Source organism: Aerococcus viridans, from assembly GCF_002871935.1.
GTDB classification, from domain to species: domain Bacteria; phylum Bacillota; class Bacilli; order Lactobacillales; family Aerococcaceae; genus Aerococcus; species Aerococcus viridans_B.
In genome coordinates this window covers 62392-120062 of record NZ_PNHQ01000001.1, presented here as the reverse complement: position 1 = coordinate 120062, position 57671 = coordinate 62392, and the positions used below count along the sequence as shown (strand labels likewise).

Here is a 57671-nt window from a genome sequence, read left to right as displayed (position 1 = left end):
TAAAACGTATCTCTAAACCTGGTTTACGTGTATACGCGAAAAGTGATCAAATTCCTAAAGTTTTAAATGGCTTAGGTACTGCATTAGTTTCAACATCTGAAGGTGTTATTACTGATAAAGCAGCTCGTGCTAAAAACATCGGTGGCGAAGTTTTAGCTTACGTTTGGTAATTAATAAAAATAAAAACAACATTATTGAAAGGCAGGTGCAGTCTAGATGAGTCGTATTGGTAATAAAGTTATCGAGATTCCTAGTAACGTAACCGTAGAAAAAGCTGGTTCAACTATCACTGTTAAAGGCCCTAAAGGCGAATTATCACGTGAGTTCAACCCTGTAATTGATGTTCAAATCGGCGAAAAAGAAATTACTTTCACTCGTCCAAATGATCAGAAAGATGTACGTTCTATTCACGGAACTACTCGTGCATTAGTAAACAACATGGTTGTTGGAGTTTCTGAAGGATTTGAAAAGAAACTTGAAATGACTGGTGTTGGTTACCGTGCACAATTAGCAGGTAACAAATTAACTTTAAACGTTGGTTTATCTCACCCAGTTGAATTTGTAGCGCCAGAAGGCGTTGAAATTGAAGTACCAACAAATACTACAATTAACGTAAAAGGTATCAACAAAGAAGTTGTTGGTGAATTAGCAGCGAATATCCGCTCAACTCGTTTACCAGAGCCATATAAAGGTAAAGGTATTCACTACGTTGGCGAATACATTCGTCGTAAAGAAGGTAAAACTGGTAAATAATTGTAATGTTTTACAATTATTTCCTTTTACTTGTATCCAAATTATATATAAACTAAGGGTGACGATGTCATCCTAACAAATCTAACAAAGAGGTGACTATTTTGATTAGCAAACCAGATAAAAATAAATTACGTCAAAAGCGCCACGCGCGTGTACGTCGCAACATTTCTGGAACAGCAGAGTGCCCACGCTTGAACGTATTCCGTTCTAATAAACACATCTACGCTCAATTAATTGATGACGTAGCGGGTGTTACTGTAGCGAGTGCCTCTACAAATGAAGAAACATTATCAGCCGCAACTAAAACTGAAAGTGCAGCATTAGTTGGTAAAGCTATCGCTGAACGCGGTGTAGCAGCAGGTATTAAAGAAGTTAAATTTGACCGTGGTGGATACCAATATCACGGACGTGTACAAGCTCTAGCAGACGCTGCTCGTGAAAACGGCTTAGAATTTTAGGAAAAGGAGGAAGCCAAGAACATGACAAACACATTTCAAGAATTAAACATTAACGAAAATGACCTTGAAGAACGCGTTGTTGCCATTAATCGTGTTGCTAAAACCGTTAAAGGTGGACGTCGTATGAACTTCGGTGCCGTTGTTGTTGTCGGTGATAGAAATGGCCATGTTGGTCTAGGTACAGGTAAAGCTGCCGAAGTACCAGAAGCAATTCGTAAAGCGGTTGAAGATGGTAAGAAAAACTTAATTACTATACCTCGTGCAGGATCAACTGTTCCTCATGAAGTTATCGGTAAATTTAACGGTGGTAATGTATTACTTAAACCAGCTCAAGCCGGTTCTGGTATCGCTGCTGGTGGTCCTGTTCGTGCCGTAGTTGAATTAGGTGGTATTGGAGATATTACATCTAAATCTTTAGGTTCTAACTCACCAATTAACATCGTACGTGCTACTTTAGAAGCTATCAAATCATTAAAATCTCCGGAAGATGTTGCTGCATTACGTGGTAAATCTGTGGAAGAATTATTAGGTTAAGGGGGAAATTCGAATGACTGAAGTAAAAATTACTTTGAAACGCAGTTTAATTGGACGTCCTCAAGACCAAATTAAAACAGCTCAAGCACTAGGTTTAACAAAAGTTGGTAAATCAGTTGTTAAAACTCGCAACGAAGCAATCAACGGTATGATTACTAAAATTGCTCACTTAGTAGCTGTTGAAGAAGCATAATCTAGAATAGGAGGTGCCTAACAGGATGAAATTACATGAATTACAACCTTCAGAAGGATCTCGTCACACACGTCACCGTGTAGGTCGTGGTGCAAGTTCTGGTTGGGGTAAACTATCAAAACGTGGACAAAAAGGTCAAAAACAACGTTCAGGTGGTGGTGTACGTTTAGGTTTCGAAGGTGGACAAACACCATTGTTCCGTCGTATTCCAAAACGTGGATTTACAAACATTAACAGTAAAGAATATGCAATCATCAATCTTGATGACTTAAACGTATTTGAAGATGGCGCTGTAGTAAGCTCTGCTGACTTAATCGAAGCAGGTATAGTTAAAAACGAAAAATTCGGTATCAAAGTTTTAGGTAATGGTGAATTAGAACGCAAACTAACCGTTAAAGCAGCTAAATTCTCAGCATCAGCTAAAGAAGCTATTGAAGCCGCTGGGGGTTCAATCGAGGTGATCTAATGTTTCAAATACTGAAAAATGGATTTCAGGATAAGGATATTAGAAGCCGATTAGCATTCACAGCAATTATGTTGATTGTATTCCGTATCGGGGCTAGCATAACTGTCCCGGGCGTGAATGCTGCAGGAATTCAAGAGTTAGCTGAATCTGGTTTATTCAGCCTATTGAACACTCTTGGTGGGGGAGCACTTTCTAGCTACTCCATCTTTTCATTGGGTGTTTCACCGTATATAACCGCTTCAATTATCATTCAACTATTGCAGATGGAGATTATACCTTCATTTACAGAGTGGTCTAAACAAGGTGAAGTTGGTCGACGTAAGTTAAATAGATGGACTAGATACTTTGCAGTAGCAATCGGTTTTTTTCAAGCTTTAGCTATTTCAATAGGATTTAATTCATTATCAGCATTAGGGTTAATAGATAATCCAGGCTTTGTAACTTATTTGTTAATCGCTTTATTTATGACTGCAGGATCTATGTTTGTTGTTTGGATAGGTGAGCAAATCACTGAATATGGGATTGGTAATGGTACCTCAATCATTATCTTCGCTGGTATATTGGCACAAGTTCCCTCAGAATTAACCGCTTACTATCAAAGAAACATTGTAGGTGCTTCAAGCAGTGAACTGAATCAACAAATGATTTATGCAGGCATCTTTGTGCTTGTATTTATCCTATTGATAATGTTTGTTATTTTCATGAGTCAAGCGGAACGTAAAATTCCCATTCGTTATTCTAAACGTGCGAATTCAGCATCGCAAAAGTCTCATTTACCATTAAAAATTAACTCAGCAGGAGTTATTCCAGTGATTTTTGCGTCATCATTAATTATGGTGCCACAAACAGTACTTGGATTATTTGCAGCTGACTATAGTGAAGCTTCTTGGTATAAGATATTGTCAACAATCTTTAATTTGAAAGAACCAGCGGGTATCGCTATTTATGCAATCGTCATTATTTTGTTTACATTCTTCTATGCACACATTCAGATTAATCCTGAACGAGCTGCGGAAAACTTGCAAAAAGCTGGTGGTTATATTCCAAGTATACGCCCAGGTTTAGCAACGAAAGAATATTTACAAAAAATGTTAAATCGTTTAAGTACTGTAGGTTCTATTTTCTTGATGGGTGTAGCGGTTCTACCTTTACTTGGGGCATACTTCTTTGATATGCCACAATCAATTGCATTAGGAGGTACAAGCCTACTAATCGTTGTAGGTGTTGCATTAGATACCGCAAAACAAATTGAAGGGCGTACAATTAAACGTCAATACGTTGGCTTTATCCATAATGAAAAAGACTAATGCGTAACTTGCTTGGGAGGATAATAATGAATATTATTTTAATGGGCTTGCCTGGTGCCGGAAAAGGTACTCAAGCAGCTAAAATTGTCGAAGATTACAAATTTCCACATATTTCTACTGGAGATATGTTTAGATCAGCCATTGCAGAAGGCACTGAATTAGGAAACAAAGCGAAATCATTCATGGATGATGGCGCACTAGTTCCTGATGAAGTAACAAATGGTATTGTTGAAGAAAGACTTCAAAAAGAAGATACACAAGCTGGCTTTATGCTAGACGGTTTTCCAAGAACAGAAGCGCAAGCTAAGGAACTTGGCGATATCATGACTCGCTTAAATCGTGACATTGATGCAGTTATTTACTTAGATGTGCCAACTGAAACCTTAAAAGAACGTTTATCAGGTCGCATCATTTGTAGTAACTGTGGCGCAACATACCACAAAGTTTTTAATAAGACAAAAGTAGACGGCGTATGCGATGTTTGCGGAAGCCATGATTTCTACCAACGTGAAGACGATAAACCTGAAGTTGTTGAAAATAGATTGCGTATTAATCAAGAACAACAACAGCCGATTTTAGATTTCTATGAAAATCAAGGTAAGCTTTATCGCATTCCTGGTGATATCGGTATTGACAATGTTTACGCTGAGATCCAAAAGATTTTAGATGAATAATATTTGTTGCTTTGAATCACTAATTATGGTAAGATATTCGGGTTGACTGAACATTTCGTGTTTCTATCCTATAATTCTATTAGTGATTAAACGAATCAACCACCATTAGGAGGAAAGACTTTGTCAAAAGAAGATATGATCGAAATTGAAGGTACTGTGACTGAAACATTACCTAATGCTATGTTTAAGGTCGAATTGGAAAATGGTTATGAAGTTTTAGCGCATATTTCAGGGAAAATGCGTGTAAACTACATCCGTATTTTACCAGGTGACCGTGTAAAAGTTGAGATGTCTCCATATGACTTGACGAAAGGTCGTATCACCTACCGATTCAAGTAATGTAGAGATATATAATCGAGGAGGTATAACTGTGAAAGTAAGAGCATCTGTTAAACCAATGTGTGAACATTGTAAAGTTATTCGCCGTAACGGTAAAGTTATGGTTATTTGTTCTAATCCAAAACATAAACAACGCCAAGGCTAATTAAAGATATTAAAAAGGAGGGTTTTCGTATATGGCTCGTATAGCAGGAGTAGATATTCCACGTGAGAAACGTATCGTTATTGCCTTAACATACATCTATGGTATCGGTAAAACGACTTCTCAAAAAATCTTAGCACAAGCTGAAATTTCAGAAGATACTCGTGTACGTGACTTGACTAACGATGAGTTAGACCGTTTACGTGTAGCAGTAGATTCAATTAAAGTTGAAGGTGATTTACGTCGTGAACGTGCTTTAGACATCAAACGTCTACAAGAAATCGGTTCATACCGTGGTATCCGTCACCGTCGTGGTTTACCAGTTCGTGGTCAAAACACCAAGAACAACGCACGTACGCGTAAAGGTAAAGCTGTCGCAATTCAAGGTAAGAAAAAATAATCTAAAAGGAGGTTAATTATACTATGGCTAAACGTCCAGTTTCTCGCAAACGTCGTTTGAAGAAAAATGTCGAAGCAGGTGTAGCACACATTCATTCTACATTTAACAATACTATCGTTATGATTACTGATGAGCATGGTAATGCAATTTCTTGGTCATCTGCAGGTGCTTTAGGATTTAAAGGTTCTCGTAAATCTACTCCATATGCAGCACAAATGGCTTCAGAAACAGCTTCAAAATCTGCTATGGAACATGGTATGAAATCTGTTGAAGTTTCAGTAAAAGGTCCTGGTTCAGGTCGTGAATCAGCTATTCGTGCTTTACAAGCAGCAGGTCTAGAAGTTACTGCTATTCGCGATGTAACACCTATTCCTCATAATGGTTGCCGTCCTCCAAAACGTCGTCGTGTTTAATCGATTGATGAACTTGGATATGCGATGATACATTTTCTCACGTTTTGAAAGGGGTAATTTGTCGATATGATCGAAATTGAAAAGCCAAATATTGAGACAATTGAAATTAGCGACGATAGTAAATTTGGTAAATTCGTTGTAGAACCATTAGAACGAGGCTATGGAACAACCCTAGGTAATTCATTACGTCGTATCTTGTTGTCCTCATTACCAGGTACAGCAGTTACATCAATCCAAATTGACGATGTTTTGCATGAATACTCAACAGTCCCAGGTGTACGTGAAGACGTTACTGAGATCGTGTTGAATGTAAAACAATTATCATTGAAATTGTATGACGTGGAAGAAAAACAAGTAGAAATTGACATCACAGGTCCAGCTGACGTAACAGCTGCTGATATTATTGCCGATGCTGATTTCGATGTTATGAATCCAGACTTACATATCTGCACGCTTGCTGAAGGCGCTCGTTTTCACATGATTATGAATGTTAAAAACGGACGTGGTTTTGTACGCTCAGAAAACAATAAAGTGGATTCTATGCCAATTGGCGAAATTCCAGTAGATTCTATCTACACACCAATTTCCAAAGTGAACTATCAAGTTGAAAATACTCGTATCGGAGAAATCAATGAATATGATAAATTAACGATGGATATTTGGACTGATGGTACAATTTCACCCGAAGAAGCATTAAGCTTAGCGGCAAAAATCATGACTGAACACTTGGAAGTATTCGTTAACTTAACGGATGAAGCTCGTCAAGTTGAAATTATGGTCGAAAAAGAAGAAACACAAAAAGAAAAGATGCTTGAAATGACTATTGAAGAACTAGACTTATCAGTACGTTCATACAACTGTCTAAAACGTGCAGGCATTAATACTGTTGAAGAATTGACTAACAAATCTGAACCAGAAATGATGAAAGTACGTAACTTGGGTCGTAAGTCTCTTGAAGAAGTTAAAAACAAGCTAGCTGCTCTTGACTTATCTTTATGTCAAGAAGATTAATAAATCATAAAGGAGGATAATGACAATGGGTTACCGTAAATTAGGTCGTAATAGCGCTCAACGTAAAGCTATGTTACGTGACTTAACTACTGATTTAATTATCAATGAACGTATTACTACAACAGAAACTCGTGCGAAAGAAATCCGTCGTACAGCTGAAAAAATGATTACTTTAGGTAAACGTGGAGATTTAGCTGCTCGTCGTCAAGCGAACCAATTTGTTCGTAACGAAATTGCTGATGTTCGCGCTGAAGGTGAAGACATCGTAATCGAGTCTGCTTTACAAAAATTATTCAACGATCTTGGTCCTCGTTACGCTGATCGACAAGGTGGGTACACACGTATCTTAAAAACAGAACCTCGTCGTGGTGATGCTGCACCAATGGTTATTCTTGAATTAGTTTAATAAAACTTTTAGTGATGTATAAAACGGAGTGTCATGATGTTGGTTGTACCTAGTATGGCCGAGTCTAGCTCTATCTACTCCTAGCGCGAATGAGTTCGCTAGGAGTGGAATATATCCATTAGTCTTTTGAATATATCAAGGCCAATTCATATAAGTGAATAATTGGTTCGGCATATGTGTTGTTTAACCAACAGGTGTTTGGTAGCATATATGCTTTTTTATTTTCTAAAGTGGTTGAGGCTAGGGCTCAACCACTTTTTTTGATACAATGGAAATTAAATTTTTGGAAACTTTTTAGAAAACCTAAAATTGATGTTCTCTTTTTCCAGTACTATCGATATAATATATGTATTATAATTGCGTGAATTGTCTCTAGCTTCGACAATTTCGTGTTGATCAATGGAGAGGCGAGGATAATGAAGAGAAACTACTTTACACAGTTTGATACAATTAGATTCTTAGCTATGCTAGGTATCATTTTATATCACTATTTAACACATCGTGTTTCTGGTGGTTTTTTAGGGGTAGATATTTTTCTTGTACTTTCGGGCTATTTAGTGACTAGTCAAATGGAGAGTAAATATGAAGCGAATATCCAGGATTCTTATTTTAAGAAAACTTGGAGGCGTATACGTAAAATTTGGTGGCCTATGGTCGTTATTACGATGGTGGGATTGACTTATTTATTATTATTTAGGCAACCACTTTTGGTTAATATTGGTATTAATCTAACAACGTCTTTGTTATTCGTCAATAATTGGCAACAAATACTCTCTGGTTCATCTTACTTTGCGAATATGTTGCATCCATCACTGACAACACATTATTGGTATATAGCTGTTTATATGCAATTTATGGTTCTATGGCCTTTATTCTTTAATGCTAGTCGACGATTTACGAAAACGAAATGGCAGTCGGGTTTGGTCATGCTTGGTGCTGCACTTTTGTCAGGCATTTTGATGGGCGTGATCTTTACACCTGGTGAGGACCCATCAAGAGTATACTATGGAACGGATACGAGATTTTTTTCTATCGCTCTTGGTGGAGCAGCTGCCCAATTGTTGGATATGGAACAACTAGCTGAATGGTTGAAGGACAGATTTGGTCGCTTTCACCACTTTATTGTTGATGTGGTACTATTAGGCTTATTGGCTATCCTAACTTATGGGATGCTCAAAATGCTTGATGCGTCGACGTTCACCTATTATGGTGGGATGTTTGCCTTTAACCTATTAGCTGCCGTAACGATTAGCTTGTTGACTTATAAAGGCTCTTGGGTTGGTTTTCTATTAAAATTTAAACCCTTGCGATGGTTAGGTCAGCGTACATTCCACATGTATTTATGGTATTACCCAATCAATGTGCTATTCCATATGGTACCTACCAATCAGAATTGGTTTACCAATAGTATTTGGCCACAAGTTATTTTGATTATCGTCCTCTCTTGTTTATCTTATGCCCTACTAGAGGAAAAAAGATGGCCGGTACCGATTTTTAATGAAGTCCCAAACAATGAACCAGTCCGTCTTTTCACGAAGATTCATCAATTATTTAGCCAACCAGCACCTTGGTTGACCCGCATTTTATTCATAGCTTTTACCTTCGTATTTATTGGAGGAGCTAGTGCAGTTGCAATTTCTAAACCAGCAGAAAATGTGACTGTAGAAGAGCAGCAAGCTGCTGAGCAGGCCAAGAAAATTGAAGAATTGAATAAACAAAGGGCTGAGCAAGAAAAACAAGCAGATGCGAGTCTTTCAACTTATAAAAAGAATTTGAGTGAAACGTCATTAGGATTTTACCAAGGTATTCCGGATGACCAGGCTCGGTTTGCTTATCAGTTATCTGTGACTTTCATCGGCGACTCCCTAATGGTGGGCGAATCAGAAGGCTTGTATACCTTGTATCCTAATGCGATTGTTGATGCTGCGGTTGGTCGTCAGTTATATACCTTAGCTGGCTATCCAACTAGCTTAGACAGCCAAGGCATGCTTAAGGATGTCGTCTTAGTTGATCTAGGTGCGAATGGTGGCTTTACATCAGCACAAATCAGTGATTTCTTAGACGAAATTGGTCGAGAGAAAACGATTTTTCTCGTGAATACGCATGTTGATCGCCCTTGGGCAGATGATGTCAATAAAACTTTAGCTCAAGTGGCTAGTGACGATAGCGATTCAATTTACTTACTAGATTGGCATGATTACTATACTAGCCATGCTGAAGCGCCTACTTGGTTAAGTCAGGATGGGGTACACTTTAATCCTGATGGCGGTCAAGTTTGGTTACAATTTGTGACAAATGGTATGTATCAAGTATTGAAAAAATAATATTAAATTGATAGGCTATTGCATGCGTTGAATGCAATGGCCTTTTTTGTTAGGAGAAATAGGAGTATAATGACCCATATTAGACCGTAACCAAGAGGATGGAGGCGTTTTGCATATGGATTTGGATAAGTTGTTATATACAACACGAGTGCATAATGACCAAGGGATTAAGGGAACGGCCTGGGTTGAAGGAGAAAATGAGTTGCAAGTGGTAACTTCTAGTCCATTGAAACCAGAAGAAGTGGGCACCAACCCCGAGCAATTGATTGCCTTATCATGGGCAACTTGCTTGAATGCGACAATAGAAATTGCCTTAAAACGTCACGGTATCAAAGATGTATCTAGTGAAGTGGCTATTCAGGTAGACTACAGATTAAATCAGGAAACTTCTATTACATATTTCGGGTTTAAGGTGGATATATATATAGACTTAGCGCAAAATAAAGCAGATGAGATTGTCTATGAAGCAGAAAGTCGATGCCCAGTATCTAACATTATTGGTGATTACCCGCATGTTGAAATAGTTGTTCATGCTAATGATGAGTGATTATTTAGAAGATATTTTAAATGGGATACGATAGGTGTCTTGACATCTAATGATTGCTTTTAATGTTGGATTTTAGTAGACTAAACTAAGAAAAATAAATGAAATGTCTTCAGGGCAGGGTGCGAGTCCCGATCGGCGGTAAAGTCCGCGAATTACCGGCTAATGTGGGTGATTGAACTAGTGAGATTCTAGTACCGACTGTTACAGTCAGGATGGAAGAAGCGTATAGTAGAAGAGACAAGCTAGTGATAAAAAGAAGTTAGCCTGATTTATTCTTCTTTAACAAACTCTTCCAAGTAATATTGGAGGAGTTTTTTCTTAAATATATAAAGTGAGCGAGGAAACAAGATGTCGAAACCGATTATTCAAGTTCAAGATTTGTCTTTTCAATATAGTCAATCAGACGAGAGATTTGCTATAGATGGATTATCTACGTCAATTTATGAAGGTGAATGGCTAGCAATTATTGGCCATAATGGGTCTGGGAAATCAACATTTTCAAAGCTATTAGTGGGTCTATTAGAAGCGAAATCAGGCACAATTGAAGTAGATGGAAAAGTCCTATCTATGGAAACCGTATGGGATATTCGTAGTCAAATTGGCCTCGTCTTTCAAAATCCAGATAACCAATTTGTAGGTGCTACTGTTGAGGATGATGTGGCTTTTGCTTTGGAGAATAGGGGCATACCTGTTGAAGAAATGCATGAACGCGTAGCTTCTGCTCTTAAAAGAGTCAAAATGTGGGATTACCGGGACAAGGAACCTGCATCTTTATCAGGGGGACAAAAGCAACGTGTAGCAATTGCTGGTGTTATTGCTATGGCACCAAAGATTATGATTCTTGATGAATCGACATCTATGTTAGATCCAGAAGGACGGGAAGAGTTGATGGCGGTAGTAGCGGATATCAAGCAAGATAATGACTTGACTGTTATTTCAATTACTCATGACTTAAATGAAGCAGCGGAAGCAGACCGTATACTGGTGTTTAAAGAAGGAAACATTATTAAAGAAGGCCGACCAGCTGATATTTTTACTTATGGCCATAAGTTGACTGAAGTAGGGTTGGACGTGCCTTTTGCCGAGCAACTAAAGCGTGCACTTGCTAAACGTGGTGTAGATGTACCGAGTGATTATATTGATGAGGAAGGGTTAGGTGAATGGTTATGCAAATCGCATTTGAATATGTAGGTTTTACTTATGGTGCTGGCACGCCATTTGCTAGTGAGGCCCTGCATGATATTAATGTGACCATTCCAGACGGGTCATACACGGCTATAATCGGCCATACAGGGTCCGGAAAGTCTACCATCACCCAACACCTTAACGCTTTAGTACAACCTACTGTAGGGCAAGTACGGATTGGTGAGGCGGTAGTGTCAGCTGACTCTAAACCTAAAGACTTGAAAGCTATCCGTCAAAGAGTGGGCATGGTCTTTCAATTTCCAGAAGGACAACTATTTGAAGAGACGGTCATTAAAGATGTGATGTTTGGTCCGATGAATTTTGGTGACGATGAAGCAACTGCCAGAAAGAAAGCTGAGTCAGCTCTAGAAGCAGTGGGGATTTTGCCTAGCCTGTATGAACGGTCTCCATTTGAGTTATCTGGGGGTCAGATGCGACGGGTGGCGATTGCTGGGGTAATGGCCATGAAGCCTGAAGTATTGGTTTTAGATGAACCGACAGCTGGATTAGATCCTAAAGGTCGTATTGAGATGATGAATATGTTTGATCGTTTATACCGTGACCAAGGTTTAACAATCGTTTTAGTCACGCATCAAATGGAAGATGTGGCCGCTTATGCCAACCATGTGATTGTGATGGATGCGGGGACATGTGTGAAAGAAGGCACACCAGCTGAAGTATTTCAAGATCCTAATTGGTTAGCGGATCACCAATTAGCTTTGCCGGATGCAGCTGACTTTGCTTTTAATTTACAGCATAAAATACAAGGTTCACTTTGGGATAATGCGCAAGCTATCCCCTTAACTGTTGATGAGCTGGCTGACTTAATTGTAGACCAATTAGATTTACCAACAAGTGGTAATTCAGCTGCCAATATAAAGGAAGGAGACCAATAATAAATGAAAGATAGATTAATTATTGGCCGGTATATTCCTGGTAATTCATTGATGCACAAGTTAGATCCACGTGTAAAATTAGTTGGTTTGATTGTCATGATGTTATTAGTCTTTGCAGCAACTCTTTTAACAACAAATATCATTATGATTGTAGTGGTAACTATTCTTATCTTTTTAACGGGTATTTCTCTTAGGGTCTTTTTACGTGGGTTACGGCCCATGATTGCGATTATAGTATTTACGGTGGTCTTACAGATTTTGTTCACCCATACTGGCGATGTGCTATGGTCTTTTGGTCCCTTAGCTTTAACCACTGGTGGCTTAACAAACGCGGCTTATATTTTTGTTCGTTTCCTATTGATTATTTTCTTATCTACTATTTTAACTTTAACAACGCAACCCCTAGCAATTACTGACGCTATGGAAGCTTTGTTGAAGCCTGTTCGCAATATTTTACCCGTGCATGAAATTGCTTTGATGCTATCGATCGCCTTACGGTTTGTGCCAACTTTACTTGAAGAGGCAGATAAAATTATGAATGCACAGCGGGCTCGAGGGGTGGACTTTTCTGAGGGGAGCATTCTTCTGCGAGTGAAAGCTTTTATCCCAGTACTGATTCCATTGTTTATTTCTGCTTTTAATAGAGCTTATGATCTGGCTACCGCTATGGAAGCGCGTGGTTATCAAGGCGGTGAAGGGCGGACTAAGTATCGTCAATTACATTGGGGTAAAAGAGACACCATTGCGAGTATAGCGCTTACTGTTTTGACAGTAGTCATGATCATCTTATAGTCACTAGAAGGAGGGCAAATTTTGCCTAGATTTAAAGTAACCCTACAATATGATGGCACACCATTTGTCGGTTTCCAAGTTCAACCAAATGGGCCCACGGTACAAGCAGCGCTTGAGAAAGCTTTAAAGCTAATGTCAAAAGGTCATGATATCCCAGTGGTTGGGTCAGGGCGAACTGATTCGGGTGTACATGCCTTGGGTCAGGTCATTCATTTTGATTACCCAGCTGAAATAGAAGAAGCAGCAATCTTACGGGCGTTGAATTCAATTTTGGATGATTCGATACGTATCATTGAAGTAGAACGAGTAGAAGCGGATTTTCATGCTCGTTTCCATACCAATGGGAAGAAGTATATTTATAAGGTAGATACGTCACCATTTCCTTCTCCCTTTACTAGACAATATATGTATCACCATCCTTATAAAACGGATGTAGACCGGATGCAAGCAGCTTTAAAGGATATCATAGGTATCCATGACTTTAAGTCTTTCTGTTCGACAAAAACAGATAAAATAAACTTTGTTCGGGAAGTTTACCGAGCTGAAGTAACGGCTGATCCAGAGGAAGAGACCTTAACTTTTGTGTTTGCAGGGTCTGGTTTCCTTTACAATATGGTTCGTATTTTGGTGGGGACCTCTTTACAAATTGGGGATGGCTTACGACCAGTTGATGAAATGAAACGATTGATTGCAGCCAAAGACCGTAATGAAGCGGGACCGACTGCGGCTGCTCATGGTTTATATTTAGCTGAAGTCTACTATTTGGACCCAGTAGCGCGAAAGAAAGTGACAAAGGACTACTTCGACTATAAAGCAGGATTAGGGGATAATCAGACTTGATGACAACGAGATGCGGATATGGCATCAAAAGGCTAACGTTTTATCATAAATTTTATATAGATTAAAATGTAAAAACTCGATACAATAAACTTATCAAATTGTATCGAGTTTTTTATTTTACCCTTGATATAAGAAGGAGTCTAACATGAAAAGTGTAAAAATTGCTTCCTTGAAGTTTGGGGAGGATAGACCAAAAATTATTATTCCTTTAGCTGAGGATAATGCTGTAGATATTATGAACTGTGCCAACTTCTACCGCCGTCAGCCAGGTGATATGGTCGAATGGCGGATTGATTATTATGACGACTTTGAAGATTTGGAGGCATTAGCTGAACTTAGTAAACGAATAAAAACATCTATTCAAAAACCATTACTAGCTACCTTTAGGACTTTGAGTGAAGGTGGAGAGTCTGCAATTGGTAAAAGTCAGTATGTTGAAATGTATCGGTATTTAATCCAAGCAAAAGCAGTAGATGCTATTGATATTGAATTTGAACGCGGTCAAGATATTTTAGACAACTTGATTCCATACGCTCACAAGCACCAAGTGAAAGTGATTGTATCTTATCATGATTTTGTCAAAACACCTGGAGAAAATGATATGGTCAAACGTCTACAAAAGATGGGTCAGTCAGAGGCGGATATCGTTAAAATGGCTGTTATGCCACACGACGAAGCGGATGTATTATCCTTAATGAACGCAACCAAACAAGCGTCTACTTTAATTGACCAACCATTGATCACTATGTCAATGGGCAGATTAGGTAAGATTACCCGTATTGCCGGAGAAATCTTTAAGTCCAGTGCGACTTTTGCTACTGTAGAAGGAATGACTTCTGCGCCAGGCCAAATGGACGTTGAAGATGTAGAAGAGTGTGTAGCCTTGTTGAACTTGCAGGCTGATGATATGGATGATGACTTTTAGCTAAAACGAAACATGATGTAGGAGGATTGCAGGCTTTAAACCGCAGTCCTTTTATTTTTGAACTTTTTTCATTCAACAGCTAGTTTTTTGATATAATTATGTAAAACTTTACTACTAGTTTTCTTAACTATATAATGAATGGATGAACAATAGGCAAAAAACAGAGATGAGTATACATTAGGAGAGTAATATGACATTAGAATTTAAAGCAAAAATGCGCGGTAATGTACTCGTTGGGGTAAATCCAATGGGCTTGAAACAAGCTGTAAATAATCAAATTCAATATGTAAAAGACCAAGGAACCTTTGAAGGCCCAAAGAAAGTTTTAGTATTAGGAGGCTCTTCTTCTTATGGTTTGGCTAGTCGGATTAATCTAGCTTTTGGCGCAGGTGCTGATACGATTTCGGTTTCCCATGGTGGAGGACCAAAATCTGAAAAGAACTTAGGTAAGCCAGGTTGGTATAATAATATCTTTTTCCGTCAAGCAGCAGAGGCAGAAGGGTTAATTGCGAAAAATATTATGGCCGATGCTTTCTCAAATGAAGCTAAAGACCAAGTCATTGACTTTATTAAGCATGAATTTGGTGGAAAAGTAGATTTTGTGGTTTATTCATTAGCTTCAGGTCGTCGTACTGATCCAAATACAGGTGAAACATACAATTCTGTCATTAAATCAATCGGCCAAGAAGTTGTGGGACCAAATGTGAACTTACAAAAGGAAACTTTCGATGAACAAGTGCTTCAACCTGCAACCGAACAAGAAATCGCTGATACTGTAAAGGTAATGGGTGGTGAAGATTGGCGGATGTGGATGAATGCTTTACATGAAGCAGATGTGCTTGCTGAAGGTGTTGAAACGGTGGTTTATTCGTATTTAGGTGCTGAATTAAACGAATCTTACTACAATAAAGGGACTTTAGGTCGTGCTAAAGCTGACTGTGATAGAGCAGCAGCCTTAATCAATGAAGATTTAAAAGATATCAATGGAAAAGCAACTGTTGTTGTGGCAACAGCTGTGACGACAAAAGCGTCATCAGTTATTCCATTCTTCCCAGTTTATTGTCTAGGTTTGTATAAGGTAATGGAAGCACGTGGTCAACATGAAACGCCAATTATGCATATTGACCGGATTTTCCGTGACATGTTATTTGGTGATAAGCCAGAGTTTGATGAAGAAGGCCGTTTGCGTCCGGATTCATGGGAATTAGATCCAGAAGTACAAGCTGAAACGAAGGCTTTAATTGAACAGATTAACCAGGACAATTTTAATACTGACTTTACTGCATGGAATACTTTCATGAAAGAATTCTTGAATTTAAATGGCTTTGAAGTGGATGGTTATGAAGAGAAACCAGTAACTTATGAAGAGATCGTGAATTTAAAACCCTAAACAGTGATAACCATCATCAAGCACGGTAAGCGAAGATGTCTTCGACTTATCGTGTTTTTTGCTATCAAAAAAGCTCAGAAGACCAAAATCTCCTGAGCATATTTAAATTAAATGTTTTATTTTTTGTTAACGGATGCGTCGTAAATGGTATCAATAGCGCTGGCTAATAAGTCATTAAATTCGTCATCTGCTTGGCTTGCGCGCAAGTCGGATGCGAGGGCACGTGAGAATGACGCGATCATGCCGTGGTTTTCCGCCAATAGTTCATTGGCTTCTTCACGAGTATAACCACCCGATAAGGCCACTACACGAACAACGTTAGGGTGGCTGGCTAATTCCCAATAAGTATCTGGTACAGTAGGGATAGTCAGCTTCAACATGACTAAGTCATTTTCCCCTAATTGGTTTAAATGTAATCTGATTTCTTCAGCTAATAATTCTTCGATGGCGGCTTTGTCTTCAGCCTTGATATTCACTTCAGGTTCAATAATCGGTACTAAACCTGCATCGATAACCTGTTTAGCGACTTCAAATTGTTGGTCGACCACTTCTTTAATGCCGACAGGGTTAAATGCGAGAATATTAGACCGTTCCTTAGTACCGAAAATACCGCGGTCATTAGCACGTGCTAATAGGTCGTCAAGGTCTGGCATATCTTTCATTAATTGTACGCCATTGGCTTCTTCAGCAAGTCCTTTATCGATTTTAAGGAAGGGGACGATCCCTTTGTCAGCTAAGTATTCTGTGGTGTATTTGCCGTCTACTTGGCGATCCATGGTATTTTCAAATAGGATAGCAGCTAGAATTTTATCGCTGGTAAAAGCTGGGCTGGTCATGATTCGAGTCCGCATTTCATGAACTTTTGCAAACATTTCGTCTTCATTGCTGTATGTATCTTCAGCTACCCCATAGGCTAATAGGGCTTTTGGTGTTGAACCGCCTGATTGGTCTAGGGCAGCGATAAATCCAGGCGCATTTGACATGCGTTCTAATTGTGTTTGATTGATTGACATATTGAAAATTCCTCCTTAAAAATTAGCGGTGGTATCATTTCGTCACCTATTATTATGAACCTAATATTTTAAAAATCCAAAGAAAGACACTTGTGAAAAAGGACAGCCAACCTATTTCTGGTAAGTTTTGGGGTTTTAGTGTTAAACTTGTTTTAAGAAAAATACTATTAAGCTAGGAAAGAAGGATTTGCCGGATGACAACAGAAAATACATTCCCAACTCGTGACCAAGTTAAAGTCGAAACGACGTGGGATCTCAGCCAAATTTTTAAAGATGAAGCTACTTTTGAAGCGAAGTTAGCTGAATTTAAAGCCTTAGGACAAGCTTTCAAGGAGAATTATGAAGGTAAATTAACTGATGCTAAAGATATTGTAGCAGCTGTGTTAGCAGCATCTGACGTGCAAGTTTTAGGGTCACAATTGATGCACTATACCTTTTTAGCGGTTGAAGCCGACCGCACGAATTCACAAGCAGCATTGAAATTACATAAGGTATCAGCAGCGATCAAAGAAGTTCAAGAAGCCATGCTATTTTTCCAAAATGCTTTACTAGAAAAACCAGCAGCTGAACTGGAGAAAGTAAAGGCCATTGCCCCAGAAACAGCAGATTATATTGCGGAAGTTGAACGGCAACAAGCGATATATTTGGGTGCTAAAGTGGAAGATGTCCTATTCCAATTCGACCAAGCGCATGAACAAAATTATGAAATTTATAACAACGCTAAATTGGCCGACTTAACTTTTCCTGATTTTGAAGTAAATGGTAAGACTTATCCTTTAAGTTTCGTGTTATATGAAGATAAATATATGTTTGAAGAGGATACAACCGTTCGTCGGGCAGCTTTTGACGCTTTCTCAAAAGAATTGGCAAAATATCAAAATACTTTCGCAACAACTTACTATGGCCATGTCTTGCAGGAAAAAGCTCAAGCTAATATCCGTGGTTATGAATCAGTGATTGATTACCTACTCTTTAGTCAAGACGTTGACCGTGACCTATACGACCGTCAAATTGATGTTATTATGGAGAAATTGGCGCCCGTTATGCGCAAATATATCAACCATGTAAAAGAAGTCCGTGGATTAGATAAAATGACATATGCTGACTTAAAAATTGGTTTGGACCCAACTTTTTCAAAACCCATTTCTTTTGAAGAATCAGAAGCCTACGTTAAAGAAGCCACAGCTATCATGGGAGAAGACTACTTTAATGAAATCGCACCAGCCTTCACCGACCGTTGGGTAGATTACGCCCAAAATATTGGTAAATCAACTGGTGGATTTGCAACAATGGCAGCAGATGTCCATCCATATATTTTGATGAGCTGGACTGAGCAATTATCTGATGTCTATACCTTAATTCATGAATTGGGCCATGCCGGTCAAATGAGCCGGGCAGAAGCCAATAACTTGTTTATTTCAAGTGAACCGAGCCTGTATGTGATTGAAGCGCCGTCTACTTTCAATGAGTTACTATTAACTGGCTACCTACAAGCTAATGGGGAAGATGACCGTACTCAACGCTTTGCCTTAGCCAATATGCTAACCAATACATACTTCCATAACTTTATTACGCACTTGTTAGAAGCGGCCTACCAACGTGAAGTTTACCGTTTGATCGACCGCGGGGATGCCTTCACTGCTGACACCCTTTCTGACTTGAAAAAAGGGGTATTAGAAGCTTTCTGGGGTGATGCTGTAGAAATCAATCCGGGTGCTGAATTAACTTGGATGCGTCAACCACATTACTACATGGGCTTATATTCATACACCTATTCAGCAGGCCTAACAATTGCGACACAAGCCTATTTGAATATCCGATCAGGTGAAGACGATCAAGCCATTGAGAAATGGATCAATTTCTTGAAGTTGGGGCGGGTTAATCCAGTTGAAGCTGCAAAAGTAGCAGGTGTGGATATTACAAGCAGTGAACCATTAGAGAATACCATTGTCTTCTTAAACGATACAGTTGACGCCATTATTGACTATTCAAAGAAATTGGCTTAAAGAAGACAGGGGATTGCCACAAATAAATAGAGAGAAAGTTTGGTGGACAGATGATTTGGGTATTTTTCGTAGCAGCTTTTTTGCTACTGATTACCAGTAATTATATGTACAAAAAAGAGCAGAAGCGGATTTACCTGATCTTTGGGGTGCTAGCAGTAGTCCTGTTAATCTTCTTCATGGCTTTCTTTATGCTGCATACCACACAGGGAATGTAACATATGAATACATTAAGAAAAGCGGTTGGCGTGGGGGCCAACCGCTTTTTTGAAGGATGATAGTTTTGTGATGATCATTTATTCACCAAAGTATTTATAAGCGATGTCTTGTCCTTGCTTGATTTTGTCCCATTGGTTTTCATGGGTTAATTCATTACCACCGTCACATGAAGCAAAACCACATTGGTGGGATAGGTATAATCGATCTTTTGATACATATTTGCTAGCTTCTTCTAAGCCGTTTAAAGCACGTTCTTCATCGTCTAAATCAGCTGTTTTTGATGATAGTAAACCTAATACAACTTCTACTTGGTCGTTGTCTTTAAAAGCTTCTAACGCGTCGATTGAACCAGCACGCTCGTCGTCCCATTCTAAGTAGAAACGGTCGTAACGTTGGTTTTTCAAGAAATAATGCGCAATTTTTTCATACGAACCGTTGGATGCATGTCGAGATGCGTAGTTACCACGACAGTTGTGGGTGTACACTTTTAACCCTAATTCATGACCGTAATCAATGATTGCATTATTAATAGCTACATAAGCTTCTGCACTGGCTTTAGCTGCCTCAGCGTCCCAAGTACCATCTTCATTTCTGAATGGTGAGTTTGAAGCATCCTCAGCATGGATAGTCCATAAACAGTCATCTAATTGAATGATTTTTCCGCCTTCTTGTACATATTCATCTAAGAATTCTTTGTAGGCATTGATTAAACCTTCTTTTAATTCAGCTTGTGATTGGTATACTTGGTTGTATGTTTGTAGGTTTAAACCTAAATCAACATAGATATGACCTGGTGAAGGGATACAAACTTTCACATCAACATCTGAATCATTTAAGGCTACTAAACGCTTGTAATGGTCAATAAAAGGATGGTTTTTACCTGATAAAGGTTTGAAGATTTCAATTCCGATATCTTTACGTGTTTCAAATGGGTTTTCGTTATCATGATCAACAAAGATATACCCTTGATCAGCAATGAAACGACGTACCCCGTCAAAGCCCCAAACAAAGTCTAGATGCCATAATGATTTTGAGTATTCGCCATCTGTAATTTCAGGGAAGTCTAATTCGATTTCTTTTTTTACGATATCAGCTACAGCTTCGTCTTCTACTTTTTTATAGTTGTCAAAGTCTTGGTAGAATGGATATTGAATATCATCGCGAACTTCAATCTGACGTTTATAGGTTAGTAAGTCTTCTGGACGTAAGAATGAGCCAACTGTAAGGAATCGTTTTGAAGTTTGTGTTTGTGTCATAGTAATGTTCTCCTTTTTCGGTAAATATTTTTGAACTTGTTATGAGTATATGGGTGTGACATAATAATTACAAATATCTATTGGGTGTTGGTTTTCATAGTTTGAAACTATGATTAGGGGGGTAAGAGATGCGAATTGAAGATTTACAGTATTTCATGAAGGTCGTTGAAGTGGGCAATATGACTCAGGCAGCGAAAGAATTGTTTATAGCCCAGCCTTCTTTGTCGAAAGCTATGACGAATTTGGAGGCGGAAATGGGGATAACCTTGTTCCAAAGAACAGCTAAGGGGACCGTTCTGACGGTGCAAGGGGAGGAATTTCTCCAGTATGCAAGGCAGGTTTTAGAGCAGATTGATCTAATGAATCATCGCTATAAGGAAGGAGACCAAGCCAACCGAATATTTTCTGTGTCTGGGCAGCATTATGCTTTTGTAGTGGATGCTTTTGTGAAGTTACTAAGGGAGATGGATGCAGATCAGTATGAGGCGACATTGAAAGAAGAACGAACATTTGAGGTGTTAGATGATGTTGCGAATTTTACCTCTGAGATAGGCGTTATTTACCGGTCTAATTATAATCAGAAGGTATTAGAAGGGGCTTTTCAAGAGAAGCAACTGACTTTTACACCATTGTTTAAAGCGGCACCACATGTGTTTATTGATAAAGGGCATCCTTTAGCAAAGCAAACAACCATTAGTTTAGATGACTTAACCGCTTATCCTCGTTTATCATATGAACAAGGCACCCACAACTCTTTCTACTATTGGGAAGAGATTTTAGCGGATATTCCTGTCCCCAAACGGATTATTGTATCTGACCGGGCAACTTTATTTAATTTACTCATCGGTCTAGATGGCTACACTATTTCTTCAGGCATCATTAATGATGATTTAAATAGTCCAGATATCTTAGCCATTCCCCTTGAATCAGATGAGGTGATTGAGTTAGGTTACTTAACTGCTAACCGTCACCAACTTTCTTCAATTGCTAAACGCTATTTAGCTTTGCTCGAAGAATCTATCCAACAATACGCCAAATAAGAAATCTATGATAAGGAATTTTTTCGTGGAAAAGGATTGACTTAATGAATTTTAAAATGGTACAATATAAGACGGTATTGTTTGCCCCATGATAGGCCCCGGAAACCAATTATGAATCGAACAATCAGACAAGATAAACGGAGGAAATATAATGCGTACAACATATATGGCGAAAGCAAACGAAGTTGAACGTAACTGGGTTGTCTTAGACGCTACAGATGTTCCATTAGGACGTCTATCAACAGTTGCGGCAAGCATGTTACGTGGTAAAAATAAACCAACATTCACACCAAACGTTGACACAGGTGATCAAGTTATCATCATCAACGCTGAAAAAGTGAAATTAACTGGTAAAAAAGCAACAGATAAAAAATACTACCGTCACTCAGGTTACCCAGGTGGTATCTATGAAACAACTGCAGGTACATTACGTGATGAAAAACCAGCACGTTTAATCGAAACTTCAGTTAAAGGTATGTTACCAAAAAACCGTTTAGGCCGTTCTCAATTTACACACCTACACGTATACGCTGGTACGGAACACCCACATGCAGCACAACAACCTAAACAATTAGACATTAACGAATTAATCTAAGGAGGGAAAAGCAAATGGCACAAGCTCAATACATCGCAACAGGCCGTCGTAAAAACTCAACAGCCCGTGTACGCTTAGTACCTGGTACAGGTAAAATCGTTTTTAACGGTAAAGAAATGGAAGATTACCTACCATACGAATCATTATTCGTAATCGTTAAACAACCTTTAGCAGTTACACAAACTGAAGGCCAATATGACATCTTCATCAACGTTAACGGTGGTGGATATGCTGGTCAATCAGGTGCAGCGCGTCACGGTATCTCTCGTGCATTATTAGAAGTAGATCCTGACTTCCGTAAACCACTTAAAGATGCTGGTCTTTTAACACGTGACCCACGTATGAAAGAACGTAAAAAACCAGGTCTTAAAAAAGCGCGTAAAGCACCTCAATTCTCAAAACGTTAATTTTTGGGCTATTACGAATTTATTCGTATATGGATACAGTATGGACAGAGATTTCCAAAGAAATCAGTACCAACCCATATACAAATCAAAAAGACATTTCTCACTTATGTGGGAAATGTCTTTTTTTCTGTGTGATAACCAAGTCTACTATGCATTAAATAATAGCTTTTTATTCGTTGTTGGATGAGGAATTTGAGCTATCTTCTAATAAGCTTTCACCAACACGCTTTAGTTTATTGGCTAAATTCATAATATCGATCACCAGGTCATAGCTGTAGTCTTCTCCTAGTACAGCTGTTGTACTCGCATCCTCAAATAGGTCTTCTTCTTCCATCTTTAAATGTTTAAACCAGTTCTCACTGCCATAGTAGTTAAGAAACAGTTGGATGTTTGGTAGATATTTTTCAAAATTTTCGAGGGAATCAGACATGACCTCAATTTCTTTAGAAATCCTCAAAAAATTTTCTTCCATCTCATAAAAATTATCAGTATTTTTCAAGTTATCCCCAACTTTCTTAAAGCTTGTCAATTTGACGATTATTTTATTGCACTAATGATGGTGGTTAATATCGGAATGATTGATACGGTACTATAAATTCGGGCAAGAGAAGCAATGGGTTCCTCCCATGAAGGTGGTGCAATTAAAGCAATGCCGTAGAGCATAATAATAAAAATAAGATTTGTTAAAATCCTAGTTAAAGCCTCACGCCAGCTTAAATGCTGTTTAAAATTAAATGCTTGCTGCCAAAAATGGATAAGTGATCTCATAATAAAGCGCCTTTCTATAAATGAATAAATAACTAAAAAAATCATAAACTAAAAGTAAATAGGAAGCAACAATATTTTTATGATCACTTATTCACAATATATTTGCATTTAAATATATAAGGAGTAGAATTATAGATAAGGAGGGATTATGATGACTGACAATAAATTTCTAACTGGTAATGTAGATAACGACAAAAAGCCGTATATTTTAGATATTGAAAAAGAAACGTTAGAGAATACAAATTTTCGTACAACGATGTGGACAGGTAATAAGTTGCAGTTAACTGTTATGGAAATTCCTGTAGGCGGTGATATTGGTTTAGAAGTACATCATGAAAGTGATCAATTTATCCGTATCGAGCAAGGTGAGGGTCTTTGCCAGATGGGCCCTGCTGAGGACGATTTATCCTTTGAACAAAAAGTTGGAGAAGATGAAGCAGTCTTTGTGCCATTAGGATTATGGCATAATATCACCAATCGGGGGAGTGTACCGTTAAAACTTTACACTATTTATGCTAGCCCTGACCACGTACCTGGTACTGTTCATGCCACTCAAGAAGACGCTGAAAGCGATCCAAACGAATAAAAGAAAAATAAAATGTATAAAAGTATAAATAATAGTTAAATCAAGAAAACCGATGACCTTAAAGGCGTTATCGGTTTTTTGTATGCTAGAAATCAATAAATATATATAAAAAGTTATGCTTTATGATAAATAGTATAGGTGGACAATTCTTAGGAATTTCTGTTAGCACTATTTTGTTATACAAGATGGCCATGAAATCCTAAAATAAAGTAAATCACCACAATATACTTGAAAGAAGGAAATTTCATGACCTATTCAACTATTATAAAACAACTTTTCGATATTAGTGATAAAAAATATTAGAATCAGTGAGTTACCTGATTAGGAAACTTAAGATTGATCAGCTTAAATTCCTATTCTTTACTAATCTTCAAGAAAGTTTCTTCCATTTCATAAAAATCAAATTTATTATCCAATTTAGCATTAACTTCCATAAAATTTATTACCTATAGCATAGCCGTCTATTCAAGATAAATTAGATAATATCTAATTTAAGTTGAACAGCATATGCTATTGATTACTTTATTACTGCAATTCTTGGATATTGATAGCTTATTACTAAAGCATTCAAAGTAATTTACTCACTTATATAGACATGTTAACATACATTTAGAAAACGCTTTATTTATATAGACTAAATGCATGGAGTGTAAATGATGATTGTCACCCCCTATGATATTAAGTTAGTTGTTGTTAATATGGATGGCACCTTTATGCGGACAGATTATACTGGTGATGTGGTAGCGCTTATGCTATGGAAAATGCGTCTGAAGAAGTCAAAGCAGTGACCGATGAATCTGTCCGTCAAATGATAACGATGGGGTTCTTGTTGCTTTAGACTAGCTATTTACTGTAGTTTAGGCTTATATAAAATGACTATTACTGTCGATAATAGGTTTTCTTAGAAAGGGTTGATTGCTGGTGAAAGATGTAAAAATGATATTCTTTGATATTGATGGTACTTTGATTGATATGGAGAAGAAACAAATTTCAGAGCGAATGCTAGAGACGCTAAAAGCGTTAAAAGAGCAGAATATTTTACTTTGCTTAGCAACCGGAAGAAGTCCAATTGCTTTACCGCAATTTGAAGATATTGATTTTGATGCTTACTTAACTTTCAATGGTTCATATTGTTTTAATCAAACAGAAAGTATTCATAAGCATCCAATTCCCACATCAGATATTAAGCAAATTATTGAAAATGCGCAGACTTTGAACCGGCCAGTTGCTATTGCCACAAAAGACAAGACGATTGCGAATGGGAAAGATGAGGATTTAATTGATTACTTTTCTTTTGCCCACCAAGAAGTCATCGTATCGGAAGCATTTGATGCAACAATTGAAAATGAAAGTATCTATCAGTTGATGCTTGGTTCAACTAAAGAACACTATGATGTCATCATGAATAATACCACTGATTCAAAGATTACGGCTTGGTGGGACCGGGCTGTGGATATTATCCCAGCTTCTGGTGGAAAAGGTGCGGGAATTCGTAAAATACTTGATTATTATGGTCTAGATAAGTCTCAAGCCATTGCTTTTGGCGACGGGAATAATGATATTGAGATGCTGGAAGCTGTTGGTTTTGGACTAGCTATGGAAAATGGTTCTGACCAATTAAAAGCAGTAGCTGACGAGGTAATCGGACATGTATCTGAAGATGGTATTTATCACTTCTGTGTTGAACACGAATTAATTTAATAATAGCTATATTTTGTAATAGGGCACTTCTTATTTATTCTTTATAGAAGTGTCTTTTTGATTAAAAATAAAATATTTTTGATCAGTATTAAATTTAAAGTGTTTTATTAGCATTTTAATCATTTTTTCATATATAATCATGTTATGAATCAGATAGGGAGTGTGTTATATGCCATTAGTGAGAATCGATCTTTTAGAAGGTAAGACAGCCGCATTTAAAACACAATTAGGTGAGTTAGTTTATGAAGCTATGCTTGAAACAATTGGCATTCCTGAAGAAGACAAGTTCGTAGTTGTGAATGATTTAAAAGCTGAAGAACTGATATTTTCTACCAATTACCTAGGTGTTGACCGTACAGATGGTATCGTGATCATTCAAATCACCATGAATGAAGGGCGTACAACTGAAGTAAAGAAAGCTTTATACAAGACGATTGCGGATAAATTAAATAGTCAATTAGAAATTCGCAAAGAAGATGTTTTCATCAATTTAATTGAAGTAAATAAAGAGAACTGGTCCTTTGGTAATGGTATTGCCCAATACGCAGAGTAAATCGGTTTAGAAGGATATAAATGAAAACCCTAGCTAGCCTCATTTACCTGAGATAGCTAGGGTATCTGTCATCTTAACCCAGGAGGGATTACCATATATTACAAATCATCTTATACCTCACCACTCGGACAAATCACTATCGTGAGCGACGAACAAACTATTAAAGGCCTGTGGTTTGCTGACCAAAAACATTTCGGTAGTCAATACGACTTGCAAACGATGACAGCAGCCGAAACACCAGTGATAATGCAAGTCAAAAATTGGTTGGATGCTTATTTTGCTGGTGAGAACCCTATCCTTGACCCGACTATTCTAGCACCAGAAGCAACACCTTACCGTCAGCAGATTCTGAACGCGTTGATGAATGTCCCTTACGGCCAGACAACTAGTTATAAAGAATTAGCGGATAAAGTTGCGTCAAATACTCCGGGAAAAAGAAGTTCAGCTCGTGCAGCTGGCGGTGCGGTTGGCCACAATCCCATTTCAATTCTAATTCCATGTCACCGGGTTGTAGCTACCAATGGCGCACTTACAGGTTATGCAGGAGGTATCGACCGCAAAATAGCTTTACTGGCTTTGGAAGGCTTTGATCAATCTAAACTAGATAACCATCAAGTATAAGTGGGACGGTCAGGGAAACTGATTCCTTGTTAAATGAAAATAAAAAGAAAAATATTACATATCGGCAAAATAATTTAGGGTGAGATAATGGATAAATTAGCAATTAGAAAATTATACGATACCTTATTGAATGAAATGGGCCCACAAGGTTGGTGGCCTGCTGAATCTAAGGTAGAAATCATCTTGGGGGCAATTCTTGTTCAAAATACCAACTGGCGTAACGTCGATAAGTCCCTAAATAATTTGAAATCAGCAACCGTCTTTTTGCCTGAAGAAATTTTAAGATTACCTGTAGCAAAATTGGAAGAATTGATTCGACCTAGTGGTTTCTACCGCAACAAGGCGCGTGCAATTCAAGCTAGTTTCCAATGGTTTGACCACCATAACTGGGATTATCAAGCTATACAGAATGAATACGGAAAACAGTTACGAAATGAACTCTTGAAATTGCCTGGTGTAGGGTTTGAAACATCTGATGTATTTCGCGTGTTTATATTTGACCAACCAGCCTTCATCGCTGATGCCTACGCTAGGCGATTATTCAGTTGGTTGACAGACAAATCCTATGCAACCTATCAAAGCCTTTATCAAGATATCGTCTTACCGGATGATTTCACTTATGAAGAAGCCCAGGAATTTCATGGCTTAATTGACGAATTTGGCAAACTATACCTGGCTAAAAATGGCCAAGTAAAAGAAAATTTTTTATCTGAGACGGCAATAGTAGAATTCTTAAGAATTACGTGAGAGTAAAACAGAATAATCTAGGAGTAATATCTATTATAGGTATCATCAATTAGAATTTCCTTTTTCTATATTTTCTAATAATAAATTTGCTAACTCCTGATCAATGAATAAATGATCTATCAAATTATTATTTAAAAGGACACTTATAGCTTTATATTTTTCGGTTCCTGAAGCGATGACGACTTTTTCCTTTATCTTAGGTAAGTCGGATATAGAAATACCAAGCATCCTGTCAGTGACTGTTGTTGAGATAGCGTTACCTTCTAAGTCAAAAAAACTACCGAGAATATCTCCGATTGCATCGCTATTTTCTAATTCCTTAGTCTCTTCATCAGAAAAATAGTTTAACTGTTTATATGTAGAAGAATTTAGCGGATTTCCTATGCCGATTACAGCAAGGTCGACTTGTAGTCCTTTTTGATAAATTTCTCGATATTGTTGAGAAGACTCAAACATTTCTTTCATTTTTTTATTTTCTGCAAATGCTGGGGCATAGAAATAAGCGACGTCGGCCTTATATTTTTCGGATAGTTTAAATGCTAAGTGATTAGCATGTAATTTAATATTGGTCATTCCTACTCCACCCATTAAAGGAACAATATTCAAATTATCACTAATCATATTATTAGCACTTTCTACGAAATGATATAAAGAACTCCCCCAACCGATTCCAATAGAATTAAGATTAAATAACCTAGATTCGATATAAGTTGAGCAAAGTGATCCAAGTTTAATTTTTGTTGCTTCTTCAGAACATGAAGTATCAGCTATGTGTGTGCTACTTATAGAATAATAGGTAGAGATCTTTTCTTGGTCAAAAGTTTGTTTCGACATAGGATGATTTATTGTTATGCTCACTACACCAGTATCTCTAGCTTCTTTCAATAGCTGAGATACAGTTGGTCTTGATAAATGCAATCTCTTACCAATTTGTATTTGAGTCAAATTATTTTCGTAATATAAAGTTGCAACTTGAACTAATAATTTTTCTCGATCATACATTTGAAAGAAACTCCTTTAAATTCTAACTTTCTTTTACATTTGATATTATTTTAACAAATGTAAAAGAATATTTGAATAATAAAATACAAGCGCTTACAATTAATCTATAGATAAATAATTCTGGAGGTTTTTAAATGAAAGTTAATACTAATAAAATGTTTAAGGTTGCTCAGCAGCAAAATTTTGCTATACCTGCTACTAACTTTATAGATCTTGAATCTGCACGCGCTTATACTGAAGTAGCTGAAGATAGGAATTTCCCTCTTATTTTAGCTTATGCTGAGTCTCATAAAGAAATTATTTCTTTAGAAGAAGCTGCAATTATAGGGAATTATTTTTCAGAAAAGATTAAAACACCTGTTGCATTACATTTGGATCATGGTAGTGATCCAGAATTTATTTTTAAAGCGATTAAATTAGGATTTAAGTCAGTAATGATTGATGCATCCGAGAAATCTTTTAAAGAAAATATTGCTATTACTAAAAAAATTGTAGATTTTGCTCATAAATATGATGTAACGGTAGAAGCAGAATTAGGTCATGTTGGTGCCAATGATTATTCAGAATCATCTGAAATTACGGATTCTGTATACACAGAAGTAAAAGATGTTGTGGAATTTGTGACAAAAACTAATATTGATTCGCTCGCTATCTCTATAGGAACAGCTCATGGAGTTTATAAGGGTATACCAAAAATCAATTTTGATAGATTGGTGGAAATAAATGAAAAAACTGATATTCCTTTAGTTCTACATGGAGGATCATCAACTGGGGATGAAAATTTACATCGATGTGCGGTAAATGGCATAAACAAAATAAATATCTATTCGGACTTTGTAAATGGAGCGTATAATACCATCCAAAACTCTGAAGTAATAGACTATATCGAGATGAAAAAATTAGCTACTGAATCAATGAAACAGACATTAAATCATTACTTTGATGTTTTTAATACGCAATCAATACTGTAGGAGGTTACGTTATAGTGAAATTACAAAATACATTTTTTATATTTAATCCTAAATCATATATGTATGGTGATAGTCTATTAGAATTAGCAAAAGTTGCAGATCAAGAGGCAGAAAAATATCCAGAAATTTCTATATTTGTAACTGCTCCATATGCAGATATTTCAACAATAGCAAATCAAACGAAAAATATAATTGTAACTGCACAACATATTGATGGCATTCAACCTGGAAGAGGTATGGGGGCCGTGTTACCAGCCTCAATTAAAAATATAGGAGCAACAGCAACATTTTTGAATCATGCAGAAAAAACTATGACGCTAAGTCAACTAACTCAAGCCATTTCATTAGCTAAAGAAAATGACTTAATGACCATTGTATGTGCGGATTCAATTGAAGAAGCAAAAGCAATAGCAGTTTTAAATCCTACTATAATCTTATGTGAACCAACGGAGCTTATTGGCACTGGTAAGACGAGTGACGAGGAATACATTCGTAGTACAAATGCAGCAATAAAAGAAATTAATAGTGATGTTTTAGTGATGCAAGCAGCTGGTATTAGTACACCTGATGATGTATATCGAACTATTTGTTTAGGAGCTGATGGTACTGGATGTACAAGTGGTATCGTCAAGGCAGATTCCCCTAAACAAATGTTGGTTGATATGATTCAGGCAGTTATTAAAGGAAATGATGAATGAAAATAGAGGAGAATAAATATGGCGATATTTAAAGAAACGTTACATTTATATTCTGATGAAGGTATCACTTCATATATTGATATAACTGAAAAAATAAAAGAAATTGTAAAGCGGAGTAACATTACCAATGGATTAGTATCCGTGATTAGTCCCCATACTACATGTGCAGTATTTTATGAAGAATTTAGTCATGATATTGACGAAAATGGATTAGATTTTTTACAACTTGATTTAAATAATGGTTTAGAAAAAATTTTTCCAAAACATACAAGTGCTTCTACATATAATTATCCAGGAGAGGAACATTATCGAGCCGTTGAATCATGGGGAAATATAGATGAGTATTTACCAAATGGGGACCGGAGATATTTATGGAATGGTGATGCGCATCTAAAGGCAACTCTAATTGGTTCTAGCGAAACCTTTGATATTACGAATGAAGAAATAACATTAGGAAGTACAGGTTATATATATTTTGTAGATTTTGATATCACTCGCCCAAGAGAAAGAAAATGTTTAATAACCGTATTTGGAGAGTAGTAAAAATGTCCCCTTAAGGGGACATTTTTTTGTGAAACGCTTACATTTTTTGATGATATACTGTATATACAAAGCAAAGTGAGGTGGGGAGATGAATAAAACAGACGAAAGAAAAGATGCTATTATTTTAATCCTTTCAAATAATACCGATTTTGTAACTGCAGGTGAGTTAGCAGAGTCTTTAGAAGTTTCAGAAAAAACAATATATAGAACAGTTAAAGAAATTAATAATGATGAAAAGATACCATTAGAAATCACTTCTGAAAAAGGAAAAGGCTACAAGATTACACACATCAATAAAATTTCTACCCCAGTTTCTGAGGTGAATGATATTGCAAATATGACTCCAGCACAGCGTAGAAACAATATAATGCAAGATTTATTAATATCTTCTCCAAATGAAAGAAAAATACCTGTTCTATATGAAGATTTCTTTATAAGTGATAATCTAATCAGATTAGATATAAAGCTAATGGAAAAAACTATAGCTCAAATGAATTTAAAATTAATTAGAGATGGGCAATTATTAAAAATAATTGGTAAAGAAAAAGATCTACGTAAAGCTATTGGTAAATTGTTTCAACAAAATCATTTATATGTCGAATCCTTAGAAAATAATATCGAGGATAATCTATTTGATTCAGATATTGCTACTTTTGTATTAAAACAAATTAATATTATTGAGAAGCGTTTAAATAGCATATTACCTTATCCATATAATATAAATATTTTTTCACATATTTATATATTAGTTAAACGATATCAGGCTACAGATGAAGTCAATTTTAGCTATGATATGGAAATCTCTAAAAGTGAAGAAGAAGAGATGGCCGAATATCGTTCAATTTACAATGTAGTTAGAGAGATTACTAGCAACTTAGAACGTTTTTTGAATAAAGAAATACCTAAAGAAGAGGAATACTTTTTATTTCAATACTTAATATCTTCCAGATTTCAAGGGGAGTTTGAAAAAGATCAATTAGCTGATAAGAAAGTTCTTCAAGTAGTTGATTACTATATTGAAAAAACAAGTCAATATTTGAATTTTAATATTGAAAGTAGCAAATTGAGAAATAATCTTTACCATCATGTTAAACCATTTTTGAATAGACTTAATAATGGATTTTATGTAAAGAATCCATTATTGGATCAAATAAAATATGAATATCAAATGATTTTTGATGCGGTACAAAACACCTCAGTTGAAATGTCTAAATTATTTAATTTATCAGAGATAAATGAAGATGAGATTGGTTTTATAGCTCTCTATTTTGCACAATATTTAGAGGAAAATCCTAAGTATATTGATGTTTTGATAGTGTGTACATCAGGAATAGGTACTTCAGAATTACTAAAATCAAAGATAAGTCAAAAATTTAAAAATATAAATATTGTGGATGTAATTTCTACTAAGCAATTATATGAGAATCCTGATACTTATCAAAATATTGATTTGATTATTAGTACTGTGAAATTCAAGGAGACGGTTAGAGTGCCTAATATTGTTATTAGTGCAATGCTAACATTTGATGATCAAGACAGAATTAATAGTATTATAGAGGATTTGGGTTATGAGTAATTATTTAGATTTTTATTATTACAAGTATGAAGGAGATAGTAATAAGAAGCTCTTTTTTGAAAAAATACTCAATCAACTAGGTAGCGATTATTTCTCCGATGACGTACTGTTACAACAAGAGCTGATTGAGAGGGAAGATGAAGGGTGCTCAATTATAGCTGATGGGTTAGCTATGCCACATATTGTTAGTACAAGTATTGTACGCAACGTTGTTGCGGTAGTTAGTATACCGAGAAGCTTCTCTGGATGGTTTCAAAAGATGTCTGTAGATACGGCAATTATCTTATTAGTAAAAGAAGATAATAAGGCTGATGAATTAGAAGAAATACAAAATATAATCAAAAAATTATCGATAGATAAGAATTGTGAATTCATAAGGGTAGCTAATGTGGAGGACATTGAAGAATTATTGATGTTTAGAAAATGAGGGTGTATGTTTATGTTTTTTGATGAAAAAGTTTTCGAATTAGATATCCAAGGTTTGGAATCAAGTAATGAAGTACTTCAGCATTTATCTGATAAATTAGAGAGTTTAGGAATTGTAAAAAATACATACAAGCAAGCTATTCTCAAAAGAGAAGAAGAATTCCCAACAGGTATCACATTTGGAAATTATGGGATCGCAATTCCTCATACAGATGCTGAGCATGTTATTAAACCACAAATTGGCGTAATGACTTTACACGAGCCAGTTGAATTTGTACAAATGGCATCTCAAGATACACTTGTAGAAGTTAATACCATATTTATTTTAGCTTTAAAAGAAGCGCATAGTCAGATAGATATTTTACAAAAATTAATGACATTGTTACAAAATACTGAGGTGATGGAAAAAATAAATCAGCTTAAGAATACAGACGAGGATAAGGAAATATTGAAAGAAATTCTTAATAAAGAAGTTAGTTACTAATAATTAATTGGGGAGGAATAAAAAATGTTAGAAATTATTCAAAATATAGTAAATACTGGTGCTTCAGTAGTCTTACCTGTAATACTTTTTATAATTGGACTTCTATTAGGTGCAAAACCGAGAAGAGCATTTACTGGTGCTATTACTGTTGGTATTGGATATATTGGTTTAAATTTGGTTTTAGGTATGTTAGGTGATGTACTAGCTCCTGCTACGCAGGCAATGGTGGAACGGTTTGATTTAAGTCTAACAACTATTGATATTGGTTGGCCTGCAGCGTCTGCCATTTCATATGGGACAATCCTAGGTACAATGGCAATCCCAATCGGTATTATAGTAAATATTGCATTGCTAATTTTTGGATTAACTAAAACATTAAATGTTGATGTTTGGAATCTATGGCATGGTGCTTTTGTAGGATCTTTAGTTTATGCAGTAACTGGTAATTTTACTTTAGGTATTTTTACTATTATTTCATATATGGTTCTAATCTACTTTATTGGAGACCTATCTCAACCATATGTTGAAAAAGAATTAGGACTACCTAATATTAGTTTTCCACATGGTACTTCTGCACCAGGTTTTCTGATTGCGTTACCATTAAATTGGATTTTTGATCGTATTCCAGGGTTTAATAAGCTTGAGGCTGATTCGGATGCTATTCAGAAAAAATTTGGTGTATTCGGTGAAACTACTGTAATGGGATTAATTATAGGTATTGTAATAGGATTATTGGCTAACTATACAATTGGAGACACTTTAAATGTTGGTATGACTACTGCAGCAGTAATGTACTTAATGCCAAAAATGGTTTCATTCCTAATGGAAGGGTTAACTCCAATTTCTGAAGCAGCGAATGAATTTGTTAAGAAACGTTTCCCAGATAGAGAATTAAATGTTGGTATGGACTCAGCATTAGCAGTAGGTAACCAAGCAGTTCTATCAAGTTCTTTAATTTTGGTACCAATTACATTGATTTTAGCTTTCATTTTACCAGGAAATAAAACAATGCCTTTAGGAGATATTGCTACAATTCCATATGCACTTGCCCTTATGGTCCCAGTATTTAGAGGTAATATCATTCGTTCTGTTGTTGGGGGAACAATATATATGGTTTCAATTCTTTATACAACATCATGGGTTGCACCATTAGTAACTAGGGCAGCTGCTTCAGCCAACTTTGATTTGGCAGGTAACACAAGTATTACAGCCTTGATTGAGGGTGGGTTATGGCCAACACTACTTTATGTATTAGGCGCTCAATATCTACCGTGGGTAATTACTAGTGTATTATTACTTATTAGTCTAGCAGGATTATATTACATAAATAAAGTTAAAGTTCAAAAAGCTGAACAATAAATAGGAGGATTTAAAAATGAAAAAATTACTTATTATGTGCGGGTCTGGAATTGCAACTTCAACATTAGTGACTGGAAAGGTAAATAATTGGTTAAAAGATAACGGGCTTGATAAAGATGTAACAATTACACAATCTAAAGTAGCTAGTGAAGTTGACCATATTGGTGATTATGATGCTGTTATCAGCACAACCTCAGTACCGGATTCTATTAAGGAACAAGTTATCAATGGAGTACCACTATTAACGGGTGTGGGTGCTGATGCGGTTTTTGAAGAGTTGAAGGACCAATTATCAAAATAATAAGCATTAAATGAATATAAAAATTAAAAACCTTAACTCTGTGTATTAACTTAATAGAGTTAAGGTTTTTGATTCAATATTTTTATAATTAAATACCCTATAATGTATATTTTCTATTCAAAATACATTTAAGAGTTTACATTTTCATTTTATTACCGTAAGATATCACCATAAACAGTCAAATAAAATCTTCAGGGCAGGGTGTAATTCCCGACCGGCGGTAAAGTCCGCGACCTCCTTTAGTTAGGGGCTGACTCGGTGTAATTCCGAGACCGACAGTAGAGTCTGGATGGAAGAAGAGTAGAAGCAAAATAAACGAATACTATAAAGTCTATAGTTTATTTGTGTGCCCTAGGAATCTAATTTCTAGGGCTTTTTTCGTCACTCTGACTAGATTTTTTGTTGTTTAGAGAAAGGATGAGTGAATGAAAGACTATATGCAAGAAGCACTTGACCTAGCCCAATTAGGCCAAGGTTGGACAAGGTCTAATCCCATGGTTGGTGCAGTTATTGTGAAAAATGATCAAGTCATTGGTCGAGGCTATCATAGGAAGTATGGTGGTTTACATGCGGAAAGAGAAGCATTAAAGGATGCTAGCGAAAAAGGGCATGATGTAAAAGGGGCAACCATGTATGTCATCCTTGAACCTTGTTGTCATTTCGGCAAGACGCCACCTTGTACCCATGCCCTAATAGAGGCGGGTATTGAAAAAGTGGTGGTTGCTACAACCGATCCAAATCCATTAGTTGCTGGAAAAGGCATCCAGGAACTAAGAAACCACCATATTGAAGTAGAAACGGGTCTATTAGCCAAAGAGAGTGAAGATCTTAACCGTAAATTCAATTACTTTATGACTCATCAACGCCCCTATGTCACCATGAAATATGCCATGACCCTAGATGGTCGAACGGCCGCCTATACTGGGGATTCCCAGTGGATAACGGACAAAATTGCACGAGAGCATGTGCATTACCAACGCCACAGTAACCAAGCCATTATGGTTGGCATAGGGACTGCGCTTTTGGATGATCCATCGTTAACTGTTCGAATTGACGACTTTGAGGGGATTAATCCTATCCGTATTGTTTGTGATACTAGCTTGAAGCTCCCCTTAACCAGCCAATTAGTGGCGACAGCGAAGGAAACGCCCACAATTATTGCGACAACTAATCAGAATCCACAAGATCACCAAGCCTATCAAGCAGCTGGCTGTCAGCTATTGGTTGTGAATGCGAAGAATGACAAGGTAGATTTAGTGGATTTAATCACACAACTAGGCCATCAAGGTATTCAAAGTATTTATGTTGAAGGTGGATCAAGACTAAATGCTTCACTACTTGAAGCTGGTTTAATCCAGGAAATCCACACGTATATTGGGCCCAAAGTCATTGGTGGTTTTGACCAGTATAGTCCTATCAGTGGTTTCGGTTTTCCACAGATGGACCAAGCGCTCACAAGTTATATCCAAGCAATCACGCCATTAGGTAAGGACCTTTTGATAGAAAGTAGGGTGGATTAAATGTTTACAGGAATTATCGAAGATATTGGCCGTATTGAAAGTATCGAGGCCATCAACAAACATGCAGGACTTCTTTTAACCATTGCCTCAAGAAAAATAGTATCCGATGTCAATCTAGGTGACTCTATTAGTGTGAACGGCATTTGTCTTACCGTGACGAATTTCACTGATACTAATTTCCAAGTTGAAGTGATGCCAGAAACGATTGCGAAAACGTCTTTAGAAGGAATTGCTAACAATAGCCGCGTGAATCTGGAACGGGCGATGAAGGCAAACGCGAGATTTGGTGGTCATATTGTAAGTGGCCATATTGATGGTATTGGTAAAATCACGGCAATAGAGGCGGATGGTATCGCTAATTGGTACACGGTTCAAACAAGTGAACCATTAATGCGCTATATCATCATGAAGGGGTCTATTGCTATTGATGGCACAAGTTTAACAGTTGCTGGCGTTGAAGGAGATACATTTAAAGTATCAATCATTCCTCACACGAGTGAACAAACAATTTTTTCATCCTATCAAGTAGGCACTATCGTGAATTTAGAAAATGATATTGTTGGTAAGTATATTGAGCAATTTACAGTGAAGGAGCGGGTATAGATGGATTTTTCAACAATCGAAGACGCATTAGCAGCTTTACAAGCTGGCCAAATTATCATGGTTTTGGATGATGAGAATAGAGAAAATGAAGGAGACTTAATTTGTGCAGCTGAGTTTGCAACAACAGCTAATATTAATTTTATGGCAACTCATGCTAAAGGTTTAATCTGCCAGCCAATGAGTCAGGAAGTAGCTAGTCGTTTGAATTTGTCGCCAATGGTAGATAATAATACAGACCCACATACAACCGCCTTTACGGTATCCATTGACCATAAAGAGACAAGCACAGGTGTATCCGCAGTTGAACGCGGGTTAACCATGCGTGAAGCAGCAAATCCGGCTAGTCAACCCAGTGATTTTAACCGTCCGGGACACGTTTTCCCATTGGTGGCGAAAGAAAATGGTGTCTTGGAACGGAACGGTCATACAGAAGCAACGGTTGATTTGATGAAATTAGCGGGACTGAATCCAGTGGGTGTTTGTGTAGAAATTATGCGCGAAGACGGTACGATGATGCGCCAAACCGAATTGCTTGAGCAAGCAGAGAAATGGCAGATGCCAGTTATCACCATTAAAGGCTTACAAGATCACCGGATGAAAACTGAGCGTCATACCCGCCATGTATCACAGGCCAAGATGCCGACAAAATTTGGTGAATTTACTATCCATACTTTTATCAACGAGGTAGATAATCAAGAACATGTAGCTTTGGTAAAAGGGGATGTTTCAGGTAAGGGACAGGTCCTAACGCGTTTGCATTCTGAATGTTTAACGGGAGATGTATTAGGGTCAAACCGGTGTGACTGCGGAGAACAATTACATGAAGCCCTGCGGAAGATCAATGAAGCTGGCCAAGGCGTTCTCTTATATTTAAGACAGGAAGGTCGCGGTATTGGCTTAATCAATAAAATAAAAGCCTACCAGTTACAAGAAGAAGGACTGGATACTGTAGAAGCCAACCATGCCCTAGGATTCCCAGATGATTTAAGGGAATACCATACGGCTGCACAAATGTTAGGGGAACTGGGTGTGACATCCATTGACCTTATGACCAACAACCCAGATAAAATCGCACAATTAGAAGCATCTGGTATCCAAGTAGCGAACCGTGTGAGTATTGAAATGGCCGCAAATCCGGATGATGAAAACTACTTAATCACTAAAAAAGTAAAAATGGGTCACTTATTAGACTTATAAAATATGGAGGATATTAGCATGAACATTATTCAAGGAAAATTGTTTAACGGAGAAGATATTAAAATTGGGATTGTCATTGCACGATTCAATGATTTTCTAACTAAAAGCTTACTAAGTGGTTGTGAAGATGGGCTTACACGTTCAGGTGTTTTGACAGAAAATATCGACGTTGCTTGGGTACCGGGGGCCTATGAAATCCCGCTTACGGCTGCAACTATGGCTGAAACAGGTAAATACGATGCGATCATTACCCTGGGTGCTGTGATTAGAGGGGCTACAAGTCACTTTGATGTGGTAGTCAATCAAGCATCAAGCGGGGTATCTCAAGTGGGTCTAACGCATAAATTACCTGTTATCTTTGGTGTTTTAACGGTCGAAAATATCGAACAAGCCATTGAGCGCTCTGGTACTAAAGCTGGTAACCTTGGTTTTACTTATGCAACGAATGCTATTGAAATGATTAATTTATTCAAGGAAATTAAACAACAATAGGTCATCAATCCATATGAAAACATCTCTAACAGTACAATACTAGCTTTAATTTTAAATCATGGTAAGATGGATGTTGGAACAATAAAGCGCATTCAATTATCATATCTTTCTGATGATTTGCGCAAAAAACTTAAGGAGACTTCATATGACGATTCAATTTAAACAAACATTAGCGCCAACCAAGGATAATTCTGGAAAACCTATCATCTTAAGTGACGCTACCTTCGCTCAACGTAAGGACAAAGTCCTTCAGTTAATGCGTAAATATGACTTCTCATCATTGATGATTTATGCAGATAAAGAACACGGTAGTAACTTTGAATATTTAACTGGTTTTATTCCACGATTTGAAGAAGCTATCCAGGTAATCAACCAAGACGGGACGTCGATACTGATTTTAGGTAATGAGAACTACAATAAAACCAGTATGGCACGTACACAAAGCGAAGGCGTTCTTTGTCCATTCTTTTCTTTGCCTAACCAACCTATGGATTTCACTAAAACTTTCGCTGACTATCTTAAAGACGTTAAAGTAGATGATTCCAAACGAATTGGTTTAGTAGACTGGAAGCTTTTATCTAATGATATGACTAACTTCCACAACCATCATTCAATACCAGCATTTATTGTAGATGGTATACAAGAAGTTTTCGGTTCTGACAAGGTAGTGAATGCAACCCAACTATACATGCATCCAAAAGAAGGTGCTCGAGTAACAAACAACGCAGAGGAAATCGCTCGTTATGAATACGGTGCTTCCCTTGCATCTGATGCTGTTCTTGAAGCAATGAACCAGCTAGTCGTTGGCCAAAGTGAGTTAGAAGCAGGTAATCACTTAAATCGCGATGGTCAATATCCTTCTGTTGTGACTATTGCAGCCTTTGGTGATCGCTTTAAAGGCGCTAATATTTATCCCACTGATAACACGTTAAATGATGGCGATAAAGTTGCATTAACTGTAGCCTATAAAGGTGGCTTGTCTAGTCGTTCTGGCTATGCAGTGAAAGATGAAAGTCAGCTCGCTGAACGTGATCCAGGATACTTAGAAGATGTCGTTTACCCCTATTTCCAAGCTTATAAGTGGTGGTTAGACAATTTAACTATCGGGAAAAAGGGTGGCGACTTCTACCAAGCATTCAGTGATTTTTATCCGCAAGCTACTTATGGCTGGAACTTGTGCCCAGGGCATTTAGTAGCTGACGAAGAATGGCTAAGCTCACCATTCTATCAAGACTCTGATGCAACAATTCAAAGTGGCTACATCTTCCAACTAGACTTTATACCTTCACAAGCAGACCACAATGGGGTTTCAGCTGAATCAACGATTGCAGTTGCAGACGCAGCACTACGCGAAGAGATTAAGGATAAACAACCAGAACTTTGGTCGAGAATCTCTAAGCGGAAGGATTATCTAAAAGAAGCATTAGGTTTAGCGTTACCAGAACATTTACTACCTTTAGCGAGTACCTTTGCCTACTATAGACCATTCTTATTAGACAAAAAAACTGCTATCTACTTTGGATAAAAAAATCCCCCTCAAGATTGGTTAACCGGACTTGAGGGGTTTTTGTCTATTTCTAAGTGAATAATGACGGACTATCCTAACGGAATCGCCATAAAGATGTTAATATATGTATAATATTATAAATAAATTGGAGGGTTATGCTCTTGGACGAACAGATTGAATTATTATTTACCATAGATGAAGGCTATTTGAATCCCTTAAAAGTGGCTTTAACATCGATTCGCCAGAATAATCCAGGCCAAGCCATCCGCATCTGGTTGATTCATGAATCAATTGCAACGCATACTATTCGCGAATTGCAGAAGCTAACGGATTATTTACAGTTTGGTTTTGAAGCGATTAAAATTGATGGTAGCCGATGGAATAGCGCTAAAACTGAAGATAGATACCCAAAAGAGATGTACTTCCGCCTACTTGCGGGTGAAATATTACCTAAAGAAATGAAACATGTGATTTATTTAGATCCAGATATTTTAGTGGTTAATCCTTTATTAGGGCTGTGGCAAACAGATTTAGATGGTCATATGCTAGCAGCCGCTACACATGTTGGGTTGACGGACGTTTCTACCCGAGTAAACCAAATGCGACTTGACGTTGACCATGCATACTATAATTCTGGTGTGATGGTGATTGATTTAGATAAGGCTAGAGAAATTGTCAAATGGTCAGATATTGCGCAAATGATTGAAAAATATAATCTATTACTATTCTTACCTGACCAAGATATTCTAAACCATTTGTATGGCAAATATACGAAGGAAATTCCCGAAGAAATTTGGAATTATGATACGCGTAAATATATGCGCTATTTTACCAAAAGTTTTACTCAGCATGATATTCACTGGGTGATGTCGCATACTGTCATCCTTCATTTCTGTGGAGGCCCCAAACCGTGGGACGATAAACATGACAACCGCTTTACCAGTCTTTATCTCAACTATCAAAACCAATTAAAGCGTATTGAAGATTTGATAAAGTAGATTGTAATAAGTGTTTTTCATTACCTATGGTGGTTAAATTCTTATTTACTATCGTCAAATCAGTCATAGACACTTTGAAATCTAATAAAAAATCCCTAGAAGTAAACATATACATGCATACTTCTAGGGATTCTTTTTTATAGGATAAATAATCCAATTAATCGACTGATTTTAATGCTTCTAGCATATCGACGTGTTGTAGACGTTTATAAATGATATAGGCTAGAACGGCTGTAATTGAACCAATAATAACAGCAGGTACGATAAAGCTTGTCGCTGTTAGTGCAGGGTTAAACATGACATCTGCAGGTGGAACGATTCGGATAATATATTGGTGGAGTATTTCACCAATACCAAAACCGACTAGTATACCTAGGATAGTTAAAATAATCGTTTCACGGTAGATATATAAGGTAACTTCATTATCAAAGAAACCAAGCACCTTGATAGTGGATAATTCACGCATCCGTTCAGAAACATTAATATTCGTTAGGTTATATAGGATAACAATACCTAGTAACCCAGCAACAATGATTAGAACTGTCATGATTTTATCCAATGAATGTACAATTGTATCGATTTGATTCATGAGGGTAGTGTTTTGTACTACACCGGAAATACCATCTAGTTCAATGAATTTTGCAGCTTGATTTTCTGTATTATGAATTGAATCATCTTTTAAGTTGACTAGATAAGCATTAGATTGGTAATCTTCACCGTAAATTGTTTCATACATTTTTGGACTAGCGAAAACAAAGTGACCAATATACATTTCCGTAATTCCTGATACTTTCATTTCACGGTCTTGATCGTTTGTATCTTGAAGTGTAATTGTATCGCCCACTTCAGCATCTAATAGGTTGGCTAGTCGTTCAGAAATCACTACGCCATCATCTGGTAAGTTGAGTTTTTCATCAGAACCACGTTCAGTTAATTGAATATAGTCTGAGAATGCATCTAGATTTTCTGGGGAAATTAAAGTGATATCTTGTGTATCGTTTTGTCTTCCACCAACAGTTGTTAACTCTTGATATGCTACTTCACCGAATTGATCAATGTCTTGAGAAGATAAAGCATCCTTAATCTCATCATTTTGTTGGTCTGAGACATAGTCATTTTCCGCTACAATCATATCGTAATGGATTAATTCCCCAAATTGACGTTGGTTAATTTCACCAATTGATGATTGTACGCTAAGCCCTGAGAATAGTAAGGCCGTAGCACCAGCAACACCAAAGATTGTCATGAGCATCCGTTGTTTATAACGGAAGATATTTCTTGCTGTTACTTTGTGGGTGAAGGACATCCGGTTCCAAATTGGTGTAATTCGTTCTAATAAAATCTTAGATCCAGCGCTAGGTGCTTTAGGTAAAAGCAGTTGCGCAGGTTGTTCTTGTAATTCTCTCTTCGCTACTATGTAGGCTGGTAGAACAGCTGCTAATAAGGCTAAAAGAATGGCAACCAATGAAATTGCCCAGTGGAAGTGTAATTCAATGGCTGGCAAGGTATAGCTTTCACGATAAGCATTGTAAACAATATAAGGAAGTAGGGTATGACCCAAGATAATCCCTAAAATAGTACCAGATAAGCTGGCGGTTAAACCGTAGAAAGTAAATTTCTTAATAACGTCTTGGTCATCATAACCTAGGGCTTTCAGAGTACCTGATTTAGTCCGTTCTTCGTCTACAAAGCGTGTCATGGTAGTAAAGGTAACGAGTGCAGCAACGAAGTATAAGAAGATTGGGAAGATATTTGCTAGGGAATCTACAATATTTGAAATGGTACTGTAGATCTTATACCCATCGCTACCTGGAATCTCCCGACGACTATTTACGGAATAGGTTGGTAGGGATAAATTATCCACCATTTCTTGTGCTTTTGCTAGTTCATCTTCTTTATCTGCTATCTCATCTTCAGCATCCGCTTTAGTTTTAGCGAATTCAGCGGCTTTATCTTCGTATTCTGCCTGACCCTCAGCAAGACTTTCTTTGGCATCTGCAATTTGGGCTTCAGCATCCGCAGATTCAGTTGCTAATTGGTCTTTTGCTTGGGCTAATTCCACTTCTTTATCTGCTAATTCTGCTTTTGCGGCAGCTAACTTATCTACATTTGCTTGGTATTCTGCTGATTTCTTATCTAAGGTTTCTACACCATCACTCCATTGTGCTAGACCCTCATAGTAAGTATTTAAACCGTCATTATAAGATTGGATACCAGCATTGTATTTGGATAAGCCATCTTGGTATGCAGCTTCTTTTTCTTGTAAAAGGGCTTCATTCTCACTTAAGCTAGCAGTTGCTGCTTCAATTTGAGCCTTACCATCATCAATTTTGGCTTGATTGCTAGATAATGCTGCGTTACCATCACTTAATTGTTTGTTAGCAGTATCTAATTGTGCTTTAGCACTATTTAATTGTTCTTGGCCAGCATTTAGTTGACTTTTAGCACTTGCTAATGCTGATTTTTGTTGGTCTAACTCAGTTTGGCTAGTCTCTATTTTTGCCATTCCAGGAGTGTATGTTGAATTCATGAAGGATTCATATTCACTCTGGCTAGCAGCTAACTTTTCTTCTAGGTCAGCAATTTGTGTTTGCAGCTCAGCAGTATCAGCTTCATTTAAATCGCCTGCATCTAATTTATTTTGTAGACTAGTGATTTGTTCGGTTAAAGCTTGAATACCTTTTTCGTAATTTGCTTTTCCATTTTCCAATTCTTGATTGTTTTGATCAAGTTGATTTTGTGCGTTTGCTACTTGACTGGCTTTTGCTTCATAGTCAGCTTGTTTTTCCTCAAAAGCATTTAAGTTTTCCGTGTATTGACTGTACTTATTATCATACTCAGCTTGTTTGCTATCGAGCGTTTCTTTGCCTTTGGCGATTTCTGCCTCGGCACTATTTATTTGGGCTTTCTTTTCAGCTAATTGACTATACCCATTAGCAATTGCTATTTGGCCTTGATCTAATTGACTTCTTGCGGTAGTTAACTGACTTTGACTATCATTTAACTGTTTTTTTGCCTGGTTTAATTTAGCTTTACCATCTTGAAGTTGGTTCCACTTTTCGTCCAATGTAGCTTGCCCATTCGCTAATTGTATTTTGGCAGCATCTAATTGTGCTTGACTGTCATCAATCATAGTTTGGGCATTTGCAATTTGATTGGCACCATCATTAATTTGTGCAGTGGCGTCAGCTACTTTAGTGTCTAATTGATTTTGTGCATCATCAATCTCAGCTTGACCATCGATTAATTGTTGTTTGGCATCATCTAGTTGTGCTTGTCCATCTGCTAATTTCTTCTTGGCATCATCAATTTGTTTTTGGCCATCATCAATTTCTGCTTGGTAATCATTTTTAATGGTTTTAAGTCGATTTTCTGGTTGGTTTGCTAAGGTCGTATCTAAGTCGTCTTTATGGTCTTGAAGACGGTCAGTATAAGTATCTGAATAAGGATCGATATGGATTAAATCATCGAATCTTAATCGAGCTAGCATGTAGACATCTGAGTCAAACGCAGATTCAGGTACAATCGCATAGCCTTTTAAGGAACCTGTTCCGGCTGTAGAAGCCCCTTGGTTTAGGTTAGATAAAATTTCCCCAGAATAAATAAAGCCTACAATTTCATAGGTGTTTTCTTTTAGTACAGTATTACCAGAGGCATCTGCCTGTTCTGACAGGTCAATTTTATCACCTATTTGATATTGATCATCAAAGCTGGCATCTATCGCTATTTCATTACTTGCTTTAGGTAATTGACCTTCCACTAATTCATAATCAGAGATATCTTCTCCCATTGAGAATACGCGAATAGCTGTATGGCTATCATCAATAGTGACATCCTTTAAATAGCCATATTCAATATCTGCCAAGCCTGAAGTGTTATCCAAAATGTCAATGTCATCCTCGTCAATCCCCATTGAACCAATGACTGTAATATCAGCGACATTCAAATCATCAAAGTAATGTTCACCAGTTATTCGCATATCTGGTCCAGTCACTTTTAAACCAATTAGGGCAAACGAACCAATCAGCATTAACCCCATGATAGAGAAAAATCTACCTTTGGATTTAGTAATTGATTTTCGAATATCCTTCCATAACATTTTCTTTTTCATGTTTATTTATCACCTACCATTCGATGTCTGCAATGTTTTCAGGTGAATCATTGATTTCAATAGATTCTACTGTTGCATTCCGCATATGAATGACCCGGTCGGCTATAGGGGCAATGGCTGCATTATGTGTCACAATGATAACAGTCGCACCATTTTTCCGGCTCATATCTTGTAAGATTTGTAGCACTTGTTTCCCGGTTTCAAAGTCTAAAGCACCTGTTGGTTCATCACATAATAAGATTTTTGGTTTTTTGGCAACGGCTCTAGCAATTGATACCCGTTGTTGTTCACCACCAGATAATTGGGCAGGGAAGTTGTTAATTCTATGTCCTAAACCTACACCCTCTAATACTTCGATAGGATCACTTGCATCTTTTACAATTTCAGAAGCTAATTCCACATTTTCCTTAGATGTTAGATTAGGGACTAAATTATAAAATTGGAAAACAAAGCCCACATCTTCCCGGCGATATTTGGTTAATTGTTTTTTGCTGTAAGTGGCGATATCATTACCGTCAATGATTACTTGTCCTTCATCATTGGTATCCATACCGCCAAGAATATTTAACATAGTCGATTTTCCGGCACCGGATGAACCTAAAATAATAGCTAGTTCGCCTTCCTCAACTGAAAAATTCACTTCATTATTTGCGGTAATCACATTTTCACCCATGTGATAATATTTAGAACTATTAATGACCTCTATATAACTCATTTTCATTTCCTTCCTTATAAATATAAATTAACATGTCCAAACTAATGAACAACGTGTTGATTTATTTACTTAGAGAGTATATGATTAATGTGCAAGAAAATCAATAAACAAAACTCAAAAAAGTGTTGATTTCTCAACGCTTTTAAGAAATCTGTCTATTTTAAGAAAGTAGGAGAATAGATGAATCGAAAGACGGAAACCAAGGAAAAAATAAAAGCAGCCTTTATCGAACTAGTGCACGAAAAGGGTTTTGAAGCGATGACAGTGAGTGATATCGCACGTCGTTGTGATATTAATCGTGGTACCTTTTATTTACATTATGTAGATAAGTATGACTTAATGAATAAACTGGAAGAAGAAGTGATGTATGATTTAGAGGCCATCATTTTAAAAGATCCGGATCAAGATCAAGTAGGAGAAGTCACACAATTGATTCCTTATGAAGAGATTTTAGAAGCTTTAGTCTATGTAAAAGCTGAATTTAAATTTGTAAAAGCGATTGCCAGCCCAGGTGGAGACCCCAATTTTATACAAACCCTAAAGTCGATTATCGGGCAACTTATTGATATCAAAATAAAACAATCCAATCGATTAAAATTTGAGAAAATAGATTTACCGGAAGACTATGCGATTGAAATTCTCTTATCATCCATAGTAGGCATTATTACCCTATGGATTAAAAAAGATGGCAAAGAATCACCAGAAGAAATTGCGCACATGATTACTAAAGCGAAACTATTATCGCCATATGAATTGTTATTATAGAGAAATATACCGGATAAAGAATTGAGCATCGTTTTTAATAAATACATATTTTTTCCGATGATAGAAAAGCCAGTAAACTATGATGAACATGATTACTGGCTTTATATGGTTTTTCTAATGCATATGTTTTCTAAAGAAATCAAGTTGGTCAAGGTTGCATTCCTTAGCAATAGCTGACTTTTGGTCGATATGGAAGACGTGGTTTAATTCAGCCCCGTCTGTATTAGCGTAGATTTTAAAGTAGACTTCATTCCCTTTAGCGATTAAAAACTGGGCAAATTTGATACCAGCTTCTTTAAGGAAATCATGACTTGAAGTCATGACAAAAGCAGGCGGAAAATTGCTAGTAATATATTGTTCCACAGGTAACTGCGCTTTTAGTTGATCAGTCATTTTTTCATCGAGGTAATATGGAAAGTCATCAGCAGAACCGATATTATTGCCAATGTAGTAGGCACCACAATTTAAGCCAACAGCGTTAAACTGGACTTTTGCTACTTCAAAATCGAACAATTTTTGATAATCGGCATTTGAAACTATCGTAGCATACTGCTGCGTCAGTTGACCTCCTGCAGAGTCGCCTAATAAAAATAAATTGTCTAAATCAATATAATATGCTTCGTTGTTTTTAATCACCCATTGTAATACTTGATTGATATCTTCAAGTGGTGCTGGGTAAATATGGTCTGGTGCGAGACGGTAATTGAAATTAATGACTGTAAAGCCTTGGGTAGCTAAAAACATGGTGTAGAACCGATAAAGTTCCTTATCGCCGTAAAAGAAGCCACCTCCATGAATATGAATTAAGGTTGGTAATTTTTGACTTGTGCCAATTGGATAGTAAACATCCAAAGTATTCTCAATACCATGAGGACCATAAGAAATATCACGAAACTTCTCAATGGATGTAGGTTCAACTAGACCTGCATCTCTTTTGGCATCGCCTTCTTTAAATTCTTTGCGCATTTTTTCAACATCAATTTTCATGAGGCAGCACTCCTTTTACTTTCATTTCTTTTCGTTTGATCGAAACTGTTTTAATTGTAAGTAAGATGAATAATAATAGAAAACCTGAACCAGCAATTATCATACTAAAAGCGGGAGATATATGTAAAAAGTCTATAAAAATATTACCGATATCATAACGTATCTATTATCTATTGTATAGTTTTAAAGATGACATTTCACTTTCTAAGGGCACATTGAAAGTATACGTTACTTGACAAATTGTTAGGGTACAATGTATGAGTGAGGTGATAAGATGTTAGCAAAAGAAGATTTACCTGTATGTCCAGTGGCGACAACCGTCGATTTGATTGGGAATAAATGGAAGGTCTTAATTATTCGTGAGTTATTAAAGGGGACTTATCGTTTTAATGAATTGCACCGATCGATTGAAGGTATTAATCAAAAAGTATTGACGGAGAACTTGCGTAAACTAGAAGCAGATGGGATTTTTATAAATCACCCTGCATCAAGAGAAGAGATTACTTGGATGGCTGGATTCGCAGTGATTAAATAGTTAAACTTTATAGAAATAATAAATAAGCCGTGATTCCCGGGGTAGTGGGCGTCACGGCTTTTTTGGAGGTAGATATAGTTTTTTGTTGGTTAGTTTATGACTTTATCTGGATCAAAGTCTGTATAAGTATTTACTGTTTCAGTAGCTTTTTTCTCGTTGTAATTATCTAATAAGGACATGGCAATTGTCGTTAAAATACCGATTACGGCAGCGTCATCCACAAAGCCTAAAGGTCCGAAAATATCTGGTAATATATCAGCAGGGAAGATGGTATAAGCGAGAGCCAATCCAGTAATTGCCTTAATATAAGTCGGTGTTTCCTTATTAAACAAGGCTTTGGCGAACTTGCCTAAGGTCATTTTTGACGTTTGTTTCATTACATACATCATCCTTTCTCATGACTATATATTAATCGGAAAAAGGGTTTATTGTATCCGTCCTAAGACCTAATTTAAACATTTGCTTTCGTTAAGTCTAGATACATTACATGCATATCAACATAGCGACCGTCTTTGACTTGGAATCCGCCTGGAATGGTGCCTACAATTTTAAAGCCAAATTTTTCATAAGTATGGATTGCAGCCTTATTTTCAACGACAACAGCATTGAATTGCATACCTCTAAAACCGTGTGCTTTAGCCTCCTCAATTGACTGTGCAACTAAATCTTTAGCTAAACCTTGACCGCGGAATCCTTTTGCGACTGCATAAGTCCCGTTTGCAACGTGACTAGCTCGGCCTTCATTATTCGGATTAATGAGATAATAGCCAGCGATTTGGCCGTCTACTAACAAGACTTCAACTTGGCTATAAGACGCAAGTTTATTCTCAAAATCTTCATTTGAATAGAGGTCTAATCCTGGGAAAGCAACACCGTCCGTCAATATATCGTTCCAGATTTCTGTTAATGTTTCAATATTGACTTGTGTGTAGTTTACAAATTCTTTCATATATAAAACCTCCTAAAATTTCATTAATTAAGCCTATTTATTCTACCTATACATAGCAAATGCATTCAATATCAGATTACTTTCTATTATAGGTTTTGTTGTATTGTAAGGGTTGACATTCCTTGGAAAGATTGTTTGAATAGAGGTATTCAAAGAGACATTTGGGGTGCTGTGACAGCTGAGATTATACCCATGGAACCTGATACAGTTAATACTGGCGAAGGAAAATGTAGTAAATATTGTCGAAATATGATTTTATTGGCTTTTATGCCTTTCAATTGTACTTTTGGACGAACTATTTCCCCCCTTTTGTCGAATACTGACAGGAAAGGGGGATCTTTTGTTTTCCAAAAGCTTTATAGCAAGCTTGTAATCAGCTAGGATTTCTAAACAATATTATTTGAAACATTGAAAGGATAATTGTAATGACAATTGATTTATACACTTTAAAGACTTTACCCAAATTACCCAACCCATTCCCGCTAATCAAGAACCCCTTGATTCAGTGCCTAACGAATACCGTGACAGTGGAATCAGTAGCCAATGCTTTATTGTATGTGGGGGCAGCACCGGTAATGGCAGATCAAGAGGCAGAAATGGCTGTCTTCTTCGACCAAAATGATGGTGCTTTATTAAATATAGGCAGTTTATCACCTGAAAAAATACGCAATATCTTACTTGCAGCAAGAACAGCTGACGAAACGAAGACGCCTTTTGTATTGGACTTAGTTGGGGTATCCGCTAGCCCAATGCGCAATGAGTTAGCCAAGGAAATTAGCAGGTCAAAACCAACTGTTATCAAAGGGAACCTATCTGAAATGCGGACTTTCTGTGGGCTAGGTTCATCAGGACGTGGCGTGGACGCAGGTGAAGCTGACCAAAATGAAACGGCCTTAGTGGAACTAGGACAAGCTATGCAAGCATGGGTAGCTAACCAGCAAGATACTTGCTTATTAGCGACTGGCCCAGTTGATATTGTTGTGGATAATTCTGGTATTTATTATTTAAAAAATGGCGTCGATGCACTTGGCCGCTTTACAGGAACAGGGGACATTGTCGGTGCCTTAGTGACAGCTATCATTGCGAGTGGACAACCGGTATTAGAATCAGTGATCTTGGCAGTTTCATATTTTAATTTATGTGGGGAAAAAGCAGACGTAAAAACGAAGGGTTTAGCTGATTTTAGACAAGCAACATTAAATAACCTTTCACTCTTGTTGGAATCAGATGATTGGCTAACAGCAATTAAAGGATGTCAACTATGATAGATTATCGATTATACCTCGTGACCAATGCGTTTGATTACCATGAAGACGTTTTTTTACAAGTGGTTGAAGAAGCGATTAAAGCTGGTGTTACCCTAGTGCAATACCGTGATAAGACAGCGACAAGTCGTGATGCATATGCGCTGGCTTTAAAATTAAAGGCGATTACGGACCGATATGCCGTACCTTTAATTATTGATGACCGGGTAGATCTAGCATTGGCAGTGGATGCTGCTGGTGTTCATATTGGTGATGATGAATTACCTGTAGATGTTGTACGAAAACTGATCGGTTCAAATAAAATTTTAGGGGTTTCAGCCAAAACCATAGACAGGGCAAAAGAAGCTTATCAACAAGGGGCAGATTATTTAGGCGTTGGCGCTATATTCCCTACCACTACCAAAGATTCTTCTTTAGTGACCAAGGAAACTTTACGGACGATTACAAGCAAAGTGCCGATACCTATTGTGGCTATTGGAGGTATTCATTTAGACAACATGGATGAACTAAAAGACACAGGCATTGCAGGGATTTCAGTGGTTTCTGAAATTATGTTAGCGGATAGTGTGCCTGACCGAGTAAGGCAATTACGGGCTAATTTAACAGAAATCTTGGAGGTGAACTAAATGGTAAATACAACACCACAAGTGGTGACGATTGCAGGTTCTGATTCAGGTGGTGGAGCAGGCATTCAAGCGGATTTAAAGACCTTCCAAGCACGCAAAGCTTTTGGGATGTCCATTGTAGTCGCATTGACAGCGCAAAATACTTTAGGTGTTCAGTCATCTTTACCGGTACCATTGGACTTTATTGATGCACAATTTGCCTCACTTGTAGCAGATTTTAAGATTGGCGCTGTGAAGACAGGTATGTTATTTAACGGTGCATATGTAGAAAATGTCGTAAATAATTTAAAAAAGGTGGACTTTGGGCCATTAATTGTTGATCCTGTCATGGTAGCTAAGGGCGGACATCAGCTCTTAGACCAAGACGCCATAAATGCGATTCAAAACCAGTTACTACCTATAGCGACTTTGGTCACGCCAAATATTCCAGAAGCTGAGATCATCGCGGACATGTCTATAGAATCAGAAGCGGATATGTTAGTGGCTGGTTTAAAATTACAAGGATATGGCGCTAAAAACGTCATCATAAAAGGCGGTCACGCTAAAGACGCTAGAGCTCGGGATTTAGTGCTTATGGAAGATGGCGAAATTTTATGGTTATCTAGTCCTCGCGTTGAAACAGAAAATACTCACGGGACAGGCGATACATTATCTGCCGCTATTGCCGCTGAATTAGCTAAAGGCAGTGAATTAAAAGCAGCGATTGTGATTGCTAAGCAGTTTATTCAAGGCGCAATCGCAGATAGCATCGATGTCGGTCATGGGCACGGGCCAACCAACCACTGGGCTGATTTGTCAGATGATGTGTTAGTTGAAAGTGAATAATAAGAACAACGAAAGAGACCCACACTGTGTAAAATATATTTTTACGCGAGTGTGGGTCTTTATTATATTTTATGGATTTTCTGCTTGTTATTTCTTCAATTTACGTACTTTAATATCATAGACTGTATCTATGATGAGGAAAGTAATCACCAAGAGATTTGCAATTGTTTTCCAGAGGCTATCTTGAGTAAATAAAGCTGAAATTAAAATAGTGGTTACAATGATTCTGGAGACTACATTCCATATTGAGCTATTGGTAAAGCGACGAAGTTTCTTGTGTAAATGCAACAAATAACTTCCTTTCTAAATAGCGCGAACTTGTAACCGTACGATTAAGCCGTAATCTACCACAACAAAATAGTACTTTCAAGTTATTGAAATATTTACAAGATGCTGAATAAGGGGATTAAATGGAATCGCTGATTGGTCAAGTGTACAAAAATGTCTGTTTATACCCCTATAGTAAAATGCTTTCTTCTGTTCTAATATATATTCATGTAAGCGCAATCAAAGTGTGCATAAATATATATATATAGAGGAGTGACATAATGGAAATGGTAATTCCATGGTATTCAGCAATCATCGGTCTATCAATCGCTACAGCTGCCACTATTATTTACGGCATTTTATAATCAAGAATAAAAAGGAGAAGAAGGTATGAACAAGAAAATACTCGTAGCCCCTGACTCGTATAAAGGTAGTTTAACAGCTTTAGAGGCTTGTGAAGCAATTAGTACAGGGATTAAACGGGCTTTACCGGATGCAGAAATTGTCTCTTTACCAATGGCAGATGGCGGTGAAGGTACCGTACAATCTCTAGTTGATGCCACTGAAGGTACCCTCCACCAACTAGAAGTAGTTGGACCTTTGGGGATACCAGTTACTGTTAGCTATGGCATTTTAGGGGATGGTAGAACAGCTGTCATCGAGATGGCTGAAGCTTCTGGTATCGGCTATGTTAATGAACAAACAAAGAATCCTTTAGTAACAACAACCTATGGTACAGGTCAACTTATTCTAGCTTGTATTGAACAAGGTATAGAAGAAATTATCTTAGGGATTGGCGGATCAGCAACAAATGACGGCGGTGCTGGTATGGCACAAGCTTTAGGCTATCAATTATTAGATAGTGATGGCAATGAAATTCCATACGGTGGTGGTAGTTTAAATCAATTAGCCAGCATTCAAATGAGTCAAGTCCATCCAGCTCTAAAAAAGGTGAAACTAATCGTTGCATCAGACGTTAATAACCCACTTTGTGGACCAGACGGTGCGTCCAATGTTTTTGGCCCGCAAAAAGGGGCAACTAAAGAAATGATTCAAACCTTAGACCAAAATCTCGCACATTACGCTGAAATTCTGAAAAAAGACTTAGCTGTCGATATGATTGATACACCAGGCGCAGGTGATGCTGGCGGGTTAGGAGCAGGTTTATTGGCTTTTACCCAATCAGAAATGCATACTGAGATTGAAATTGTCCTTGAATATGCGAAGTTTAAAGAGTTTGCAGTCGGGTGTGACCTTTGCATTACTGGTGAAGGCGGGATCGATTTTCAAACAAAATTTGGTAAAACCCCTTATGGTGTAGCCCAAGCCTTTAAAGCAGTTAACCCGGATAAAAAAGTGATTGCTTTGGCGGGAAACGTTGGTACAGGGATTGATGAATTATATACAGAAGGTATTGACGCAGTATTTGGTATTGCACCAGGTGCAGCTACTCTGGATGACCTAATAGTAAATGCCAAAGATAACTTACCATTAACAACTGAAAATGTTATCCGTGCCCTATATTAAAGTGCTAATTTCTACCAGTTTTAGCAAATAAAAATCCCTAGGGTTTTCCCCAATCTTTTGCTAGAATAATAAAGCAATTAACGGAGTCACCGCCAATTTTTAGGCAGGTGGCTTTTTTTAGAAGAAAACAACTATAAGAGGTTTTATGAATGAAGAAATTAAATATCTGGATAAAACAGCATTTGCTGTTTGTGATTGCGACCACTTTAGCTTTAGTGAGTGTGGTCTTTGGCCGCTTTGATTTTACCTATATAAAGTATGATGTATTAGTGAGTTTATTTGGTTTGATGGTGGTACTGGCTCTTTTCCAAGCTTCAGGATTACTACGCTGGGCATCGATTAAATTAATTGACTGGTCTAGTAATAGTCAAGTGATTGTCCAATCTATGGTTTTATCCTCATTTTTTGGCTCTTTTCTACTATCTAATGATATTGCCGTCTTGACCTTATTGCCCATTTACTTAAATATCTTGCGTCACTTACCTAAATTCAAAGGCCGCATACTTGGCGCAGCTTTGATTGTAGTGGCTGCTAACTTGGGAGGGGGCTTTTTCCCCTTTTCCAACCCACAAAACCTCATTATCTATTCAGCCTATCAAGTAGATTTTGTAACATTTATGTGGTGGACACTACCTTTAATGGTGGCGGGCTTTATTTTAGTGATGGCAACTACTTTCTTCGTTGAAAAAAAGGTAGCACACACGGAAGTGAAGGAGGAGTCAGTTGACCGGTCAGTCGTTATACAAGCAAGTATTGGGATGATTTTAATGGTTATCGCCATTTTTGGCTTATTGAATATTTTCTGGACTGTAGCCTTTATTACTGCCTATGTTGTCTTAACTAATTGGCGGTATTTATTGCAGGTGGACTACTTGTTGTTGCTGACATTTGCTGCCTTCTTTATTTTAGTAGGGAATATCACAGATCTATCACTTGTCCAATCTTGGTTATCGGCCAATATTTCAAGCGAAGGAATGGCTTACCTAACTGGTTTAGTGGCCTCACAAGCCTTCTCAAATGTACCTACAACGATACTCGTATCACCATTTACTGACCAAGCCTATAGTTTATTGATGGGAGTAAATATTGGTGGTTTAGGGACGATGGTTGCTTCCTTAGCGAATCTAATCGGCTTTACTATTATTAGAAATGCTATGTCTATGAATGCAAAAGCTTATTTCAAAGTTTTTACCATCATAAATGTGATTTTTATCGCGATTTTAGTCTTGCTATTCTTTCCATGGTAACTTTTTCTCACTTTTTTATCATTATTGTTTAATTAAAGCTTGCATTATTGACCTTTTTAGTATAAATTAAAATTATATTAGAAAACGAAAGAGGCATCTCATTATGTTAAACACAACACAAAATAATATGAATATTGTCATTATTATTATTGAATCTAGGACTTAGGGAATTAAGCAGTAGCTAATTTCATATGTCCTATTTGTGTTGAGATACTAAATGGGATGTAAGCTTCCCATTTAGGGGAGCTTTTTTATTTGGTATAACTTTGTTTTTATTATAAAAGCAAGGATTGATGGTTTGTATAAATTGGGTTTGTTTTATAGGAGGAAAAGTATGAATTTTAAGAAATTTGGTTTAACACTATTATCAGCAGCAACGTTAGCTGCATGTGGTTCGGTAACGCAGACATCAAACAGCAGCTCTAGTTCAGCTGATGGAGATTCTGAAACAATTAATATCGGTGGAGACTTTGGTTTAACTGGATCAGCCTCAGCTTATGGTTCTTACATTAATGATGGGGCATCACTTGCTTTTAATGAAATTAATGAAGCTGGTGGAATTGATGGTAAAGAGATCAATTATGTAGTGACCGACAATAAATCAAATGTTCAAGAGTCTGCTAATGAAGCTACGCGTTTGCTTGGAGATGAAAATCTTTCTCTCTTATTAGCTTCTGATATTGCTGCATCAACCGAAGCTGCTATTCAATCAGCGGAGAATGCTCAAGTGCCAATGATCATTCCGTCAGCAACTGTTGACGATTTAACTTTAGATTCACAAGGGAATGTATTTGAATATATCTTCCAAATTGCCTTCCAAATCTCTAATCAAACAGCTGCGCTTGGGCAATTTGCAGATGAAAAAGGTTGGGATACGGCTGCTATTTTACAAGATAACTCTTCAGACTACGGACAAAACTTAGCATCTCAATTTGAAGAAGACTATTCTGGTGATGTTGTCATTAAAGAATCATTCCTATCAGGGGATACTGATTTTAGCTCGATCTTAAACAACGTCAAAGGAAAAAAACCAGACGTATTATTTGTTGCGGGCTATTATCCAGAAGGTGGGGCAATTGTGAAACAAGCGCGTGAAATGGGTATTGATGCAGCAATTCTTGGACCAAATGGATTAGGTAATGATGAATTTATCAACTTAGCTGGTGCTGAAAATGTTACTGACTTTTACTATGCAACAATCTTTGTAACAGGTGAATATGGATCAGATGCAGCCAATGAGTTTGCAGAGAGATACCGTGCAGCATACGATACTGAACCAGATTTATTCTCAGCTGGTGGATATGACGCTGCTAGGTTGGCCGCTGATGCAATCGACCGTGCAGGTTCTACAGATCCACAAGCCATCCGCGATGCACTTGAAGAAACACAAGATTTTGAAGGCGTAACAGGTAATATTTCATTTGATGAAGATCACAACCCGGTAATGGATTCGTTCGTAGTGGGCTATTCAGAAGGTGAAATTTCATCTGTAGAAGCGATAGAAGCAAATTAAAACCATATGCTTTGAGAGAATGCGCATACAGGATAGTTAGCACTATAAATTGGTAAGGATCACGATGGTTTAATCGTGATCCTTTTTGATATTTTTTTATTATCTTTTGACTGAAAACGCATTTTAATACTTTAAAATAATCACTCGTATCAGGGAATGCAATCGCTGCAAATCAATTCTTGTCTATTTGAAAGGTGCTATCATAACCATAGGATGATAAGAAGAAGTGGCGTATAATATGACTTGTACAATATAATGGATACAGTAAAAATTTTATAAATAGAAAGTGTGGAACGTAATGGTAGAAACAGGTAAATATTATATCTATGCTGACCGTATTATTTTGGCAGATGAAGTTGTAGAAAATGCTTACTTAGAGGTTAATGATGGTCGGTTTGGTTATGCAACACTAGAAAAGCCTTTAAAAAGTGAAATTAAAGATTATACTGGCTATACAGTTGCAGCTGGTTTGGTAGATACGCATATTCATGGTTTTCACGGCGCTGATGTCATGGATGATGATTTTCAAGCTGTACAAACCATGTCTAAAGGTTTGCTATCAACAGGTGTAACTGCTTTTTTACCAACAACATTAACTTCTTCAGCAGACCTATTGACATCAGTTGCTGGTAAAATTGGTGACCACTATAAAGAGGCTGAAGGTGCAAAAATCTTAGGTATCTTCTTTGAAGGACCCTGGTTTACAGAAGAGCATAAGGGGGCACAAAATGCGGCTTATATGGGAGATCCTGACTTGGCGCAATTTGAAGTGTGGCAAACAGCTGCGAAAGGACTCATTCATAAAATTGCACTCGCACCAGAGCGGCAAACAGCCAAAGATTTCACAACAACTATTACAAAAGAGGGTGTTCATGTAGCTTTAGCACACTCCTCAGCTACTTATGAAGAAGCGACGGCTGTAGTGGATGCCGGTGCCAACATTTTTATTCATACCTATAATGGGATGTCAGGTTTACACCACCGCAATCCTGGTATGGTTGGCGCAGCTATGGCAACCGATGATACCTATGCGGAAGTCATTTGTGACGGCAAACATGTCCACCCAGGTGCAATCAAGGCGCTTGTTAAAGCGAAGGGGTGGGACAAGACAGTTCTTATTACAGATGCCATGTCAGCTGCTGGTATGCCCGATGGTAA

General features: G+C 37.2%; 64 protein-coding genes and 3 riboswitches (2 of these 67 only partly in view). Of the genes, 54 read left to right on the top strand and 10 right to left on the bottom strand.

Features of this window, described 5'->3' with window-relative positions; genetic code table 11:
- The 22 genes from rpsH to fabV all read left to right on the top strand — a co-directional run.
- On the top strand, window positions 1–170 hold the end of the coding sequence (gene rpsH, locus CJ191_RS00625) for a 30S ribosomal protein S8 (protein ID WP_070466749.1). It extends 229 nt beyond the left edge of the window; 170 of the gene's 399 nt are visible here — the last part of the coding sequence; its start codon lies beyond the left edge, outside the window; its stop codon occupies window positions 168–170.
- 46 nt (window positions 171–216) lie between these two features.
- Window positions 217–753, top strand: a complete 537-nt coding sequence (gene rplF, locus CJ191_RS00620) for a 50S ribosomal protein L6 (protein ID WP_070466747.1) — start codon at window positions 217–219, stop codon at window positions 751–753.
- Between the two features lie 92 nt (window positions 754–845).
- The gene (rplR, locus tag CJ191_RS00615; protein WP_083272692.1) at window positions 846–1211 is read left to right on the top strand and encodes a 50S ribosomal protein L18; all 366 of its coding nucleotides are present in this window, start codon (window positions 846–848) and stop codon (window positions 1209–1211) included.
- Between the two features lie 21 nt (window positions 1212–1232).
- Window positions 1233–1745 carry a 30S ribosomal protein S5 gene (gene rpsE / locus CJ191_RS00610; protein WP_070466744.1) on the top strand — a complete coding sequence of 171 codons (513 nt, stop codon included), beginning with the start codon at window positions 1233–1235 and terminating at the stop codon, window positions 1743–1745.
- 13 nt (window positions 1746–1758) lie between these two features.
- Window positions 1759–1938: a 50S ribosomal protein L30 gene (gene rpmD / locus CJ191_RS00605; RefSeq protein ID WP_070466742.1), complete on the top strand. Its 180-nt coding sequence runs from the start codon at window positions 1759–1761 to the stop codon at window positions 1936–1938.
- A gap of 25 nt (window positions 1939–1963) precedes the next feature.
- The gene (rplO, locus tag CJ191_RS00600) at window positions 1964–2404 is read left to right on the top strand and encodes a 50S ribosomal protein L15 (protein ID WP_102198651.1); all 441 of its coding nucleotides are present in this window, start codon (window positions 1964–1966) and stop codon (window positions 2402–2404) included.
- Window positions 2404–3711, top strand: coding sequence for a preprotein translocase subunit SecY (gene secY, locus CJ191_RS00595; RefSeq protein ID WP_102198650.1), 1308 nt, complete (start codon window positions 2404–2406; stop codon window positions 3709–3711). The genes rplO and secY overlap by 1 nt, the downstream gene beginning before the upstream one ends.
- Window positions 3712–3737: 26 nt before the next feature.
- The gene (locus CJ191_RS00590; RefSeq protein ID WP_102198649.1) at window positions 3738–4385 is read left to right on the top strand and encodes an adenylate kinase; all 648 of its coding nucleotides are present in this window, start codon (window positions 3738–3740) and stop codon (window positions 4383–4385) included.
- A gap of 120 nt (window positions 4386–4505) precedes the next feature.
- On the top strand, window positions 4506–4724 hold the full coding sequence (infA, locus tag CJ191_RS00585) for a translation initiation factor IF-1 (protein WP_070466733.1): 219 nt from the start codon (window positions 4506–4508) through the stop codon (window positions 4722–4724).
- Between the two features lie 31 nt (window positions 4725–4755).
- On the top strand, window positions 4756–4869 hold the full coding sequence (gene rpmJ, locus CJ191_RS00580; protein ID WP_004262605.1) for a 50S ribosomal protein L36: 114 nt from the start codon (window positions 4756–4758) through the stop codon (window positions 4867–4869).
- A gap of 31 nt (window positions 4870–4900) precedes the next feature.
- Window positions 4901–5266, top strand: a complete 366-nt coding sequence (gene rpsM / locus CJ191_RS00575; RefSeq protein WP_102198648.1) for a 30S ribosomal protein S13 — start codon at window positions 4901–4903, stop codon at window positions 5264–5266.
- A gap of 23 nt (window positions 5267–5289) precedes the next feature.
- Window positions 5290–5679, top strand: coding sequence for a 30S ribosomal protein S11 (rpsK, locus tag CJ191_RS00570; RefSeq protein WP_070466727.1), 390 nt, complete (start codon window positions 5290–5292; stop codon window positions 5677–5679).
- 66 nt (window positions 5680–5745) lie between these two features.
- A complete protein-coding gene (locus CJ191_RS00565; protein WP_102198647.1) occupies window positions 5746–6690 on the top strand; it encodes a DNA-directed RNA polymerase subunit alpha in 945 nt (314 codons plus the stop codon).
- A gap of 25 nt (window positions 6691–6715) precedes the next feature.
- A complete protein-coding gene (gene rplQ, locus CJ191_RS00560; RefSeq protein WP_070466722.1) occupies window positions 6716–7096 on the top strand; it encodes a 50S ribosomal protein L17 in 381 nt (126 codons plus the stop codon).
- Between the two features lie 416 nt (window positions 7097–7512).
- Window positions 7513–9420, top strand: a complete 1908-nt coding sequence (locus tag CJ191_RS00555; RefSeq protein ID WP_102198646.1) for an acyltransferase family protein — start codon at window positions 7513–7515, stop codon at window positions 9418–9420.
- 115 nt (window positions 9421–9535) lie between these two features.
- Entirely contained in the window at window positions 9536–9967 is a 432-nt protein-coding gene (locus CJ191_RS00550) for an OsmC family protein (RefSeq protein ID WP_102198645.1), read from the top strand.
- A gap of 101 nt (window positions 9968–10068) precedes the next feature.
- A riboswitch (FMN riboswitch) is annotated at window positions 10069–10194 on the top strand.
- A 121-nt stretch (window positions 10195–10315) separates the two neighbouring features.
- Window positions 10316–11158 carry an energy-coupling factor ABC transporter ATP-binding protein gene (locus tag CJ191_RS00545; protein ID WP_070466714.1) on the top strand — a complete coding sequence of 281 codons (843 nt, stop codon included), beginning with the start codon at window positions 10316–10318 and terminating at the stop codon, window positions 11156–11158.
- Window positions 11134–12048, top strand: a complete 915-nt coding sequence (locus CJ191_RS00540; protein ID WP_102198686.1) for an energy-coupling factor ABC transporter ATP-binding protein — start codon at window positions 11134–11136, stop codon at window positions 12046–12048. The genes CJ191_RS00545 and CJ191_RS00540 overlap by 25 nt, the downstream gene beginning before the upstream one ends.
- A gap of 3 nt (window positions 12049–12051) precedes the next feature.
- Window positions 12052–12840 (top strand): energy-coupling factor transporter transmembrane component T family protein, encoded by a 789-nt coding sequence (locus CJ191_RS00535; RefSeq protein ID WP_102198644.1) that lies wholly within the window; start codon window positions 12052–12054, stop codon window positions 12838–12840.
- 21 nt (window positions 12841–12861) lie between these two features.
- Entirely contained in the window at window positions 12862–13680 is an 819-nt protein-coding gene (gene truA, locus CJ191_RS00530) for a tRNA pseudouridine(38-40) synthase TruA (protein ID WP_102198643.1), read from the top strand.
- A gap of 145 nt (window positions 13681–13825) precedes the next feature.
- Window positions 13826–14605: a type I 3-dehydroquinate dehydratase gene (aroD, locus tag CJ191_RS00525; RefSeq protein WP_102198642.1), complete on the top strand. Its 780-nt coding sequence runs from the start codon at window positions 13826–13828 to the stop codon at window positions 14603–14605.
- Window positions 14606–14795: 190 nt separating this feature from the next.
- Window positions 14796–15995, top strand: coding sequence for an enoyl-ACP reductase FabV (gene fabV / locus CJ191_RS00520; RefSeq protein ID WP_102198641.1), 1200 nt, complete (start codon window positions 14796–14798; stop codon window positions 15993–15995).
- Window positions 15996–16111: 116 nt separating this feature from the next.
- On the opposite strand, the gene CJ191_RS00515 is transcribed toward fabV, so the two are convergent.
- Window positions 16112–17008, bottom strand: a complete 897-nt coding sequence (locus CJ191_RS00515) for a fructose bisphosphate aldolase (RefSeq protein ID WP_102198640.1) — start codon at window positions 17006–17008, stop codon at window positions 16112–16114.
- 194 nt (window positions 17009–17202) lie between these two features.
- On the opposite strand from CJ191_RS00515, the gene pepF reads away from it, so the two are divergent.
- Window positions 17203–19014, top strand: a complete 1812-nt coding sequence (pepF, locus tag CJ191_RS00510; RefSeq protein ID WP_102198639.1) for an oligoendopeptidase F — start codon at window positions 17203–17205, stop codon at window positions 19012–19014.
- Window positions 19015–19307: 293 nt separating this feature from the next.
- Here pepF and CJ191_RS00500 read toward each other — a convergent pair whose 3' ends face one another.
- Window positions 19308–20486 carry a 5-methyltetrahydropteroyltriglutamate--homocysteine methyltransferase gene (locus tag CJ191_RS00500; protein ID WP_102198638.1) on the bottom strand — a complete coding sequence of 393 codons (1179 nt, stop codon included), beginning with the start codon at window positions 20484–20486 and terminating at the stop codon, window positions 19308–19310.
- 128 nt (window positions 20487–20614) lie between these two features.
- On the opposite strand from CJ191_RS00500, the gene CJ191_RS00495 reads away from it, so the two are divergent.
- From CJ191_RS00495 to rpsI, 3 genes are all read left to right on the top strand, one after another.
- A complete protein-coding gene (locus CJ191_RS00495; RefSeq protein ID WP_102198637.1) occupies window positions 20615–21526 on the top strand; it encodes a LysR family transcriptional regulator in 912 nt (303 codons plus the stop codon).
- A 151-nt stretch (window positions 21527–21677) separates the two neighbouring features.
- Complete coding sequence (gene rplM, locus CJ191_RS00490) at window positions 21678–22121, top strand: 50S ribosomal protein L13 (RefSeq protein ID WP_102198636.1); 444 nt, start codon at window positions 21678–21680, stop codon at window positions 22119–22121.
- Window positions 22122–22135: 14 nt separating this feature from the next.
- Window positions 22136–22528, top strand: a complete 393-nt coding sequence (rpsI, locus tag CJ191_RS00485; RefSeq protein WP_070466678.1) for a 30S ribosomal protein S9 — start codon at window positions 22136–22138, stop codon at window positions 22526–22528.
- Window positions 22529–22697: 169 nt separating this feature from the next.
- Here the strand turns inward: rpsI and CJ191_RS00480 are convergent, their stop codons facing one another.
- Together CJ191_RS00480 and CJ191_RS00475 are read right to left on the bottom strand one after the other, a co-directional pair.
- A complete protein-coding gene (locus tag CJ191_RS00480) occupies window positions 22698–23027 on the bottom strand; it encodes a DUF4298 domain-containing protein (RefSeq protein WP_257994092.1) in 330 nt (109 codons plus the stop codon).
- A 38-nt stretch (window positions 23028–23065) separates the two neighbouring features.
- Entirely contained in the window at window positions 23066–23296 is a 231-nt protein-coding gene (locus tag CJ191_RS00475; protein WP_102198635.1) for a hypothetical protein, read from the bottom strand.
- 151 nt (window positions 23297–23447) lie between these two features.
- On the opposite strand from CJ191_RS00475, the gene CJ191_RS00470 reads away from it, so the two are divergent.
- From CJ191_RS00470 to CJ191_RS00445, 5 genes are all read left to right on the top strand, one after another.
- A complete protein-coding gene (locus CJ191_RS00470) occupies window positions 23448–23882 on the top strand; it encodes a cupin domain-containing protein (RefSeq protein WP_070466992.1) in 435 nt (144 codons plus the stop codon).
- 921 nt (window positions 23883–24803) lie between these two features.
- Complete coding sequence (locus CJ191_RS00460) at window positions 24804–25583, top strand: HAD family hydrolase (protein ID WP_257994091.1); 780 nt, start codon at window positions 24804–24806, stop codon at window positions 25581–25583.
- A 169-nt stretch (window positions 25584–25752) separates the two neighbouring features.
- A complete protein-coding gene (locus tag CJ191_RS00455; protein WP_070466988.1) occupies window positions 25753–26136 on the top strand; it encodes a tautomerase family protein in 384 nt (127 codons plus the stop codon).
- A gap of 93 nt (window positions 26137–26229) precedes the next feature.
- Window positions 26230–26757, top strand: coding sequence for a methylated-DNA--[protein]-cysteine S-methyltransferase (locus CJ191_RS00450; RefSeq protein WP_102198634.1), 528 nt, complete (start codon window positions 26230–26232; stop codon window positions 26755–26757).
- 87 nt (window positions 26758–26844) lie between these two features.
- Entirely contained in the window at window positions 26845–27504 is a 660-nt protein-coding gene (locus CJ191_RS00445; protein ID WP_102198633.1) for an endonuclease III domain-containing protein, read from the top strand.
- A gap of 45 nt (window positions 27505–27549) precedes the next feature.
- On the opposite strand, the gene CJ191_RS00440 is transcribed toward CJ191_RS00445, so the two are convergent.
- Window positions 27550–28506 (bottom strand): sugar-binding transcriptional regulator, encoded by a 957-nt coding sequence (locus CJ191_RS00440; protein ID WP_102198632.1) that lies wholly within the window; start codon window positions 28504–28506, stop codon window positions 27550–27552.
- Window positions 28507–28640: 134 nt separating this feature from the next.
- Between CJ191_RS00440 and CJ191_RS00435 the strand changes: the two genes are divergently transcribed.
- From CJ191_RS00435 to CJ191_RS00370, 14 genes are all read left to right on the top strand, one after another.
- Window positions 28641–29477: a class II fructose-bisphosphate aldolase gene (locus CJ191_RS00435; protein ID WP_102198631.1), complete on the top strand. Its 837-nt coding sequence runs from the start codon at window positions 28641–28643 to the stop codon at window positions 29475–29477.
- A gap of 11 nt (window positions 29478–29488) precedes the next feature.
- Window positions 29489–30175 carry a triose-phosphate isomerase gene (locus CJ191_RS00430; protein ID WP_257994094.1) on the top strand — a complete coding sequence of 229 codons (687 nt, stop codon included), beginning with the start codon at window positions 29489–29491 and terminating at the stop codon, window positions 30173–30175.
- A gap of 18 nt (window positions 30176–30193) precedes the next feature.
- The gene (locus CJ191_RS00425) at window positions 30194–30715 is read left to right on the top strand and encodes a YjbQ family protein (protein ID WP_102198630.1); all 522 of its coding nucleotides are present in this window, start codon (window positions 30194–30196) and stop codon (window positions 30713–30715) included.
- Between the two features lie 91 nt (window positions 30716–30806).
- The gene (locus CJ191_RS00420; protein ID WP_102198629.1) at window positions 30807–32294 is read left to right on the top strand and encodes a BglG family transcription antiterminator; all 1488 of its coding nucleotides are present in this window, start codon (window positions 30807–30809) and stop codon (window positions 32292–32294) included.
- Window positions 32287–32721: a PTS sugar transporter subunit IIA gene (locus CJ191_RS00415; RefSeq protein WP_102198628.1), complete on the top strand. Its 435-nt coding sequence runs from the start codon at window positions 32287–32289 to the stop codon at window positions 32719–32721. Before CJ191_RS00420 ends, CJ191_RS00415 begins: the two co-directional genes overlap by 8 nt.
- A 12-nt stretch (window positions 32722–32733) precedes the next feature.
- Window positions 32734–33204 carry a PTS sugar transporter subunit IIA gene (locus tag CJ191_RS00410; protein ID WP_180960905.1) on the top strand — a complete coding sequence of 157 codons (471 nt, stop codon included), beginning with the start codon at window positions 32734–32736 and terminating at the stop codon, window positions 33202–33204.
- A gap of 24 nt (window positions 33205–33228) precedes the next feature.
- A complete protein-coding gene (locus tag CJ191_RS00405; RefSeq protein ID WP_102198626.1) occupies window positions 33229–34563 on the top strand; it encodes a PTS galactitol transporter subunit IIC in 1335 nt (444 codons plus the stop codon).
- A gap of 16 nt (window positions 34564–34579) precedes the next feature.
- A complete protein-coding gene (locus CJ191_RS00400) occupies window positions 34580–34864 on the top strand; it encodes a PTS sugar transporter subunit IIB (RefSeq protein WP_102198625.1) in 285 nt (94 codons plus the stop codon).
- A 183-nt stretch (window positions 34865–35047) separates the two neighbouring features.
- A riboswitch (FMN riboswitch) is annotated at window positions 35048–35169 on the top strand.
- Window positions 35170–35289: 120 nt separating this feature from the next.
- A complete protein-coding gene (gene ribD / locus CJ191_RS00395) occupies window positions 35290–36384 on the top strand; it encodes a bifunctional diaminohydroxyphosphoribosylaminopyrimidine deaminase/5-amino-6-(5-phosphoribosylamino)uracil reductase RibD (protein WP_102198624.1) in 1095 nt (364 codons plus the stop codon).
- Window positions 36385–36987 (top strand): riboflavin synthase, encoded by a 603-nt coding sequence (locus CJ191_RS00390; RefSeq protein ID WP_102198623.1) that lies wholly within the window; start codon window positions 36385–36387, stop codon window positions 36985–36987.
- A complete protein-coding gene (locus CJ191_RS00385; protein WP_102198622.1) occupies window positions 36988–38184 on the top strand; it encodes a bifunctional 3,4-dihydroxy-2-butanone-4-phosphate synthase/GTP cyclohydrolase II in 1197 nt (398 codons plus the stop codon).
- An 18-nt stretch (window positions 38185–38202) separates the two neighbouring features.
- Window positions 38203–38676 carry a 6,7-dimethyl-8-ribityllumazine synthase gene (gene ribH / locus CJ191_RS00380; protein WP_102198621.1) on the top strand — a complete coding sequence of 158 codons (474 nt, stop codon included), beginning with the start codon at window positions 38203–38205 and terminating at the stop codon, window positions 38674–38676.
- Window positions 38677–38821: 145 nt separating this feature from the next.
- A complete protein-coding gene (locus CJ191_RS00375) occupies window positions 38822–40201 on the top strand; it encodes a M24 family metallopeptidase (protein WP_102198620.1) in 1380 nt (459 codons plus the stop codon).
- 137 nt (window positions 40202–40338) lie between these two features.
- Window positions 40339–41181 (top strand): glycosyltransferase family 8 protein, encoded by an 843-nt coding sequence (locus CJ191_RS00370; protein ID WP_102198619.1) that lies wholly within the window; start codon window positions 40339–40341, stop codon window positions 41179–41181.
- A 157-nt stretch (window positions 41182–41338) separates the two neighbouring features.
- Here the strand turns inward: CJ191_RS00370 and CJ191_RS00365 are convergent, their stop codons facing one another.
- Window positions 41339–45292, bottom strand: a complete 3954-nt coding sequence (locus CJ191_RS00365) for an FtsX-like permease family protein (RefSeq protein ID WP_102198618.1) — start codon at window positions 45290–45292, stop codon at window positions 41339–41341.
- Window positions 45293–45305: 13 nt separating this feature from the next.
- Window positions 45306–46007, bottom strand: a complete 702-nt coding sequence (locus tag CJ191_RS00360) for an ABC transporter ATP-binding protein (protein ID WP_102198617.1) — start codon at window positions 46005–46007, stop codon at window positions 45306–45308.
- Window positions 46008–46187: 180 nt separating this feature from the next.
- Between CJ191_RS00360 and CJ191_RS00355 the strand changes: the two genes are divergently transcribed.
- Complete coding sequence (locus CJ191_RS00355) at window positions 46188–46772, top strand: TetR/AcrR family transcriptional regulator (RefSeq protein ID WP_102198616.1); 585 nt, start codon at window positions 46188–46190, stop codon at window positions 46770–46772.
- A 114-nt stretch (window positions 46773–46886) separates the two neighbouring features.
- Here CJ191_RS00355 and CJ191_RS00350 read toward each other — a convergent pair whose 3' ends face one another.
- Window positions 46887–47759, bottom strand: a complete 873-nt coding sequence (locus tag CJ191_RS00350) for an alpha/beta hydrolase (RefSeq protein ID WP_102198615.1) — start codon at window positions 47757–47759, stop codon at window positions 46887–46889.
- Window positions 47760–48033: 274 nt separating this feature from the next.
- Here CJ191_RS00350 and CJ191_RS00345 point away from each other — a divergent pair, with 274 nt between their 5' ends.
- Entirely contained in the window at window positions 48034–48294 is a 261-nt protein-coding gene (locus CJ191_RS00345; protein ID WP_246819003.1) for a winged helix-turn-helix transcriptional regulator, read from the top strand.
- A gap of 89 nt (window positions 48295–48383) precedes the next feature.
- On the opposite strand, the gene CJ191_RS00340 is transcribed toward CJ191_RS00345, so the two are convergent.
- Both CJ191_RS00340 and CJ191_RS00335 read right to left on the bottom strand, forming a co-directional pair.
- Window positions 48384–48671, bottom strand: a complete 288-nt coding sequence (locus tag CJ191_RS00340) for a YkvA family protein (RefSeq protein ID WP_083272698.1) — start codon at window positions 48669–48671, stop codon at window positions 48384–48386.
- 74 nt (window positions 48672–48745) lie between these two features.
- A complete protein-coding gene (locus CJ191_RS00335) occupies window positions 48746–49243 on the bottom strand; it encodes a GNAT family N-acetyltransferase (protein WP_102198614.1) in 498 nt (165 codons plus the stop codon).
- Between the two features lie 152 nt (window positions 49244–49395).
- Window positions 49396–49486: riboswitch (TPP riboswitch) on the top strand.
- Window positions 49487–49668: 182 nt separating this feature from the next.
- On the opposite strand from CJ191_RS00335, the gene CJ191_RS00330 reads away from it, so the two are divergent.
- The 7 genes from CJ191_RS00330 to nagA all read left to right on the top strand — a co-directional run.
- Window positions 49669–50508 (top strand): hydroxyethylthiazole kinase, encoded by an 840-nt coding sequence (locus tag CJ191_RS00330; protein ID WP_102198613.1) that lies wholly within the window; start codon window positions 49669–49671, stop codon window positions 50506–50508.
- Window positions 50505–51134: a thiamine phosphate synthase gene (thiE, locus tag CJ191_RS00325; RefSeq protein WP_070466954.1), complete on the top strand. Its 630-nt coding sequence runs from the start codon at window positions 50505–50507 to the stop codon at window positions 51132–51134. The genes CJ191_RS00330 and thiE overlap by 4 nt, the downstream gene beginning before the upstream one ends.
- Complete coding sequence (gene thiD / locus CJ191_RS00320; RefSeq protein ID WP_102198611.1) at window positions 51135–51959, top strand: bifunctional hydroxymethylpyrimidine kinase/phosphomethylpyrimidine kinase; 825 nt, start codon at window positions 51135–51137, stop codon at window positions 51957–51959.
- Between the two features lie 657 nt (window positions 51960–52616).
- Window positions 52617–53753, top strand: coding sequence for a glycerate kinase family protein (locus CJ191_RS00315; protein WP_102198610.1), 1137 nt, complete (start codon window positions 52617–52619; stop codon window positions 53751–53753).
- 149 nt (window positions 53754–53902) lie between these two features.
- Complete coding sequence (locus CJ191_RS00310; RefSeq protein ID WP_102198609.1) at window positions 53903–55000, top strand: SLC13 family permease; 1098 nt, start codon at window positions 53903–53905, stop codon at window positions 54998–55000.
- Between the two features lie 334 nt (window positions 55001–55334).
- Window positions 55335–56513: an ABC transporter substrate-binding protein gene (locus CJ191_RS00305; protein WP_102198608.1), complete on the top strand. Its 1179-nt coding sequence runs from the start codon at window positions 55335–55337 to the stop codon at window positions 56511–56513.
- A gap of 298 nt (window positions 56514–56811) precedes the next feature.
- Window positions 56812–57671, top strand: the 5' portion of a protein-coding gene (gene nagA / locus CJ191_RS00300; RefSeq protein WP_102198607.1) for an N-acetylglucosamine-6-phosphate deacetylase. It continues 298 nt past the right edge of the window; 860 of the gene's 1158 nt are visible here — the first part of the coding sequence; it begins with the start codon at window positions 56812–56814; the stop codon falls past the right edge of the window.

Coding starts and splice junctions, on each gene's coding strand:
- CJ191_RS00410 (WP_180960905.1), top strand. CDS start 32,734: ATGTTTTTTGATGAAAAAGTTTTCGAATTAGATATCCAAGGTTTGGAA.
- rpsI (WP_070466678.1), top strand. CDS start 22,136: ATGGCACAAGCTCAATACATCGCAACAGGCCGTCGTAAAAACTCAACA.
- rplO (WP_102198651.1), top strand. CDS start 1,964: ATGAAATTACATGAATTACAACCTTCAGAAGGATCTCGTCACACACGT.
- CJ191_RS00340 (WP_083272698.1), bottom strand. CDS start 48,671: ATGAAACAAACGTCAAAAATGACCTTAGGCAAGTTCGCCAAAGCCTTG.
- CJ191_RS00445 (WP_102198633.1), top strand. CDS start 26,845: ATGGATAAATTAGCAATTAGAAAATTATACGATACCTTATTGAATGAA.
- CJ191_RS00405 (WP_102198626.1), top strand. CDS start 33,229: ATGTTAGAAATTATTCAAAATATAGTAAATACTGGTGCTTCAGTAGTC.
- CJ191_RS00495 (WP_102198637.1), top strand. CDS start 20,615: ATGCGAATTGAAGATTTACAGTATTTCATGAAGGTCGTTGAAGTGGGC.
- CJ191_RS00425 (WP_102198630.1), top strand. CDS start 30,194: ATGGCGATATTTAAAGAAACGTTACATTTATATTCTGATGAAGGTATC.
- CJ191_RS00330 (WP_102198613.1), top strand. CDS start 49,669: ATGACAATTGATTTATACACTTTAAAGACTTTACCCAAATTACCCAAC.
- CJ191_RS00355 (WP_102198616.1), top strand. CDS start 46,188: ATGAATCGAAAGACGGAAACCAAGGAAAAAATAAAAGCAGCCTTTATC.
- rpsK (WP_070466727.1), top strand. CDS start 5,290: ATGGCTAAACGTCCAGTTTCTCGCAAACGTCGTTTGAAGAAAAATGTC.
- CJ191_RS00565 (WP_102198647.1), top strand. CDS start 5,746: ATGATCGAAATTGAAAAGCCAAATATTGAGACAATTGAAATTAGCGAC.
- rpsM (WP_102198648.1), top strand. CDS start 4,901: ATGGCTCGTATAGCAGGAGTAGATATTCCACGTGAGAAACGTATCGTT.
- CJ191_RS00550 (WP_102198645.1), top strand. CDS start 9,536: ATGGATTTGGATAAGTTGTTATATACAACACGAGTGCATAATGACCAA.
- CJ191_RS00360 (WP_102198617.1), bottom strand. CDS start 46,007: ATGAGTTATATAGAGGTCATTAATAGTTCTAAATATTATCACATGGGT.
- aroD (WP_102198642.1), top strand. CDS start 13,826: ATGAAAAGTGTAAAAATTGCTTCCTTGAAGTTTGGGGAGGATAGACCA.
- rplQ (WP_070466722.1), top strand. CDS start 6,716: ATGGGTTACCGTAAATTAGGTCGTAATAGCGCTCAACGTAAAGCTATG.
- CJ191_RS00540 (WP_102198686.1), top strand. CDS start 11,134: ATGCAAATCGCATTTGAATATGTAGGTTTTACTTATGGTGCTGGCACG.
- rplF (WP_070466747.1), top strand. CDS start 217: ATGAGTCGTATTGGTAATAAAGTTATCGAGATTCCTAGTAACGTAACC.
- fabV (WP_102198641.1), top strand. CDS start 14,796: ATGACATTAGAATTTAAAGCAAAAATGCGCGGTAATGTACTCGTTGGG.
- CJ191_RS00475 (WP_102198635.1), bottom strand. CDS start 23,296: ATGAGATCACTTATCCATTTTTGGCAGCAAGCATTTAATTTTAAACAG.
- CJ191_RS00385 (WP_102198622.1), top strand. CDS start 36,988: ATGGATTTTTCAACAATCGAAGACGCATTAGCAGCTTTACAAGCTGGC.
- rpmD (WP_070466742.1), top strand. CDS start 1,759: ATGACTGAAGTAAAAATTACTTTGAAACGCAGTTTAATTGGACGTCCT.
- CJ191_RS00500 (WP_102198638.1), bottom strand. CDS start 20,486: ATGACACAAACACAAACTTCAAAACGATTCCTTACAGTTGGCTCATTC.
- pepF (WP_102198639.1), top strand. CDS start 17,203: ATGACAACAGAAAATACATTCCCAACTCGTGACCAAGTTAAAGTCGAA.
- ribD (WP_102198624.1), top strand. CDS start 35,290: ATGAAAGACTATATGCAAGAAGCACTTGACCTAGCCCAATTAGGCCAA.
- CJ191_RS00365 (WP_102198618.1), bottom strand. CDS start 45,292: ATGAAAAAGAAAATGTTATGGAAGGATATTCGAAAATCAATTACTAAA.
- CJ191_RS00375 (WP_102198620.1), top strand. CDS start 38,822: ATGACGATTCAATTTAAACAAACATTAGCGCCAACCAAGGATAATTCT.
- CJ191_RS00310 (WP_102198609.1), top strand. CDS start 53,903: ATGAAGAAATTAAATATCTGGATAAAACAGCATTTGCTGTTTGTGATT.
- CJ191_RS00315 (WP_102198610.1), top strand. CDS start 52,617: ATGAACAAGAAAATACTCGTAGCCCCTGACTCGTATAAAGGTAGTTTA.
- CJ191_RS00590 (WP_102198649.1), top strand. CDS start 3,738: ATGAATATTATTTTAATGGGCTTGCCTGGTGCCGGAAAAGGTACTCAA.
- CJ191_RS00420 (WP_102198629.1), top strand. CDS start 30,807: ATGAATAAAACAGACGAAAGAAAAGATGCTATTATTTTAATCCTTTCA.
- rplM (WP_102198636.1), top strand. CDS start 21,678: ATGCGTACAACATATATGGCGAAAGCAAACGAAGTTGAACGTAACTGG.
- CJ191_RS00350 (WP_102198615.1), bottom strand. CDS start 47,759: ATGAAAATTGATGTTGAAAAAATGCGCAAAGAATTTAAAGAAGGCGAT.
- ribH (WP_102198621.1), top strand. CDS start 38,203: ATGAACATTATTCAAGGAAAATTGTTTAACGGAGAAGATATTAAAATT.
- CJ191_RS00415 (WP_102198628.1), top strand. CDS start 32,287: ATGAGTAATTATTTAGATTTTTATTATTACAAGTATGAAGGAGATAGT.
- CJ191_RS00305 (WP_102198608.1), top strand. CDS start 55,335: ATGAATTTTAAGAAATTTGGTTTAACACTATTATCAGCAGCAACGTTA.
- thiD (WP_102198611.1), top strand. CDS start 51,135: ATGGTAAATACAACACCACAAGTGGTGACGATTGCAGGTTCTGATTCA.
- thiE (WP_070466954.1), top strand. CDS start 50,505: ATGATAGATTATCGATTATACCTCGTGACCAATGCGTTTGATTACCAT.
- rpsE (WP_070466744.1), top strand. CDS start 1,233: ATGACAAACACATTTCAAGAATTAAACATTAACGAAAATGACCTTGAA.
- CJ191_RS00390 (WP_102198623.1), top strand. CDS start 36,385: ATGTTTACAGGAATTATCGAAGATATTGGCCGTATTGAAAGTATCGAG.
- CJ191_RS00555 (WP_102198646.1), top strand. CDS start 7,513: ATGAAGAGAAACTACTTTACACAGTTTGATACAATTAGATTCTTAGCT.
- secY (WP_102198650.1), top strand. CDS start 2,404: ATGTTTCAAATACTGAAAAATGGATTTCAGGATAAGGATATTAGAAGC.
- CJ191_RS00545 (WP_070466714.1), top strand. CDS start 10,316: ATGTCGAAACCGATTATTCAAGTTCAAGATTTGTCTTTTCAATATAGT.
- CJ191_RS00440 (WP_102198632.1), bottom strand. CDS start 28,506: ATGTATGATCGAGAAAAATTATTAGTTCAAGTTGCAACTTTATATTAC.
- CJ191_RS00400 (WP_102198625.1), top strand. CDS start 34,580: ATGAAAAAATTACTTATTATGTGCGGGTCTGGAATTGCAACTTCAACA.
- CJ191_RS00370 (WP_102198619.1), top strand. CDS start 40,339: ATGCTCTTGGACGAACAGATTGAATTATTATTTACCATAGATGAAGGC.
- CJ191_RS00435 (WP_102198631.1), top strand. CDS start 28,641: ATGAAAGTTAATACTAATAAAATGTTTAAGGTTGCTCAGCAGCAAAAT.
- CJ191_RS00455 (WP_070466988.1), top strand. CDS start 25,753: ATGCCATTAGTGAGAATCGATCTTTTAGAAGGTAAGACAGCCGCATTT.
- CJ191_RS00470 (WP_070466992.1), top strand. CDS start 23,448: ATGACTGACAATAAATTTCTAACTGGTAATGTAGATAACGACAAAAAG.
- CJ191_RS00535 (WP_102198644.1), top strand. CDS start 12,052: ATGAAAGATAGATTAATTATTGGCCGGTATATTCCTGGTAATTCATTG.
- CJ191_RS00515 (WP_102198640.1), bottom strand. CDS start 17,008: ATGTCAATCAATCAAACACAATTAGAACGCATGTCAAATGCGCCTGGA.
- CJ191_RS00335 (WP_102198614.1), bottom strand. CDS start 49,243: ATGAAAGAATTTGTAAACTACACACAAGTCAATATTGAAACATTAACA.
- CJ191_RS00345 (WP_246819003.1), top strand. CDS start 48,034: ATGTTAGCAAAAGAAGATTTACCTGTATGTCCAGTGGCGACAACCGTC.